The following is a 41,259-nucleotide window of genomic DNA, read 5'->3' on the forward strand; positions in this document are numbered from 1 at the left end:
GGTTGACCATTCGATACATAGGTACAATTAAATTACGTCGACAATAAATAAAACCGAAAAAAGCCGCAACAATCATGATGGCGAAAAGCAATATTAAGATCAAATTGGCCACCTCACTGGCGCTATTTATCGCCACTTGCTGAGGTGTGACGACAATTATTTTCCATAAGGTTTTTGGCATGATAAATACCGACACGTTTACTGGCTCACCGAGTATGAAGTCTTGCTTACTGATCACCGAAATCGTTGTAGAACCAAGCTTGTCATTCTGATCTCGTAGCATCAACATATTAGCGACAATTAATTGTGCGTCTATGGAAGATATTTGTTTGCTTTGCTCAGCCAGCCCCTCAGCCAGCCCCCTATTTTTCTCTGCAACAGACTGAATCAAAGATTGATTTATTTCAGTTAACACATCCGCAACAGGCTGAAATGAATCAAGTTTTTCTGCTAGCTGATTTACCGTAATATACTCTTGGGTTAAATTATTATTATCTCGATTGGTTGTTTTAGTTAGCTGGTCATCGGGAAAGGACAAAAATTTATTATTACGATCAACTGCATAAGCGTAACCGCCCAGCTTAGCGCTACCCTCGCGTAATATACTCTTCAGTTGTTGCAGACTGACATCAACCGTAGCATTACCCGAAAACTGTTGCTGCTCGAACATTGGCACGGTACAGGTTACCATCGGCGCCAAGGTATACGGGTCCATATAAGACTTAGACCAGAGGCACTCCCCTGGCTTGCTATAACGACCTGGCACATACCATTCTTCGTTATGATAACCAGCACTATTGACATCATTATATTGGTCGAAATACTGTAATTTACCTGAGCTGTCTCGGCCCCAAAAAAAGCTACGTCGCTCTTGCCCTGGAGTAAATTGTCTAGGCTCAGGCCAGACGCCACCGCCAACAATAAAGTCTTGACTTTCTTGCATAGCAAGCATTTGAGGAATAACTTTGTGGAACAGTCTTGGCTCTTTAGGCAAGGTCTCCCCTACAGCAGCCAAATTTCGAGTTAAGGTTTCGGCAATACTAATGCGTAGTGATATCTCTGATACGATTCGAGAACCCGTCTCACCAATCAACTCCTTATTTTTATTAACTAAATATTCCTTAGCGACGAGATCGACCACCATATAAGTTGCCGCGAGCATCACTACAAATAACAGACTCAAGCCAAAGGAAAACTTAAATAAAATGGTATGTTTAGGTCTTACTGTCGGTCTAATAGCAGACATACCTTCTCCTGAAAGCTAACTATATTAATAATAAAAAATGAATGACGTAGTAAATTTTCAACTAGTTTCAGCATAAACTTATGGTAAATGGCGCTGTCGCTCAAAGCATAGCTACCTTTCACCTCATAATCACCACGTATGCGTACAACTAAACAATGAAAATCAATAAATATTATCGTTTAGTTTTACGCATAATCAACTGAATATCAATAGGTTGTAATGCTGTGTAATGTTCTAATTTTACGAGCTCTTCGCACTACAAAATTAGCGCAGTTAACCATAAAATGAAGAGCGTCAGCGCAAGGTTATCATGAGAGATTAAGCAAGATGATGGAGTTTACTCTAGGTAAACTCACCATGCTGTACTAGATTTTTGTTATAGCTTTGACTTGGAAATGGTGGTGATAGCTTGTTTGACTTGATTATTAAGCTAGACGGTTAGGTATTCTTCATAAATAATTTTATTATCTTGCCAAGTTTGAATATGTTTGCCGGTAAATTCGTTTAAGGTTTCATCAGTACCTATCATTTTATAGAAAAAGACCAGCTCGCTAATATTACCATTAAGTTGCTGGGAAATAAGTTGAATATCAAAGGATTCAATGGAGGCGACAAAACCTTTTTGTCTTTCATAGGCTTCAGACATTGATTGAGCAAACAGTTCTCCATCACTGAGCATAGTGACATCATCATGATAGTATTTTTCACATAATGCCAGTACTTGTCCTGCTTGATTCATCCTTATAAAATCATCGACTAAATATTGCATAAATTAATCCCTTAATTGTTTTTAGACGTTGTTATACCCAAGCGACCTCAATATGCAGGATTCAGCTGGAATTAGAAACGTCTTTAGGCAAGGCATTGATTGAAGAGAATAGTTATTCTATTGTCGAAACCAATAACGATGGATAAAGCGTTTCTAAGTCAGCCTTTCTGGGACATCTGAGCAAATCATGCTCATCGTTGAATATTTCATTAAGGGAACAACCATTAATGAAATACAGGCCTTGATCATGAATCGCTCAGGCGTCCTGAAACGAGCATATTGAAGTAGCTTGGGTATATACCAATTGAACACCAACTTAAAAGTATAGTTGATTTTTATCCCTATACTAGGGTCTGTTCTTACTATCCTTTATGTTACTTACCACTAAAGTGATTGGCTTACTGCACTGTTTGTGTATAAAACTCACTGATGTACTGACCGCCTTTAATATTGGCGATTAAACGCAATTTGTAACTATCGCCTTTATTAGCTACCAGCTCACCTATTGGCGTATTACTGTGCCAATAATAAGGACTTTTTTGCATGCCTAGTGGATAAGGCGTCATTTTATCGCTTTTATCGACCAAAAATAGGGTGGCACTATCTAACGGAAACGTTGAATTAACTTCAGTAACACCGGCATTATCAGAAATGTTTACTTTAAATTCGCCTGAACTCAGCACACAATTTTTATTAACAATATCACAATGTCCTTCCGGCGATAATTGAATGATTTTATTATCATCTGCTTGTGATTCTTCATAATAATCCGCGCCGATAAAGCCGATAATAGCGAGAAAGGGAGCAACCATAAAAGCAAGTTTAGTGTGTTTATTCATAGGGTATCTTCTTATACTTTTTCTTTAAAAAAAACATTGATTTATCTAAAGGTATTAAACCAAATTGTGGCAAAAAAAGAAAGGCTAGCGACTTTGGGAGCAACAGTCGTCTAGCCTTTTAGTTTATCTTAACGTGACCTAAGTCACGTCTAATCACTTAATGTTCTAGTGATCGTGTGCTGCACTAACATTTCCAGGAATACGCATGTTTTGTACCATTTCTTGGATATGTGCAGGTGCTGGACCAGTAACTTTAAGCAAAGCGAACGCTACGATAAAGTTAACTAAAGCACCAACTGCACCAAAAGCGTTAGGCGAAATACCGAAGAACCAGTTAGGACCCATATCACCTAGGAATGAAGTACCTGGGATGAACATAATGCCTTTGTGTTGGAACACATACAGCATAGTAACACCAATACCTGAACACATACCGGCAACCGCCGCTGGGCCACTCATTTTCTTAGAGAATATACCCATCATTAGCGCAGGGAAGATACTTGATGCGGCTAAGCCAAAGGCTAAGGCGACCGTTCCTGCGGCAAAGCCAGGCGGATTTAAACCAAGGTAACCGGAGATGATTATCGCTATGGTCATGACTACTCGACCAGCCAGTAACTCATTTTTCTCCGATAGATCCGGCGTTAAGATGCCCTTCATTAAATCATGTGAGATGGATGAGGATATTGCCAATAACAAACCTGCGGCAGTTGATAGCGCAGCGGCTAAACCACCCGCGGCAACCAAGGCAATAACCCAGTTAGGTAAGTTCGCAATAGCAGGGTTAGCTAATACCATAATGTCACGGTCAACTTTCACCATTTCATTGGTAGCAGGGTCTGCTGTGTATTGAATTTTACCGTCGCCATTTTTGTCTTCATACTTTAATAGACCGGTTTTTTCCCAATCTTTAAACCATTGTGGACGCTCAGCATACTCAAGGTTTTGACCAGCAACAGGTTCAATAGTATTCATCAAGTTAAGACGAGCCATGGCGCCAACCGCAGGAGCAACAGTGTAAAGCAAGGCGATACATACTAAAGCGTAACCCGCTGAAGCACGTGCTGCTTGTACTGAAGGTACAGTGAAGAAGCGCATGATTACATGAGGAAGACCCGCAGTACCAATCATCAGAGAAATGGTATAAGCGAACATGTTAACTGTACCGCCTAGGTTATCTGTGGTGTATTCTTTAAAGCCTAAATCAGTAACAACCATATCTAACTTATCAAGTAAGTAAATGCCACTACCATCAGCAAGGGTACTACCTAGACCTAATTGTGGAATTGGATTACCGGTAAGTTGTAATGAAATAAATACCGCAGGAATAGTGTAAGCAAAGATCATTACTACATATTGCGCAATTTGTGTATAAGTAATGCCTTTCATGCCACCTAATACTGCATATACCCAAACAACAAACATGCCTATGCCTAAGCCGATACCATAATCAACTTCTAAGAAGCGCGAGAAGGCAACACCAACACCTTTCATTTGACCGATAATGTAGGTAAGTGACGCTATGATTAAACAAATTACCGCCACAACACGGGCCGTTTTTGAATAATAACGGTCGAAAATAAACTCAGGTACAGTGAACTTACCGTGTTTACGCATATATGGTGCTAACAGCAAAGCCAGTAAGACATAACCACCAGTCCAACCCATTAAGAAGACTGAACCACCATAACCCATGAAGGCAATCATACCTGCCATAGAAATGAATGACGCGGCACTCATCCAATCAGCGCCAATAGCCATGCCGTTTTGTAATGGGGTAATACCGCCGCCCGCTACGTAGAAATCACTGGTTGAACCCGCACGAGCCCACCAAGCAATAGCAAAATATAAAGCAAATGTGCCAAATACTGCGATGTAAGTATATAGTTTTAACTCTTCCATCCCTTAGCCCTCCGCGTGATATTTTTTATCAAGCTTGTTCATTTTGGCGCCATACCAAAAGATCAAACCTAAAAATGAATAAATTGAACCTTGCTGTGCAAACCAAAAACCAAGTTTGTACCCACCTAGACGGAATTCATTTAGCGGCTCTACCAGAAGTAAACCTAAACCAAATGAAACAACGAACCAGATTGCAAGACAGATAAAGATCAAGCGCAGATTTTCCTGCCAGTATGCTTCTTTATTTTCTTCCACAATAGTCTCCTAGCGACGTAGCGTTTTTTAGCGATTTATTTTTTTATTTCGCTTTATTACGCTTTTACTTAAAGAAAGTTAATAATAATTTTATGTATCAATTAGTGAAAGTATGGCTATAGATTTCGGTCAAAACTTACCGATAAATATTAGCGGTAATTTGAAAGCAGTGACAAAAATCTATATGCAACTTTAACTGTTAATTACCCTAACAAGCTTTTTTTTGGCGGGGTATTAGCCTTTAGTCTAGATTGATGAAAAGGCTGCAAGCACCATAAAACCTGAGTAATTAGTCTAATATTGCGATTGTATATTCACTCGTTCATATAAGCAGTTATTAGCAATGGGATGTGATTAACAGAGCTCAAGATCTACACCCGCCAGTTAAAATATTGATTGCCGCACTCAACTTTAGTCTAGGTTTGTCTGATAACACTTGTCTATACGACAACAAAACTCTAGATTAATGCTATCACTAGATAATTGATTATTACTGGCTAGTTACTGGCTAAATAGCGGGAAAAATATGGATACTGAACTGTCAGAAATTAGCACTTTTATTCGCAGCATTCCGCCTTTTGATAGCTTGCCCAAGCAAGTACTTGCCCATCTTGTGCGGGAACTAACTATCAATTATGTGAGAAAAGATGACTATCTTCCGCCAAAAGGCATTAACGAGCCAAGATTATATATTTTGCGAAAAGGCGCTATTAGCTGCCGCTCTGCCGACGGTGAATTAGTCAGCCGCTTGAGTGAAGGAGACTTGTGTGATGCTTTTTACCATACCGAAACTAATGCACTAAGTAACAGTCAAACTGCTACCGCTAGCCAGCTGCAAGTACATACCGATGAAGACTGCTTAATTTACAGCGTTGAAGCCACTGTTTTACAGAATATAGGTGAGCGTTTCCCCAGTATTAGTGACTATTTTAGTCAAAACTCCGCCCAACGCTTAAAAAATAAAATGACTCAGGTGAATGAAGAGGCTATTTTATCTTCCACCTTAATGAATACTGCGGTCAGTAACTTTTATCAAAGCCCAGTGGCAAGTATTAATGCAGACCAAACTATTCAGCAAGCCGCCATGCAAATGAATGAAGAGGGCTATTCTTGCCTAGTGGTGGTCGAAGATGATAATCCGGTTGGCATTGTCACAGATAAAGATATTCGCCGCCGCTGTGTGGCTACGGGGTTAGTAACCAGTGCCGCTATCAGCGAAATTATGACCCGTGATATGTGCACTATTGATGCAAAAAGTAACGCCTATGACGCCTTGATGATGATGACGGCTAAACATATCCATCACTTACCGGTCACCAAAAATGATGAGCTTGTCGGTATGGTTACCGTCACAGACTTGATTAATAATGAAGGTCATAATGCTATTAATTTATCGAGCATTATCCACAAAGCAAACAACCTCACCGAGCTAAAAGAAATCAGTCAGTTATTGCCTAAGTTGCAAATTCGCCTAGCAAAACTTGGCAGCAGTGCCGATCACGTCGGCAAAAGCATTAGCGCAATTACCATGGCATTTACTAAACGTTTAATTGAAATGGCCGAATACAAATATGGCCAAGCGCCTGTGCCTTACGCTTGGCTTGCTGCAGGCTCGCAAGCAAGACAAGAGCAGCTCGCCCATTCAGATCAAGATAATGCCATTATTATCTGTAATTCCATGAAGCCTTATGATGATGCTTGGTTTGAAAGTCTGGCGACCTTTGTTTGTGATGGTTTAGCTGAATGTGGCTTTATCTATTGCCCCGGCGATATCATGGCGACTAATCCTAAGTGGCGACAACCGCAAAAAATCTGGCAAAACTATTTTACTGATTGGGTAGAAACACCTAGCCCGAAGGCCTTACTCAACAGTTGCGTGTTTTTTGATTTAGAGACCATTTATGGCGATGCATCTTTACTGAATAAAGTAAGAAAACAGCTGTTAATAAAAACACAAAACAGTACGCTATTTATTGCCCATTTAACTAAAAACGCTTTAAATTTACGCCCGCCACTGGGTTTTTTTCGTGACTTTGTTTTAAAGCAAAATGGTAAACATAGAGCGACGCTAGATTTAAAACATAATGGTATTGCGCCAGTGGTAGATTTGGCACGAATTTATGCTTTATCTGAAGGTATTAGTGCAGTAAATACCATTGAGCGCATTCAGCAGGCGGCTGGCACACCTTCTTTAACCCGAGGCTCTGCAGAAAACTTAATTGATGCTTATGAGTTCTTAGGTATGTTGAGAGTGGAACATCAAGCGAAAGAGTTAATGCGCGGCGAGAGTGCCGATAATTATTTGTCACCGAAAGAAATATCTAAGTTAGAGCGTGAACACCTTAAAGATGCCTTTAAGGTCATTAAAAGCCTACAAGATGCAAGGCAATCGAGCTACTAATGCCCAGTACAACCTTGACGAATTCACCATTATTCTCTTGGCTGCTTGGTTATGAAGCTAAGCGTAAGCAATTGTTAAATAAAGCACCTGCAGGCGCCTTGCGAGACTTCTTATCCGTGCCAATGCCAAGTATGGCAACCCCTATTGATAAAGTAGCTATTTTGGCGGTGGACTTTGAAACAACCGGCCTGAATGCCAAGCAGGATAAACTGCTTAGTGTTGGCTTTATCACCCTTAGACAGCAACAAATGTCACTCAAAACAAGTTACCATCAAATTATTAAAACCAAAGCACAACTTGAAGAAAGTAATGTCATTATTCATCACATTACCGACAGCCAAAAAGAACAAGGCCAAGCCTTAGCTACAGTAGTTGAAGCTTTACTTAAAGCTCTTGCCGGTAAAGTAATGCTGGTACATTTTGCTCGTATTGAAAAACAATTTTTGACTGAAGCTTGTCATCACATTTATGGCATGGCGCCCATTTTTCCTATGATAGATACCTTGGCACTGGCTAAACGCCGCTTGGATAAACGCGACGTTGCTTATGACCCGTCGGAATTACGCCTTGCCAACTTACGGCATAAAATGCAACTGCCAGAGCACCATGGCCATAATGCCCTCAATGATGCGATTGCCACCGCCGAATTATTTATGGCACAAATGAGTAAGGCCAATAAAGACGGAAAAATCACCCTTAAAGATGTCTTGCTCTAACATCTCTAAATGACTAAATCTTCTCGCTAAAATACAAAAAAACTTACTACGATTTATTTCGTATATTTATTTGACTCTACGTAACCCTTCGTACATAGTGAGTCCCGTGTTCGTTTTTCATACAAAGATAAAAGCTGGTAACTCAAATAATTCCAAGGAAGAAATATGTCTGCAAGAAAAGCTCGATCTGAAGTTGAAAACTCCGAAGTCGATATGACACCTATGCTCGATATAGTATTTATTTTGTTAATCTTTTTTATCGTCACCACCTCCTTTGTCAAAGAAGAAGGAATAATGGTTAATCGCCCTAAAATTAATAAACCTCAAAGCCAATCTACGCCAGCGATGGTACTCAGAATCAGTGATTCTGGTATGGTGACTTTTAATGGAAAACCTGTCGATATTGAACGTGTTCCGGCCCGTATTGAAAACTTTATCGCAAAAAATGACAGCAGCTCAGCCATAGTTATTCCAAATTATAATACTCGTCATGAAGATGTGGTTGCTGTCATTGATAAAGTCAGAGAATTTGAGCACTTGACCATCTCAATAGGGAAATAAAACCCGCTTGGATAATTTAGCTATTGTACTGTCGGTCACTCTTTAAGCGAACTTAGCCGTTCAATAAAAATTGATAAAAAATCGATAAAGAAATGAGCCAATAGAGCTTCTTCTATGGTCATCTTGGGTTACAATCTAAGCATTACATCAAGATAGCCATTAGACCTAAAGGAAGCTCATGAATAACTTACTAAACGCTGAAAACCAAGGTATTAACCTTTTTGTTATTGAAAAAAGTGCTTACCAAGCTTGGTTTAGTAAACAAGATAAACATAACCAAACTTGGCTAACTAATACTAATTATCAAGGTGACGGCCTAGCACTTATGTCCGATGGCCAAGGTGAATTGAGTCAAGCAGTATTTTGTGTGGCTGATGCCAGTGATTATTTTGCTTGTGGCGACCTAATTAAGCAGCTGCCTCAGAGCCAGTTTTTATTACAAGCAGAGTCAGAGCACGTTGCCGCCATCAGTTTTGGTTGGTTAGTAGGTGCTTATCAATATGATAGATATATTACTAACAAGCCAGAAAAAACCTTAGCAAGTTTAGCGATTAACAATGCCGAGATTGTTGCTAGTGCCATTAAATTTGCCCAAGCAACCGCCTTAACACGTGATCTAGTCAATACGCCTGCTGCCGATATGATGCCGGTAGACATAGCCCAAGCCGCGTTAGAGCTAGCTGAACAATTTAATGGTGAAGTTAAGCAAATTATTGGTGATGAGCTACTAGTACATAATTATCCAACCATTCATGCCGTTGGTCGCGCCAGTATTAACACGCCTCGTTTAGTCGATTTAACTTGGGGTGATAAAAGTCATCCACAAGTAACACTTGTTGGTAAAGGTGTCTGTTTTGACAGTGGCGGTTTAGATATGAAACCCGCTGCAGGTATGCGTAATATGAAAAAAGACATGGGCGGTGCTGCCCACGTTTTAGGTTTAGCTCAGTTGATCATGGCGCATAACTTACCTATTAATTTACGTGTGTTAATTCCTGCGGTAGAAAATGCAGTCTCAAGCAATGCACTTCGTCCAGGAGATGTAGTTACTACGCGTAAAGGTCTTACCGTTGAAATCCATAATACTGATGCCGAAGGTCGTTTAGTATTATGTGATGCTTTAGCCGAAGCTGAAAATGATGAACCTGAATTAATCATCGATTTTGCTACGTTAACGGGTGCTATGCGTGTTGCTTTAGGCACTGAATTAGCGGGCTTCTTCTCAACTAATGATCAAGTAGCTGCCGATATCACCACTGCTGGTCTGAAAAATAGTGATCCAGTATGGCGTATGCCGTTACATAAACCTTATGATGATTTATTCAAAAGCACTATAGCCGATATGACTAACTGCCCAACGCAGCCTTTTGGCGGTGCTATTACTGCCGCATTATATTTACAGCGGTTTGTTGAAAAGACCGATTGGGTACACTTTGATGTTATGGCTTTTAATGTTCGTCACTTACCTGGTCGCCCATTAGGTGGTGAAGCTTTTGGTATTCGTGCAGTGTTTGATTACTTACAAGCTAGATTTAAGTAGCCTAATTAATAGATTAATTATTTTATAAAAAGTCACCTTAACGTAGCTTATATTGGGTGACTTTTTTATGCTTACTATTTATACGCACGATTAGTGTATTTGGTATTTTGCATAAATTTTTTCAATAGTGCCATCTTGCTTAAGCTGTTTTATCACTTTATTCACAGCATCCCTTAAGTCAGCATTTTTAAATGCCATGTGAGAATAAACATCAGGCCATAAGCGATGAATGTTAAAGTCACTTTTCTTTATAGGTGTATCACCTTGGTAATATTTATTTTGTAGGTCGTGAAAAAATATATGAATATCACCTACCCGAATATCTTTCTGCCCAGCGGCCATTAAATAAGTGGTATCTTTAGGGTGTGAGTGCTCTGAGTAATTATCATTAGCCAACGCCATTTGCTTATACTGCTCACCCAAAAGATCTTTTGCCCCTTGATAAGCCGCTATAGAATATGCCTGTAAGTCTTCAATATCATCGATTTCAAGAGCATGTATCTTCTTAGACACTGCCACATCGGTATAACGGAAAAGAGCCTCAGATAAATGACCTTTCACTTTTGAAGCAGAAAATATATTACAAGCAACGTCAATAATCTTGCCGCTGTTAATTTCATGGAGCAACCTATGATTACTCATAAAAATGAATTTAACTTCATATTCTGGCAATTGCTTAAATATTTCTCGGGTTATATCAAGAAATAGGCCCTTGTTTTCCGCCTCTATAAAAAAGGGCGGGAAATTACCGACACCAACACGCAGTTCTTGTTTGGCTAGCAACAAAGAGGGGAAGACCAGTAAAAGTACAATTAAGACCTGCTGTAACATTTTATACATAGACGCACAAATTGTTGAGAATACTTAAATTTAGTATAAACCAACTTTGTACTAAATTTAAACCAATACATTTACCTCTGATGGTAAATAGAGCCGTATAAATACTAACTTATACGGCTGAAGAGCGGTTTAACAAGCTAGTGAGTACTTGCGTCAGTTCTCCTAATTGTTCTTCTTTTCATTGTCAATACGCTCTATTAACTACATATTGTTACGTAATTTTTATTGTCAATTTATGCTAATAGATAAATTTTACAAAATACACAGACACAAACTCTATTTAATCTCGATTTTTCCTCTTTTCATCGAATTTAATGCACTTTCCATTGGTTTCACGCTCAAAAAAACATAAACTCGGGGGGTTAAAATTTTTCGAATAGACCTCTAGGACTAGAAATGAAACTAAAAATAAACTCGTTAAAACAAGCCTTAGCGATCAGCTTTGGCTTGCTTACTTGTTCAGTAGCCACAGCTGAACAAACAAGCAAAGTTATTACCGCTGAAAACCTGGTAACTTTGCAATCAGTTAGCCAAGCACAAGTCAGCCCAAGTGGTGAGTATATTGCTTACACTCGCTCAGTTCCTCGTGAGATCTATGTTGAAAAAGACGGTAAAAATTGGGGTGAGTTATACCTAGTGAATGATAAAGGCGTTGAGCGTCCTTTTATTACCGGTAAAGTAAATATTAGAAATATTCAGTGGTCTGCTGATGGTTCATTAATCTATTTCCTAGCCAAAATGAATGATGATAAATTCACTAACCTTTATCAAATTCCTGCCAACGGTGGTCAAGCACAAAAAGCCGTAGTATTAAAAGACACTAGCATTAATAATTACGCACTTAGCAGTGATAATAAGCAAATTGCAATCTTAGCGAAAAAAGCCAAAGACAAGTCAGTTAAGAAACTACAAGGTTTAGGTTTTAAAGCGGAAGTTTTTGAAGAACAACTTACTAATCAGCTTTTATATGTAACCAATCTGGCTCAGTCTGATAAAGCAATTACACCGACAGCATGGGACATCAAAGGTTATGTTTCTGATGTGCATTTCTCGCCAACAGGTAAAGATTTATTAGTTAAAACTCAACCTACTGCTTTAATTGATGACAAATACATGAAGTCACGATGGCACATTGTTGATATCGCTAAAAAATCAGTTAAAACCTCTTTCGCTACCGAAGGAAAGCTAGGCGCAGCTGAATTTTCATACGATGGTAAATATGTTGCCCTACATGGTGCGCAAGACAAACATGATCCTGCAACAGGTCGTTTATTTATTGCCAACGTTAGCACAGGTAAAGTAGCTAACTGGTTACCCGACTTTAACGGTCACGTAAGTGATTTTGAATGGTCTAATAAGCGCAATGAATTATATTTCATCGCCAACATTGGTACTCAGTCAGTTGTTGCCAAAATTAAGCCTGGCTCTAACAAATACAAAACAGTGGTTGCCGGTGGCAAGTTCATCGCGGGTAACTTGAGTATTTCTGACTCAGACAAAACCGTTGTGGTAAAAGCAAACACTGCCCAACACCCTAACGAAGTATTTATGCTGCGCGGCAAAATACAAACTCGCTTAACTGATTCAAATACTTGGTTAAATGATGTTGCTTTAGCTAAACAAGAAAGTCTTACAATTAAAGCCCGTGACGGCGTAGAAATAGGCGGTGTATTAGTTTACCCACTTGATTACAAAAAAGGTCAGCGTTACCCATTAATCATGTCAGTACATGGCGGTCCAGAAAGCCATGACAAAGATGGCTGGATTACAGCTTACTCTCGTCCGGGCCAATTAGCAGCAGCACAAGGTTATGCCGTATTTTACCCTAACTACCGTGGTAGCACAGGCAAAGGCGTAGACTACTCTAAACTAGGTCAAAACGATTACGCAGGTAAAGAATTTGATGACTTGGTAGACCTTAAAAATCATTTAGTAAACATTGGTTTAGTGAATGAGAAAAAAGTTGGTATTACTGGTGGTTCATACGGTGGTTATGCTTCAGCTTGGGGTGCAACTAAATTAACTAAACACTTTGCAGCTAGCGTAATGTTTGTTGGTATTTCTAACCAGTTATCAAAGTTTGGTACTACTGATATTTCAAACGAAATGAACTTAGTTCATGCTCGTTCATATCCTTGGGACAAATGGCAATGGTATTTAGAACGCAGCCCTATTTATTGGGTAGAACAATCTGAAACGCCATTACTAATTATGCACGGTAAAGCAGATCCTCGTGTACATCCTGCACAATCTATGGAAATGTACCGCTACATGAAAGTACGTGGTAAAACAGTGCGTTTAGTCTATTACCCAGGTGAAGGCCATGGTAATAAACGTGCCGCTGCCAAGTACGATTACAGCTTACGTTTAATGCGTTGGATGGATAACTACTTAAAACATGATAACAAGCCAATGCCTGCTCATGACTTACCTCATGCAGCTAACTTAACAGCGCAAAAATCAGCTGATAAGAAGTAAAAGCCTACACTTTTACTACAAAACAAATGAAAAAGGTCAGCTTAGCTGGCCTTTTTTATTGCCTGATAAACATAATAAACATGTGCTAAATCAAACTATCCTTAAGTAAACACTAGAAATTACAAAGTTGTTACAAAACTATACCTCATAGCCATTGCTAATGATAATAATTATCATTAGACTTCGCGCTATTATTATACTGTACGCTTGTTTTACTCTTATATTCATTAAGGTTTGAGTTATTTATGAAGTTTTCTCCCCTATTTTTAGCCGTCAGCGCGATACTTTCTTCGACAGCCGTTTCTGCTAATACTGTTGCCAATACAGCTGATAATGCTACTAATACCACTGACGCTCCTACAGCAAAGGTTGTCGCTGATTCAACAGAGACTAAAGCACTTAAAGATATTGAAGTGATTCAAGTTAAAGGTAGCTATTTTAATGGCTATAAAGTTGATAATGCTAACGGTGCTTTGCGCGGTAATATCTCTTTATTAGAAACTGCACAATCGGTCACCGTTATTCCAGCTACGGTAATTAACGAGCAATTAGCCACCACTTTAGGTGAAGTACTCGTTAATGACGCCAGCTTAACCGCAGGATCTAAGCAACGTAACCGTGAAGTATTTAGTTTACGTGGTTTTGAATTAAGCTCTTCAAATGGTTATTTACGTGACGGTCATCAACATTGGTCTCATTACCAACAGCCAATTGAAACACTAGAAAGCATTGAAGTTATCAAGGGACCTTCAAGTATTTTATACGGTCAATCAGGTCCTGGTGGCTTAGTTAATATGGTTACCAAAAAACCAACCACTAACTCTATCTTTAATCTAGGTTTAGATGTTGATCAAGAAGGTTCATCTCGCCTGACATTGGATGCAGGTGGTGCAATAACTGAAGATGAGTCACTACGTTACCGCGCTAACTTAGTTAAGCAAGATGTCACTTATCAACGTGAATACCAAAACGGTGAGCAAAGAGAGCGTGAGCGTTTCCTTGGTGCCTTGGTAGTTGATTATGATATTAATGACGATTTACTCGTGCGTTTTCATTATGATAAAACCAATGATAAAGCCGGTTTAGATACTGGTGCTTGGTTAGATGATGACGGTAATGTTATTGGCGATGATAAAACCATTCGTGATATGTCATGGGCCTTTACTGATATTACCGTTGAAAACTACGGTGTTGATGCCAGCTATATTATCAATGATGCTTGGCAAGTGAAATTTGGCTATAACGAGCAGACATTTGAACGTCAACGTTTTGAATCAGCAGCGAAAAAACCGAGTGATTTTGTCGAAGGAGACAGCTACACCTCAAAACCTTATGACCGCTTTGATGATTGGCAGTTCACCACCAGCTTTATTGACTTTACTGGTGAATTCGAACTTGCCGGTGTAGAGCATACCTTACTTGTTGGTGCTAACTACCTTGATTATTACTACGGTCAATTAAAAGTAAAAGGCGAGTCATTTGAGTACTCTGCTGGCCAAGTTGAGCCACCGCGCCCTGATATTAGTTACACCACAGATGACAGCCTTTATACCAGTGAATACGATTATTACGGTATTTATATTCAAGATTTGATCACCATTAACCAAAAATGGCAAGTAATGATTGGCGGTCGCTACGATAAACAAAGTAAAACCGGTGCTGATAATGAATCATTATTACCTAAAGCTGGTGTACTTTATCATCCAAGTGAAAATGCCACTTTCTATGCCAGCTACAGTGAAGGTTTTGAGCCACAGAGCAGTGAAACTATTAATGATGACGAAGATTTAAACTATGGCATGGAAATCGATGCCATGACTTCAAAACAATATGAGCTTGGTGCTAAATGGCAACTATTGGATGATCGTTTGTTACTAACTACAGCAATATTCGACATCACTAAGTCTGGTGTATTAGTTACTGAGTATAATGAAGATGATAGCTACCGCACTTCACAAGTAGGTGAACAGCGTCATAAAGGTTTTGAAGTGGCCGCACAAGGTGCAGTAACCGATAAACTTTTTGTTATGGCCTCTATGATGAACCTTGATGCCACTTATGAAAATGATGAAGAATACACTGGCATGACACCTATTGATGCACCAGAGTGGTCAGCGTCGCTTTGGTCACGTTATGAATTGACTGAAAACCTAGCTATTAATGCTGGTGCTTTTTATGAAGGTGAGCGCTTTGCTAACCAAGATAACACAGTAGTAAAAGATGCTTATACTCGTATTGATGTCGGTGCTACTTATAAAATAGCCCTACAAAATACCGACATTAACTTACGCTTTAATGTGCAAAACTTACTTGATACCGACTACCTAGCCGGTGGTGGTACTTCTAACGTAACCGTTGGTGACGGCATTAGCTACCGCCTTGCTGTACAAGTTGCTTTTTAGTCAACTAGCTAGTAAAAATCAACCTTGAAGTTAAGGTCAAAATTACAGTAAAAGAACGCAAAATAAGCCTAGGATATTAAGCAATGTAACACTGCTTCATCCTGGGCTTTTTTCTGCATAACAACCTAATTACTTACCACTAATGTACTGCCCCTCCCTGTACCGATTTTCTGACTGTCGTTCAAGTATTTAACTGTCAATGATTAACACTATTTTTACGGTTAGCTATATTCAAGACAAACCCTGACGAGATGGATAATTGACGACAAAACTAGAGGGAATTTCAAATAGTGGAAGTTATTTGATAAAAATCGACTAAAGTATAAGTACTTTTTCTGGCAATGTAGACTTAGGTCTAATTCCTTTTGTTCACTTTACACTCTAACTTACTATTAGATAACAAAAAGCCACAATAAAGTAAAATCATAAGAGGCGTATAAGACCTCGTAAAAGATTAGTAGCTTGAAACAAATAACAGACATTAAGTCTCACAATAATAAGTAAACAAAAATGGGGAATATCATGTTTCATAATTCATTATTTAAAGTTAAGAAATTAATACTAGCAACCAGCTTATTAGCGGTTACCAGCGCAGCTAATTCCGGTTACACCATCAAATTAGACGATGGCGATAGCATAACCTTTGGTGGTTACATTAAGGTTGATGCGCGCTATACCAGTGGTAATATTGCTGCGAACGATTACTGGTACGGTGGTGGAACTGTTCTAGCAGAAAGCCAATCTAACTTTGGCATTGCCGTCAATGAAACGCGTTTTAACACTAAATATGTCCATGGTGATGTCACTGGTTTTATTGAAATGGATTTTTACGGTGATGCCGTGTCAGGTGGTGGTAATGAAATTATCTCCAACTCTTCCAAGCCACGTTTGCGTCATGCCTTTGTTAAGTACAAAAATGTCTTAGTTGGCCAAACATGGACTACTTTCCAAAACACGAGTTCTCTTGCTGAAGCAGCCGATTTTGGTGGCCCGTTAGTAGCTTCTGCCTTTATTCGTCAAGGTCAGGTTCGATATACCAATGGCGGCTTACAACTTTCTATTGAAAATCCTGAAACATACAAAGGTGTTCATGGCAATGATTCCATTCCAGACTTCATAGGTAAATATACCTTTAAAGGCGACTGGGGTAATGTTTCTGTGTCTGGTTTAGCTCGACAATTACAAACCCTTGATGGCTCTGAGTCGGCAATAGGTTTCGGTGTTGCCGGTCGTATTAATACCTTTGGTAAAGATGATTTTCGCTTTCAAGTACACGGTGGTAATGTCGGTCGTTACGTGGGTGTTACCGCTTCTACAGACGTAGCTCAAAATAGTACAGGTAGTTGGGAAGCAGAAGATACCACCTCGGTCATGGTTGCTTATCGTCATTTCTGGACAGACGATATGCGTAGTTCAGTATTCTATGGTAATACCACAACTGATCTTCGTGATACAGATCGCTCTCACTGGGGAGTCAACATCTTTAAAAACGTAACTAAGCAGCTATCTTTTGGTTTAGAAGTAGGTAACTTTGAAATGGCTGAATCAAATGCTGATTCTGACTATGTACAATTCTCAACCAAATTCGTCTTATAGTTTTTATAATACCAACTCAATTAAGTTTGTGACCTTGTTGTGCACAGAAAAAATAAATCAAAGCAAGGCGCTCGATTGACCAATAGCTGGCTATTGGGATTGAGAGCAACGCCGCCTTGGAGTATTTTAACCAGTACAAGTGGGTAATAATTTAATAGAATTGGTATAACACCTTGCGTTAGTTAACCTCGTTGAGGTTATTTTATGGGGAAGCATTTGCTTCCCTTTTTTTATGGGAAAACATAAGCTTTCCTATTCGATGACATAGATTGATAAAAGAAACTTTTTATACCTATACTGAAGTATTATTCCCGCACTATAGGCTGATAAAATGACCCCGAATATAGGTAAACAAGCCTTCCTAGCGATACTCGCTTTTCTGGCTTTTATCATGCCCCTGGTTCTTGCCGATGAAGTATCTTTGTTAGAAAACTGGTTATTCATTTTTATTAGCTGGTCATTGGTCATTTTGTTATCGGCATTAAGCCCCGCACAGAACGAGAATAAAAGCGCCAAGAAAACTGATTCAGCGTTAAAGGAATCACAATAATTGATTTCATTTAGCCAGGTACTCATCTTATTAGCCATTTATATTATTTCGCTATTTTTCTTGGCTCAATGGGGTCAGTCAGACAGTAAAGCAGCTAAACGAATACGTAACTCTGCCAATACCTACGCCTTAAGCCTGGCTGTTTTTTGTACTTCCTGGACATTTTTTGGCAATATTGCCGTCTCGACTAAACAAGGACTATTTCCAGTCGCCTTATACCTAGGTACCACCTTAACCTTCATTTTTATGACGCCACTGTTAAAGAAAATGGTGCTATTAAAAAATGAGTTTCACTCCACCAGTATTGCCGATTTTATTTCGGTCCGTTATAAAAGGTCGCAAGGGTTAGCGGCATTAGTTAGCTTATTGTGCGTAATTGGCATCACTCCCTATTTGACCATTCAATTAAAATCGGTCATTGATAGTTTTCAAATACTGACCGATAACTCCCAGCAGACCTTAGCGTTTCTTGATTATTTAGATGTTATTATTGTTTTGATGATGGCATTTTTCACCATTATTTTTGGTGTCCGTCATATAGATCCAACCGAAAAACATCCCGGTATGATGGTCGCGTTGGCGGGAGAGAGTATTCTAAAATTATTAGCTATGCTCATTGGCTGCCTCTGGATTTGCTACATGATCAAGCCCGGGGTGTTTAGTATATTTGCGGAGTTTGCCCATGAGGCGCAATTAAATCCCAAAGTGCTGACCATATCTACCCAGCAATGGCTCAGTTTTATGCTCATTGGTGCTTTAGGCATTATCACACTGCCCAGACAATTTCATGTTGGCATTGTTGAATGTAGTGATGCAAAATTTTTAGACCGAGCAAAATGGCTTTTTCCACTGTATTTATTACTGATCAATTTGTTCACTTTCCCAGTGGCATTAGCCGGTTTAATAACGCCAGGAGCTCTTGAGTCGTCACGTATATTGTTGTTAACTCAGCCGTTAGCAAACCATGCACCTTTTATCGCCCTTATTACCTTTTTAGGTGGCTTTGCTGCAGCAACAGGAATGATAATGATCAGTGCTATGACGCTATCCACCATGCTGACCAACCATATTTTGATGCCGGTTATCATGCAGACTCCTGCGCTGTCAGCCTTAAAGCGTCAAATCTTACCTTTACGTTGGTTAATGGTCTTTGCCATTCTTTTCTTAAGCCTATTCTATTATCGCGCTATTGGTGACTCTCAACTTATTGTCAATATTGGTAGCATAAGTTTTGTTGCCACCGCACAATTTGCGCCAGCATTAATAGGCGGACTAATTTGGCGAAAAGGTAATTTGTCCGGTGCATTCAGCGGACTTACTATTGGTGCTTGTGTATGGTTTTATTGCACTTTATTGCCATCTTTAATTCGCTCTGGCTGGCTAGATTGGTCAATATTATCTCAAGATAGTGGCTTCTTTTATTGGATTAACCCTGAGCAACTTTTTGCCATTCAAGCAATCAGCCCATTTACCAATGGACTTATATGGAGCTTACTTGCCAATATTCTTTGCTACATCGGCGTTTCTTTATTTACTAAAATGTCTGAAGAGGAACAAAAAATATCACACCAATTTGTTGATATTAAAAATATATACCTTAAAGACAATTTTGCTGCAGGCACAACCGCCGATATTAACCTGCTCAATAAGAAGCTACTTATCACAGAAGTTTTTCTGCAATATCTACCTGAAGAGTTAGCCGAGTCAAAACTACAACAATCGTTAGTAAAAGCTGAAATACATGATCAAGAAAATATTAATATCGTTGAATTGTCTTCGTTAAAAAATGCCGCACTTAATGCTTTAGCCGGCGCCATTGGTATGGCCTCATCCTATAAAGCCTTTAATAACATTAATTTAATCGATGCCGATGAGGAACAGCAATTAGCCACTTATTTTTCCCACTTTTTTGCGCAATTACAACTGTCCCCTAAAGAGCTCTTTGAACAAGTTAACTTCCACCAGCAAAAACGTGAATTACTGGAAAGTCATGCCAAACAGCTACTAGATACCATTGCCAAATTAGTAACTGAGGTCACGCAGAGATTAAAAGCTGAACAGGTCGTTAATTCACTTAATGAAGGTTTAGAGCTCAGAGTAACAGAAAGAACCCAAGCATTGAGCCAAAGTAATAGTGAGTTAAATAAAACACTCGAACAATTAAAACTTACCCAAGGCCAGTTACTAGAAAATGAAAAAATGGCTTCCTTAGGTGGGCTAGTCGCGGGTGTCGCCCATGAAGTTAATACTCCTATAGGCACAGTACTCACCTCAATAAGTTTTATGAAAGAAAAATGTCACACTATTATTAAGGCGATGGACGATAAAACATTGAGCTCTCAGCAACTGTCAAAGTTTACCGATGAACTTGAACAAGGTTTTGACCTTTCCTTACGAAATATTAGCCGGGCTGTTGAGTTAATTGAGGGCTTTAAGCTTATTGCTGTTGATAGCGTTGTTGATGATGCTCGCACCCTTAATGTGCATGATTATTTAGAAGATGTGCTTAGAACATTAAGGCCAAAAGCAAAGCAAGCTCAGGTGACTATTAAACTTTCCTGCGCGAAGGACATAGTTATTAACTCATATCCCGGAGCCCTTGCACAGATCACTAATAACCTAATCATCAATAGCTTAGTGCACGCCTTTACTGAGAAAAACGACATCAAGGGTGAAATCACCATTGATGTTAAGGCCTCACAACAGAGTCTTGAACTTATCTATGGCGATAATGGCTGCAAGCTTGATGAAAACACTAAAGCGCAATTATTTGAACCCTTTTATACCACGAGGCGAGGCCAAGGGGGCTCAGGTCTAGGAGCACATATTGTCTACAATCTGGTTACCCAAAAATTAAAAGGCACCATAGAGCTGATCACAGAACAAGCCCAGGGTAAAAGTTTTAAAATAAACATTCCACTAACGGACAGTAAATAACACATAAGTCTCCTGAAAATTCAGTAATTAATTGTCCTTTTTTCAACGCTTTAATTTATATTTTATATTTATGATTATGATAAAAATTGAACTAAACTGATAAATACAGCTTGCTAATAGAGAATAGTCATTTATGGATTTTTTACGTAAATTCAGCATACAGCAAAGGTTAGCCATGCTGGTGGTTTTAATTATTATTGGTATCACTGCGCTAGGTGCCATAAGCTTGTCAGAAGAATACCATTCCTTAATGGCACAAAAAAAATTCACCACCAACGAATTAATAGATAGCACTTACGGCATTGTGGAACATCAATATAGCTTGCAGCAAAAAGGGGAGCTTACTGAGGTACAAGCACAAAAACAGGCTTTAAGTATTATTGCCAGTTTGCGCTACGATACCAACAATTATTTTTGGGTTAACGACTTTACCCCGAACATGATAATGCACCCAATAAAACCACAACTCAATGGCAAGAATATCGGTGGTGTGAAAGACCCTGATGGCAAAGCTTTATTTATTGATATGGTGAATATAGTCAAGGCTAAGGGGGAAGGTTTTGTTTACTACAAATGGACTAAACCTGGCTTTGATGATCCGGTCGACAAAATTGGTTTTGTTAAAGGCTTCACTCCTTGGCAATGGATTATTGGTACAGGCACCTACCTAGATGATATTGATGCGACCTTTGCCGAGCAACGCAATATGATCATAATAAATAGCGTTGTTATTACCCTTGTGATCATTGGCTTAAGTTATGTTATTGGTAATAGCATCTTAGTTCCGACCAGATCAGCGGCTGAATTAATGAAAGATATTGCCCAAGGTGATGGTGATCTGACCAAGTCTTTAGATGATAGCGGTCAAGATGAAATTTCTCGCTTATCTAACTACTTTAATGAGTTCACTGGTAAAATGCGGCAGTTATTACAAGATGTCGCCAATAATACCTCACAAGTTTTAGACCATGCCGAAGCTGTTTCTGGCGCTAGTGATACCACTCAATCGTTAATACAAAACCAAAACGACATTACCGTGCAAGTGGCCACTGCAATGGAAGAGATGACCTCACAAATTAAGGAAGTGAGTGATAATGCTAGCTCTGCTGAGCAAGCCGCAAATGATGCCAGAAATAACACCTCTGACGGCAAAGAAATCATCTCTCATACCATCAAACAAATGCAATCTCTGTCGAGCAATATTGATGAAGTTAGTCAAGTGGTTGCCAGCCTTGCTTCTGAAAGTGACAATATTGGCTCTGTTCTGGATGTGATTAGAGGCATTGCTGAGCAAACAAATTTGTTAGCGCTAAACGCCGCGATAGAAGCTGCACGCGCTGGTGAGCAAGGCCGTGGTTTTGCCGTGGTAGCCGATGAAGTGCGTACTTTAGCTAATCGTACTGAACAAAGCACCAATGAAATTCAACAAATGATACAAAAATTACAAGCTGGAGCGCAAGAAGCCGTAGCAGCGGTGAAAGTCAGCCAAGACATTTCTCTGAAAACCGTTGAGCAAACAGCAAAGGCAGATGATTCCCTTTCTGAAATTGACCGTTTGATGGAAGTTATTTCTGATATGAATACACAAATAGCCAGAGCGACTGAACAACAAAGCCAAGCTGCTGATGAGGTTAATTTACGTATTAATGATTTAGCGGGAATGACCGATGAGTCTCTCGCGACTACCGAACAGCTTAGTGAAACGAGCCAGAAATTGAAGGTCAGCAGTAATGCCATGTCTGAGGTTGTTGGTCGCTTTAAAATTTAGCTGCAATAACAAAGTACTAATACCAACGCCCCTAACGAAGTAATCATTTAAAAAGGGCATAAAAAAACCAGTAATATTTGTCGATTAAGAGAATATTACTGGCTAAACCATCAAAAATTTAAAGTCGAATTGAACTGAGTAAAACTCGGTAGAATCCTAAAGTAGTCACTTAATGGTTATGTGTCCTGAAGCATAACCACTAAGTTCCGTACTTTGCTATTGCTTATTTAGTGAGAGAGCATTCACTGCCTAAGCAACAAGGTAATGATAATCATTCTCATTTATATTGTCAACACTATTTGTTAAATTTTATTAAATATTAATTTTTTGATATTACAGGCATAAAAAAGCCAGTAACACATTTCCATCAAGAAAATGTTACTGGCTAAACCATCAAAAATTTTAAAGTCGAATTGAACTGAGCAGAACTCGGTAGAATCCTAAAGTGGTCACTTAGTGGTTATGTGTCCTGGAGCATAACCACTAAGTTCCATACTTTACTGCTGCTTATTTAGTGAGAGAGCATTCACTGCCTAAGCAACTAACCAAATAATAATCATTCTCATTACGAGAGTCAACACTATTTTAACAATTAATTTAAAATAGTTGTTTTTATTTTTTCAGCTTAGCAAAAGCATCGGCGAAAGCGTTACCCATAGCGGCATTGTCCACTTTTTTACCTTTTGATTTATTTTGATTTACTGCAGGTTTTCCTTGATTATTCCTACTGTTCATCTGATTTTTTGCTTTATTGTTATCACCTTTACCATTATCTTTTGTCTGAAAAGGCTTGTTAGTGGCTGCGTTAACTTGCTCATCTAAGCGCATCGTTAAACTGATACGCTTGCGAGCAACATCAATTTCCAACACTTTCACCTTAACAATATCCCCCGCCTTGACAATTTCCCGCGGGTCACTGATAAATTTATTAGTTATTGAAGAAATATGTACTAGCCCATCTTGATGCACACCAATATCAACAAAAGCACCAAAGTTAGCAACATTAGAAACCACTCCTTCAAGTATCATACCTAAGGTTAAATCTGCCATGCTAGTTACACCTTCAGCAAAACTAGCTGTTTTAAACTCAGGACGTGGATCTCTATTCGGTTTTGTTAGCTCATCAATAATTCCTTTTACCGTGACGGCACCAAAATCATCATTTGTTAACTTGCTTATGTCTAAAGCACTTAATTGTGCACTGTTATTTAGCACCTGAGAGATATCAAGTTGTAATGTCTTGATTATCTTCTCTACCAAGGCATAACTTTCCGGGTGCAAAGCAGATTGGTCTAATGGATTATCACCACCTGTAATACGTAAAAAACCCGCTGATTGTTCAAAAGCTTTCGGCCCTAAACGGGCAACTTTTTTCAATTGCTTTCTATTAGTAAAGCGCCCTTCACTATCTCGAAAAGCAACAATGTTATTAGCCATGGTTTTGTTTAACCCTGAAACACGGGTTAATAACGCTGCAGAGGCACTGTTTAAGTCAACACCAACAGCATTTACACAATCTTCAACGACATCATCAAGGGTTTTACTCAACTGGCTCTGGCTAACGTCATGCTGATATTGACCGACACCTATTGCTTTAGGGTCAATTTTGACTAACTCAGCTAAGGGATCTTGTAATCGTCGAGCAATGGAAACAGCACCCCGTATTGTCACATCAAGGTCTGGAAATTCATTGGCGGCAAATTCAGAGGCAGAATACACAGATGCGCCCGCTTCACTGACAATCATTTTAATAAGTTGAACTTTGCTTTCATCAGCTTTAAAAATTTGCATAACTTCAGCAACTAATTTATCACTTTCACGAGAGCCGGTGCCATTACCAATAGCCACTAACTCGACTTTATGTTGACGACAAATATTAACTAAGGTTCTTACTGACTTATCCCAATGATTTTGCGGCGCATGTGGGAAGATGGTAGCTGTATGTAATAACTTACCGGTGCCATCGACAATAGCAATTTTACAGCCTGTTCTTAAACCAGGATCTAAACCCAAGGTGACTTGTGGACCAGCAGGAGCAGCCATCAATAAATCGGCAAGGTTATTAGAGAAAACATCTATCGCCTGGGTTTCAGCTTGCTCACGTAAGCTAGTTACCAATTCATTAGTTAAACTGATACTTAATTTAGCTTTCCAAGTGAGTTGTACAACCTTAGTTAAAAACTCAGCAGCGGCCTGATTAGTTAAGCGTAAAGTTAAGTGCTCGCTAATCATTTGCTCAGCACTACTGCATACCCTTGCCTCTTCTCCGGGATCGACATCGATATGAAGTTGTAAAAACCCTTCATTTCGGCCACGCAACATCGCTAACATACGATGGGAAGGTACGGTTCTTAGTTTTTCACTGTGCGCAAAGTAGTCTCTAAACTTGGCACCAGCTTTCTCTTGGCCTTTAACTAGTTTGCTGGTTAAGTGTGCTTGCTTTAATAAGTGACGACGTAGCTTTGCTAATAAATTGGCATCTTCGCTAAAACGTTCGGCCAAAATATAACTCGCGCCATCAAGTACCGACTTTACATCAGTAAATCCTGCCGCCTGATTAATAAAAGCTTTTGCTTCTTGTTCGGGAGAAAGTTGCCAGTTATTAAATAGTTTGTTCGCTAAAGGCGCTATACCTGCCTCACTGGCAATCTTGCCTTTAGTACGGCGCTTCGGCTTATAGGGTAAATATAAATCTTCTAAGCGGGTTTTATTATCGGCTTGCAGAATTGATTTTTCCAGCTCAGGGCTGAGTTTATCTTGCTACTAAATACTCGTTAAAATAACTTTTCGGCGATCATTTAACTCACGTAAATAGCTTAACCGCTGTGCTAAGTGACGAAGATGGTTATCATCTAAACCTTGGGTAACTTCTTTACGGTAACGGGCAATAAATGGCACGGTAGCACCATCATCAAGCAAGGTAATAGCGGCATTAATTTGTACCGCGTTAACATTGAGTTCTTGAGCGATTTGCTCGGCAATAGTTAACATTGAATTGAGATTCCAACAAGATTAAGAGTAGGAGGGCATGATAACAGAAAATTATTCTGACGAAAATTACCTAAGTTATACTCAACGACATTACTCTAAGAAATCGACAGTATTACCACCCAGCGCCTTTGCTTTATAGACACTTTTATCGGCTAAATTCAACAGTTTTTTAAAAATATAACCACCCGGCTCGGTAGAACTAACACCAAAACTAGCCGCCACTTTAACCTCTGCTGCACTGCAATTAATATTGCTCACTTCCACGCATATTCTGCTGGCTATTTTCTGCGCTTGCCTTTGCTCGCAATGAGGTAACACCAATAAAAATTCATCGCCGCCTAGACGAATAGCGACATCTTCTAGCCGACAGTTCTTTTGCAGCACACTAGCAATATTCACTAAAACTTCATCACCAACTTCATGACCAAATGTGTCATTGATGTACTTAAATTTATCAAGATCTATCATCACTAAACATAAGGCATAACTGTGTCGCTTGGCTAAATTAAGTGCTGGCTGTATTGCGGCATTTAAATAATGACGATTATACAAACCCGTTAGCTGATCCGTCATCGCTAGTTGCTCTAATAGTTGTTGCTGGCTGACCATTTTTATAAAAAGTTGTCGAGCGACAACAAGGTTTTTTACCCTAGCAATAAGCTCCGCTTGAATCACAGGTTTACTAATAAAGTCATTAGCGCCGACTTGCAGAGCATGAATCTTTTGACTGAATTTAGTCATGGCTGACATAGCTAGAATAGGCGTTAATTGTTTCTCATCCGTTCTTGCTCTAATTTCCTCAATCATGGCAATGCCATCTTTATCGCCGGGTAAGAAAATATCTAATAGCACCAAATCATAATTGGCACTTTCAAAGTGAAGCAAACCGGCTTCCGCCGTTTTATGATGATCGACCACTAGCCCCATTTGCTGCAAAATATCCTTGGTCATATTTGCTAAGGTCAGGTGGTCCTCAATATATAAGATTTGACCTGTTATTTGCGCTATTGTTAAATGACCTTTAGTTAATCCCATTAAAATATCTTTAAACTTAGGCAATTCATTACGTTGGCAAACATAATTAACATCAATGGTTTTCATTTTCGCTAGCTTACTTTGCTCTTGCTCACCAGTGATGACCACAATTTGACTATCCTCCATACCAGAGATAGTTTTTATCTGTTTTGCTAAGGTAAGTGCGGTCATATCGACTAAATTCATTGCCACAACAACGAGATCAACTTTATTACTGCTTAGCGCTGTTAATGCGGCTGCGCCGGTAGAGACTTCCTCATGACTTATTGAGAAGCCGTATAAGAATTCATGAAGTAATAATCGGTAAACTCTCGATGGTTCAACAATCAATGCTTTCATTGACACTTCCTAGGCAATAGAAAATCTAATTAATAGTATGGTCGTTGTTTTTTAGTTATACCAATATGCTATACATTTTTGATATTATGTTGATACTTAGTACAGTCATTATTAACAAGTAATCTATGAAGAAATCAAACTATATTACTCGCGCAGGCTGGGACCGTTTAGATAAAGAGCTAAAGTTTCTTTGGAAAGACGAGCGCCCTAAAATTACTCGCTCCGTCAGTGAAGCGGCAGCGCAAGGCGATCGCAGTGAAAATGCTGAGTATATTTATGGAAAACGACGTTTACGTGAGATTGATCGCCGGGTACGATTTTTAATGAAACGTACTGAAGACTTAAACATAGTGTATCCAGACCATCAGCAAGAAGGTCGAGTATTTTTTGGTGCTTGGGTCACTCTAATTAATGAAGATGATATTGAAGTAGTTTACCGCCTAGTTGGTCCGGATGAATGGGACGTTACGCGAGGAGAGATCAGTATTGATTCTCCTATGGCACGAGCATTATTAGGCAAAGCCGTTGATGATGAAGTGGTAGTAAAAACCCCTGAAGGTGAACGTATTTTTGATATTATTAGTATTAGCTATAAACCAGCCGTATAAAGTACTATTTACTAGTTATACCAGTTCCATTAATTAGGTGATCTACTTTATACGTAGAGAAAATTGCCAAATACAAGACATTTACTTTAATAACTAGTTGTTCTAATTATTAAATAAATAACGAAGTAGTTGGTAATTTTAGCAAGTAGAAATGATCACATACTTAGTGGGATTGGTATTAGCTAGTAATCAAACTGTACACCTAAGCGCAGGTTTACCCGCATTGGAGAGCGATTTTTGTGAATAATTAAGGCTAGCACTACGTGGTTGAATATCGGCCCAAGCATGGCTACTTAGTGCTGAGATACTCATTAAAGTAGTAACAGCTAGGGCATTGCGCTTTGCTATTATTTCAAGGAAATATTGTTTGCATAGGTTTAATGAAAAAATCGGCAAGATATCGACTCTAGTTAGCAATTAATTATAGGTAATACCAATCGGACTAATTAAGTGGTCCGATTGGTATAATATGTACTATTAATAACCTATATTAACATGTCACTAAAATCAGGACACCTGCAAACAAACAAAACCACCGAATCGTTACAACTTAATAGCTACAAACTAAAAACCTAACTAAACCTTACTTAACTAACCGACTTCTAATAGGAATTTGGCATACATCAAGTACCGGCGGTGGTTTTTTATAGAAAAAGGCATTGTTCCGTTTGCGGCGTTTCACTATGCGTTCAGCAAAGGCCGTTGATTCTGTATTCTCTACTTCAAGGTGAATTTGCTCATCTTTTGTCACATCACTCATCAATTGCATACTAATGATTTCAGTAAAATTTCGATGATCGACCGCATAATCCCCTTCCACAACTTCAGTGCGCTGTATTGCTTGAATATGCTGCATACCGTAAACCACGCGACCAAAGATGGTCATTATACGGTCTAAATAGCGCGGCGCTTGGCCAATAACAAAATAGAAATGGCTTGAAGCTGAATCTGCCTCATTATTTCTAGCCATGGCGATGGTACCAGGGCAATGCGTTAACCAAGCTTTACCAGAATTAGCATTTTCATCCGCTTGATAAGCCAAGGCAAAGCCGTCTTTAAATCCAGTTTTCTCGGCAAATAAATCTTGCTGCTGTACTGGGGTGAAGCGCCATGTCTTATCTGTGTGCCATTCCGATTCCATTGCTAATAGCGGTACTGATTTATCTTTTTTACTACCATCTTTGGGCCCTGCTTGGGCAACAAAACCGTCGATAACACGGTAAAACTTAGTGCCATTATAAAAACCTTGCTGGGTTAAATTACTAAATTGTCCGGCATTTTTTGGCGAGAATTGCGGCGCCAGTTCAATAACGACTTTGCCATGGGGTAAAGTTAACAACACAGTGTTATCAAGTGACAACTTGCGCCACATTGAATCTGCTGAATTATCAGCGCCACAAGCACTAATAAAAAATAATGTCGTTAAGGTCAGTACAGTTTTTAAGGAAACTTTCATGGCAGAGCCTTTATCTATTTTTATGGAGATACCAAACCTATTAACAGCGATAAAGTCATTGAATTTAGCATAACTAGAGCTGAATAAATTTAATGGAATTGGTATAAGTAAATTAAATGCTATCATAGCCACTTTTATAATTTAACCAAATCATTGTGGAGTGTTTCGTGAACAAAAGCCTTATCACCAACCTTATTGCGTTAACTTGTACGTTAGGCGGCTATGTTAGCGAGCAACATTTGCTTTTTACTTTAGGTCTTTTCGCTTTATCTGGTGCCGTCACTAACTGGCTGGCCGTGCATATGCTCTTTGAAAAAGTACCACTGCTTTATGGCTCTGGCGTTATTCCTGCCCGTTTTGAAGAGTTCAAAGTCGCTATTCGTCAATTGATGATGGAAGAGTTTTTTACTGAACAAAACATCGACCGCTTTCTTTCTGATAGTTCAGGAAAAGCCAGTACCATTAACTTATCGCCGGTTATTGATAAAGTCGACCTTAGTCCTGCGTTCAATAGTTTAGTTGAAGTTATTGAACAATCGTCATTTGGCCCAATGCTCGCCATGGTTGGCGGCAGCGAAGCAATTCAGCCAATGAGAGACCCCTTTATTGCCAAGATGAAACTCGCAATGCAAGATATCACCCAAAGTGAGCAATTTAATACCCTGTTGCGTGAAGAATTGGAGCAACCGGATATAATTTCCGGCATGCGGGATAAAGTTAGCGATATTATCGAAAAGCGCCTTAATGAATTAACTCCGCAGTTAGTCAAAGAGATAATTCAAAAAATGATCAAAAAACATTTAGGCTGGTTAGTGGTTTGGGGCGGCATATTTGGCGGTGTTATTGGCCTTGTTGCCGCACTCACTAATAGTTTTTAGTAACTATTATTCACGGATAAATACTCATGGCTTTATTTAACAATTCTAGTGGCACTTATAAAATAAAGACCCATCACCGTACAAATTAATCTTATATTTGCCACATTATGGTGTAAAAATCACTTTAATTACGCCTTAATCTTAGGTTATGCTTAGTTAACTAAAAAAATTAGAGCTTTTAAGCTAATAAGCGCAATGATGCCTTATTACCAAGCTCTCATCTAACATAAGGTAAACTTCTGTCATGTTTGGTAGTTTAAAGGCTTTGCCTGCCGATCCAATTCTTGGATTATTAGCTAAATATAGAAAAGATAACAACCCAAATAAAATCGATTTAGGTGTTGGTGTATACAAAAATGAAGCAGGTCACACTGCGATACTTAATTGTGTAAAAAAAGCTGAACAACATCGCCTAACGACAGAAGACACCAAAGTTTATATTGGTCCTACTGGCTCAGAGTTATTCAATGATGAAATGGCTAAGCTTATTTTTACCGCTGAGCATAAAGTATTAAACCAAAATCGTGCTCGTACCGTATCTACCCCTGGTGGTACTGGTGCTTTACGCGTTGCTGCTGAATTTATCAAATCGTGTAAAGCCGGCGCTACCATTTGGGTAAGTGACCCAACATGGGCAAATCATACCGGTTTATTTAAAGCTGCCGGTTTAAACGTTAAAACTTACCCTTATTATGATCATGAAAATAAGAGCTTAGACTTTGACGGCATGTTAAATGCGCTTAAAGATGTCAGCAGTGATGATGTGGTGTTATTACACGCTTGTTGTCATAATCCAAGTGGTATGGATTTAAATAAAGAGCAATGGCAACAAGTTGCTGAAGTAGCTAAAAGTGTTGGTTTCACGCCATTAATTGATATGGCTTACCAAGGTTTCGGTTCTGGTTTAGACGAAGATGCTTACGGTTTACGTTTAATGGCAGAAACAGTTAAAGAAATGATCGTTTGTAGTTCATGTTCTAAAAACTTCGGCTTGTACCGTGAACGTATTGGTGCTTGTACCATCATTGGCGAATCAAGCACAGCGGTTGATATCGCTAAGTCGGTATTACTTTATGTGGTACGTGTTATTTACTCTATGCCTCCAGCACATGGCGCAGCCATTGTAGAAACTATCCTTAGTTCTGATGAATTGCGTAACGAATGGTATGGCGAATTAAAAGAAATGCGTGATCGTATTAATGGCAACCGTAAATTAATCGTCGATAAGCTTGTAGAAAATGGCGTAACTCGCGACTTTAGCTTTATTCAACGTCAAAATGGTATGTTCTCTTTCTTAGGTATTACCCCTGAGCAAGTTCAACAACTACAAGATGAATACAGCATTTATATGGTAGGTTCTAGCCGTATGAGTATCGCTGGCATTGCCAATAGTAATGTTGATTACTTAGCGAAATCTATTGCTAAAGTGCTTTAGTACGGCAATAAATCACAGATAGTAAGTATAAATAAAATCTGGCTGAGCTTTTTTTATTCTAATAGAGTAAAATATGTCTCAGCCTTTTTTATTGGCAAAAATTTATAACTAAATGGAGTAACTAATCACTCAATTTAGTACTACTCATATGTGATTCAAGTTTGTTTTAAAGGAAAACCCTGTGACTGTTCCCGGTAATTTATTTATTCTTTCTGCGCCAAGTGGTGCAGGGAAATCAAGCCTAATCAATGCTTTACTAAAGCAAGATAACCAAGCATCCGCTAGAGCTATGCAGGTATCGGTTTCTCATACCACTCGAGATGCTCGTCCTGGTGAAAATAATGCTGAACATTACCACTTTGTTAGCGTTGAAGAGTTCAAAAAACAAATAAGTAATAATGCCTTCTATGAGTATGCCGAAGTCTTTGGTAACTATTACGGTACCTCTGCAGCGGCAATCGATGCACAACTTGCCCAAGGTATTGATGTATTCCTTGATATTGATTGGCAAGGCGCTCAACAAGTTCGTATGAAGAAACCTAGCGTAACCACTATCTTTATTAGCCCTCCTTCTAAAGAAGAGCTAGAAAGTCGCTTACGTGGTCGTGGTCAAGACAGTGAAGAAGTGATCGCCAGTCGTATGGAACAGGCGCAAGCTGAATGTTCTCATTATAATGAATTTGATTACATTATCGTTAATGATGACTTTGACCAAGCCCTGCTTGATCTAACCACTATTGTAAATAATCAGCGCCTTAAATGTCGTCAACAGAGCATTGCTCAGCTAGAATTGTTTAGTAATCTGCTGAATAAGTAAGATAATAAAATATTTCCTCGGTTGCGTGGCTTAATACACATGGTATTACTTGCTTAATTAATGAGTGGGCAGTAAACTACGCAGCTATTTTATAAGTTCGTTTATTAGTTGGAGTGACCAGATGGCTCGCGTAACTGTTGAAGATGCCGTAGAAAAAGTCGGTAATCGTTTTGATTTGGTGCTAGTTGCATCACGTCGTGCTCGTCAAATTGCAACGGGCGGAAAAGAGCCATTGGTTGAAGTCGAAAACGACAAACCAACGGTAATTGCTTTGCGTGAAATCGAAGCAGGCTTAATTACTACAGATATTATGAACACTTCTGATCGTGCACAGCAAATCCAGCAAGATACTGCTGAATTAGATGCAGTTGCAGCGATTGTTGGTGGTCAACAAGACGAATTAAGCTAGAGTTAACTCCTTCTATTTAGAGAAGGACTTAGTTTTAAGCACTTAAAAGCGCGTACCTCATTCTGCTTATGTCAGAAAATAGGTTACGCGTTTTTTTATTGCTTAAGCTTTATTTTTTCCTTGTAAATAGAGCGTATTCTTCTAATCAAACCTTCTCTTCGATAAAGGCCTTACCGATATAACCGTTACCATTCAAGATACATGTTTCAGAGTGCTTGAGCAATTTCAATTCAAGGCATATCAATGTAGCCATGGTTATTCCATTTCAAATTGATGTAACGATGAAGTGATGTTGCTCAAGCGCTTCTGCGATGGGTTTTAAATGACTTTATGCGGCGTTAAAGAACAAAAATATAGACTGACTATGTTTACGTTCTTCTCCTTGCCTAAAGTCATTTTAATTCCCACTGAAATCGAGTACTTTGAATGGTAACGGGTATAAGCCTTTTAATGCTCGCTGAATCGTGCATTTCGATGTAACATGAATTTATTACTAGGGTATATACTCGAATTACCCCCATGTTCCCCCTTAATTTGGAGTATTAGGTGTACCTATTTGAACCGTTAAAAGAACTTAGCTCTACCTACCTATCAAAAGTACAAGTTGACCTGCTTAAACACGCTTATATAGTTGCGCGTGATGCCCATGATGGTCAAATGCGCTCAAGTGGTGATCCTTATATTACTCATCCGGTTGCCGTAGCGATTAATTTAGCCCAAATGCACTTAGACCATGAAACACTCATGGCGGCTTTATTACACGATGTTATTGAAGATACCGAAGTAACCAAAGATGAATTAGCTGAATTGTTCGGTCATACCGTAGCTGAACTCGTTGAAGGGGTTAGTAAACTCGATAAATTAAAGTTTAATAACAAAGAAGAAATGCAAGCGGAAAATTTCCGTAAAATGGTACTTGCCATGGTGCAAGACATTCGTGTTATTTTAATTAAACTTGCCGACCGTACACATAATATGCGTACCCTTGGCTCTTTACGACCGGATAAGCGCCGTCGCATTGCCCGTGAAACCTTAGAGATTTATGCGCCAATAGCGAACCGTTTGGGTATTCATGATATAAAAAATGAATTAGAGCTTTTAGGCTTTGAAGCGCTTTATCCTATGCGTTCACGTGCTTTAAAATCTGCAGTAAAAAGTGCCCGCGGTAATCGTAAAGCTATTGTTGATAACATTGAGAAAGAAATTGCCGCACGTTTAGCAGAAAGCGGCATTGATGCAAAAATTGTCGGTAGAGAAAAACATCTCTATTCAATTTATAAAAAAATGCTTAATAAAGAATTAATGTTCAATGAAGTCATGGACATTTATGCTTTCCGTGTAATCGTTAATGAGAAAATTGACAACTGCTACCGTGCTTTAGGTGCCATGCATAACCTGTTCAAACCCATTGAATCACGCTTTAAAGATTACATCGCCATTCCTAAAACTAATGGTTACCAATCGCTGCATACTTCGTTAATTGGTCCTCATGGTATTCCGGTAGAAATTCAGATCCGTACCCATGATATGGATCAAATGGCGGATAAAGGTGTTGCCGCGCATTGGCTTTACAAACAAGACGGTGAGAACACCGGCACAACAGCGCAAATGAAAGCGCGTCGTTGGATGCAAAGCCTACTTGAACTGCAACAAAGTGCCGGTAGTTCTTTTGAGTTTATTGAAAACGTTAAGTCTGACTTATTTCCTGAAGAGATTTATGTTTTTACCCCTGATGGCCGCATTATTGAGCTACCAATGGGTGCCACGGCAATCGATTTTGCTTATGCAGTGCACACTGATGTTGGCAACTCTTGTGTTGGTGTTAAGGTAGACCGTAAACCTTACCCAATGAGCCAGCCGATAGATTCAGGGCAAACCATTGAAGTAATTACTTCTAAGGCAGCCAGACCTAATGCGACTTGGTTAAACTTTGTTGTTACTGCTAAAGCACGCTTACAAATCAGAACTTACTTAAGAAGTTGTGAAAAAGACGAATCCCATGCGTTAGGCATTCGTTTATTAAGTCACGCCTTGGGTAAAACCAAGCTTAAAGATTTAGCGCAAGAAAAAATTGATGAAGTAGTGCAACAAAGTGGCAATAAGACCTTTGATGAATTACTGACTAATATCGGTTTAGGCAATGCCCTCAGTATCGGTATTGCTCGTCAGCTAACCGATGGTTTTACCGAAGATACCGAACTAGATCCTAACAGTACTAAAGCTAAAATGCCGATAAGAGGCACCGAAGGCATGTTAGTCAATTACGGTAAATGTTGTCGCCCTATCCCTGGCGATGGCATTGTAGCTTACTTAAGCCCAGGTAAAGGCTTGATGGTACATCAGCAAGGTTGCCGTAATATCAAGGGTCATGACCAAGGCAGCTTGTTCCCAGTAAAATGGGACAATGATATCGATAAAGAATTTATTGCTAAGCTTAGAGTTGAAATAATTAACCATCAAGGTGCCTTAGCATTATTAACTAATGTTATTGCTCGATGTAGCTCTAATGTGCACAGCTTAAACTCAGGTGAAAAAGAAGCAGGTTTATACGTAATAGACATGGAAATCACCTGTCGTGACCGTATTCATTTAGCTGATATTATTCGCAAGATTAAAGTGATGATTGATGTGCAACGGGTTATCCGTAATAAATAACCACAGCGGTTATTGCTCATTAGTAAACTAACAAATTACATAACTATTTAGTGGTATGCTAAATAAAACAGTTTAAACAGGACGTATTATGAAAAGTATTATCAGTACAGACAAAGCACCAAGTGCCATTGGTACTTATAGCCAAGCGGTAAAAGTAAATAATACGGTTTACTTATCAGGACAAATTCCTCTTATTGCTGAAACTATGCAAGTTGTTGAAGGTGACTTTGCTGCACAAGCAGAGCAAGTATTTAAAAACCTAGTTGCCGTTTGTGATGCAGCCGGTGGTGAAATTAACAATATGGTAAAAGTAAATATCTTCTTAACCGATTTAAGCAATTTTGCTACGGTTAACGAAATTATGAGCCGTTACTTTAGCCAGCCTTATCCAGCAAGAGCTGCGGTACAAGTTTCAAGATTACCTAAAGATGTGGCCATTGAAATTGACGGTATTATGGAACTTCCTAGCGTCAATTAAAAATAGCCTTCATTAATACTATTTAATCGGCATTGTCTACGCTGTCAGTTCAAGTCACTTATAGATATAAGCTCCATGAACTCACAGCTTGACAGCTTTGCTTAAATAGCATTTATTTGCCTATTAGGCGCTCCAGACTAAGTTTAAGTAACTAATAAAAGCCACATATTAGTTCAAATCATTTAAAAGATTAAAAGCATGACTCCAGAAAGATTAGCACGCATTAATACCATGTTAGACAAACGCCAGCCAGACTTAACCGTTTGTATGGAAGGCCTGCATAAAAGCCATAATTTAGCCGCCGTAGTACGTACTTGTGATGCCATTGGTATTAGTGATGTTCATGCCGTATGGAAGAGTGAAGAGGCGGAAGTACGAGGTGGTAGTGCTGCCGGCAGTCAGAATTGGATTGACGTGCATAATTACCATAAAACTACCGATGCAATTGCCGCGTTAAAAGCACAGGGCATGCAGGTATTAGTCACCAACTTGTCTGATACTGCAGTGAATTTTACCGAGATTGATTATACCAAGCCTACAGCCATTATTTTAGGCCAGGAGAAGTTTGGTACCTCAAAAGAAGCACTAGAACTAGCTGACCACCACATTGTTATTCCTATGGTTGGCATGGTGCAATCACTAAATGTTTCGGTTGCTTGTTCGGTAGTTTTATACGAAGCACAGCGCCAGCGTCAATTAGCCGGTATGTATGATCAACCGCGCTTGAGCCATGAACGTCGTCAACGTACTTTATTTGAAGGTGGTCATCCTATCTTTGCCGAGGCTTGTCAGCGTAAAGGTTTGCCTTATCCTGAAATTGATGAAGCAGGTCAAATTGTCGCTGATGAAAAATGGTGGCAAAAAATGCAAATGAACAAAAAAGCTTGGCAACACATTGATGACTAAATACTAACAATGGCACTGGAAGCTCTCACTAAGCTATCGCAAATTCCGCTCAGCACTCTTAAGGGTGTTGGGCCTAGTCTAGCTGAAAAACTTGAGAAAATCGGCTTGCTGTCTGTGCAAGACATGCTCTTTCATTTACCTATGCGTTATGAAGATAAAACCCGTGTCAGCACAGTGCGCGAATTATTAGTGGGTACCTCAACCAATATTATTGGCGAAATTACCGATAACCAGATCACCCACGGTAAACGACGCATGATGGTGGTTACTCTCCATGATGGCACTGGCAGTATTCAACTGTGTTTTTTCAGCTTTTCCGCCAGTCAAAAAAATAGCTTAGCCATTGGTAACAACATTCGCTGTTATGGTGAAATAAAGCGTGGTCCTCGTGGTTATCAAATAGTTCATCCTGAGTACAAAGCCCTTGATGACGATAGAGCATTAACCTCAGTAGAAGAGACCTTAACACCGGTTTACCCCAGTACCGATGGCTTAAGACAAGTTTCACTACGCAGTTTAACCGAACAAGCTTTAATTCGCTTACAGCGCGGTCAGGTAGAAGAATTACTGCCAAGTAATATTTTTAATGAGCAATACACGCTCAGTGATGCCTTAGCGATTATTCATCGACCACCGCCCGATGTTTCTATTGAGCAATTAGAGCAAGGCCGTCATCCAGCACAGCAACGATTAATTAAAGAAGAGTTACTTGCTCACAACCTGAGCATGCTTAAGCTCAGACAAAATAGTGATGTGCATGATGCGTTACCTTTGTTGGGTGATGAAAAAATTAATCAAAAATTCCTCAAAGCATTACCATTTACGCCAACCAATGCGCAAACTCGTGTGGTTGATGAAATAAAAACTGACCTGGCTAAAAGTCAGCCTATGATGCGCTTGGTTCAAGGTGATGTCGGCTCAGGTAAAACCTTAGTGGCAGCGCTTGCCGCCTTAACGGCCATTAGTGAGGGCTATCAAGTTGCCTTAATGGCACCGACGGAAATTCTTGCCGAACAGCACGCGATTAACTTTGCCAACTGGTTTACCCCGCTAGATATTAGTGTCGGTTGGTTGGCCGGAAAAACCAAAGTAAAGGCGAAAAGAGAAGCCCTTGAGCAAATAGCCAGTGGTAAAATGCAGATGGTTATTGGCACCCATGCGCTCTTTCAAGCCGATGTGATCTTTAAAAACCTGGTACTGGTTATTATTGATGAGCAACATAAATTTGGTGTTCATCAACGCCTGACCCTGAGGGAAAAAGGTGTCTTTGATAACAAGTATCCACACCAACTGATCATGACGGCAACACCTATTCCTCGTACTTTATCGATGACTGCCTATGCGGATTTAGATGCCTCTATTATTGATGAATTACCTCCAGGTCGCACTCCAATAAACACTGTGGCATTACCTGATTCACGCCGTGGGGATGTTATTGAACGTATTCGCCAAGGCTGTGTTAATGATGGCAGACAAGCTTATTGGGTATGTACCTTAATTGAAGAGTCGGAAGTATTACAGTGCCAAGCTGCCGAAGCAACTGCGCTTTTATTAGCAGCACAACTACCGGAATTAAAAATTGGCTTAGTACATGGGCGGATGAAGGCGGTTGAAAAACAACAAGTGATGGATGCTTTTAAAGCCGGTGCTCTTCACTTGCTTATCGCCACTACAGTCATAGAAGTAGGCGTTGATGTGCCTAATTCCAGCTTAATGGTCATTGAGAACCCAGAGCGTTTAGGGTTAGCACAACTGCACCAATTACGTGGTCGTGTTGGTCGAGGCTCTGTCGCCTCTTTTTGTGTATTAATGTATAAAGCACCACTATCAAAAACTGCCGTTAAACGCTTAAAAGTATTACGTGAAAGTAATGACGGTTTTGTTATCGCAGAAAAAGATCTGGAAATCCGCGGTCCTGGTGAGTTATTAGGCACCAGACAAACCGGTTTAGCCGATCTTAAAATTGCCGATCTGGTACGAGATGGTTACCTAATTCCTGAAATACGGCAACAGGCGTATTTATTATCACGCCAGCATCCTGAATGTGCGCAAGCATTGATTCAACGTTGGCTAGGCAATAAAGAGCAATACTCCAACGCCTAGCCAAAACTTAACTAATACCTAACTTATACTTAATTAAGCCTTAGCCAACGACAGTAATTAAAAATACTGTCGTGCCTTCCTGATCACAATAAGTTAGCAAAAATTACATTTAAGCAAAATACAGTAGTATTGAGAAAACATATGAATTACCATAAATAACAATGGAATAGATAAGGTAAATCATGTTATTTAATACGTTTATACAAAACAATAAGAAGTTATTAAAAATAACCTTAATAGCGCTCAGCACCATTGCTCTTTATGCCTTGCTGTTAGGTTTACTGACGCCTTATTTACTCAAAGAAAAACTTCCGGCCATAGTCAGTGAAAACTCCTCATATACCCTGCAAGTGGCAGATATTGATATCAACCCCTTTTACTTATCCCTTGAAGTTAAACAATTAAAAATACTCGATAAAAATGGTGACGATTTTACCGGATTTAAGCGCTTATTTGTCAATTTCCAAATGTCCTCACTATTTCGTTGGTTATGGACTTTTGATGAATTCAACCTAGAAGCCCCACACTTGCACTACCAGATATACCAAGATAACAGTAGTAACTTTGATGAACTTATTGGCTCGCAAAGCAGCACAAAAACTAAAAAAAATGCTGAAGAGAGTGCGGAAGAAAGTGCTATTCCAGAGATCCTAATCTCGCGTTTAAATATTGAGCAATTAAATTTACGCTTTACCGACCATGCTAAACAAGAGCCATTTGATGCCAACGTTGGCCCATTAACTATTGAACTGAATAACTTCACCACACAACGAGAGTTAAATAGTCCCTATAAGCTAAAAGCAACCTCTGCCGGTGGTGTTATAGGCTCTAGCCTTGAATGGCAAGGTCATGTCACTATTTTACCATTACGCTCTTCCGGTAAAATTAAAATAGACGGTATTGACCTGCCAACACTGTACCAATATTTTCAAGAGGACCTGCCAACGGCACTTAGCTCAGGTGAATTAAATATCAGTGCCGAATATGCCATCGATCTGTCTCAACCAGAAATGATACTTAAGGTCAGTAATACTAACCTGCTGTTTACTGATTTATTCATAAAACAAAAATCTGCCAACATTGATGATGTGCAATTAAGCAGTCTTGCCATCAATGGTCTTAATTATTCATTACCAGAAAACCAAGCCACACTAGAAGAAATTGTGCTTACTGACAGCTTAATAAATGTCATTCGTAGTAAAAGCGGAGAGCTGAATTTACTGCAAATGTTACCGCCAAGCACTAACGAAGAAAGCCCTAATGAAAAAGGCGCTAAACCACAAAGTAAAACTACTGCACCACAACAACTGCAACTAGCTATTGATAAAATAAGCCTAGTAAATAACCAATTAAAACTAACCGATAACACCACATATGTAGCAACCCAGGTACATTTAACGGCTATTAATATGAACTTAGCTAAGTTCAACTTACAAGCAGAGGCTATGTTCCCCTTAGACTTTTCAGCGGTTGTTGAACAAACTGGTAATATTTCCGCCAATGGAGAGCTGTCCTTATATCCGCTAACAGCCGAACTCGACTTTAACGCCGAAACGGTGCCATTACTTAGCATTGAGCCTTATATGCATCAATTTATTATTTCAGAGCTGATTGCCGGTAATTTTGATGCAAAATTACATATTAATTATGTCGAAGCGCTTGCCGCCAAGATATCAATGGCTGCCAGCCCGGAAAAACTCCTTATCACTGGCGATATGGCATTAAATAACTGGCGTAGCCGAGTTACAGACAAAGATGAAGATTATATACGTATTAATAAAGTTTCAGTTCAAGGCCTTAATATTGTTCAGCCAGAAAACACCATAGACATAGACAAGGTCACTATTGATAAGTTATGGCTTAATGCTCAGCGTAATGAACAAGGTGTTATGAATGTTGCTAGCATTCGTAAAGAGCGTATGGAGCAACGCCACGAAGCTGCTGAAGCAGGTAATACCGCGGTAATTAACCTTAAACATTTTCAACTGAATCCCTCTGCCTTGGTTTATACCGACTATTCAGTAAGTCCGCGTTATAAAATGCGTATAGAGCCTTTACAAGCAACAATTAAGGGCCTTTCGAGTAAAGTGAATAGCCGAGCAACCATTGATTTACAAGGTAAGATAAATAAATTTGCCCCGCTTAAATTAACCGGTAGTGTCAATTTATTATCTGAGACCTTGTATACCAATTTCAACTTGCTATTAAATGATGTGCAAATGAGCGACTTTACTCCTTTCACTGCCACTTATGTTGGCCGCGAGATTGATAAGGGTAAGCTAAACCTTAACGTAAAATACCTCATTGAAGATCAAGAGCTTACTGCCGACAACACTATTTTTATCGATA

At 39.3% G+C, this 41,259-nt stretch carries 27 protein-coding genes and 2 pseudogenes; 20 read left to right on the forward strand and 9 right to left on the reverse strand.

All coding sequences use genetic code 11. The annotated features are described in order from the left end of the window. The 5 genes and pseudogenes from HRT50_RS02800 to HRT50_RS02820 form a co-directional block, all read right to left on the reverse strand. Positions 1-1,246 (reverse strand): annotated as a pseudogene (locus HRT50_RS02800) (sensor domain-containing phosphodiesterase); the annotation flags it as partial. Positions 1,247-1,676: 430 nt separating this feature from the next. Further along, positions 1,677-2,015 carry a hypothetical protein gene (locus tag HRT50_RS02805; protein WP_291611130.1) on the reverse strand — a complete coding sequence of 113 codons (339 nt, stop codon included), beginning with the start codon at positions 2,013-2,015 and terminating at the stop codon, positions 1,677-1,679. A 398-nt stretch (positions 2,016-2,413) separates the two neighbouring features. After that, the gene (locus HRT50_RS02810; protein ID WP_291611132.1) at positions 2,414-2,854 is read right to left on the reverse strand and encodes a hypothetical protein; all 441 of its coding nucleotides are present in this window, start codon (positions 2,852-2,854) and stop codon (positions 2,414-2,416) included. 165 nt (positions 2,855-3,019) lie between these two features. After that, positions 3,020-4,756 carry a sodium:solute symporter family protein gene (locus tag HRT50_RS02815; RefSeq protein ID WP_291611134.1) on the reverse strand — a complete coding sequence of 579 codons (1,737 nt, stop codon included), beginning with the start codon at positions 4,754-4,756 and terminating at the stop codon, positions 3,020-3,022. A 3-nt stretch (positions 4,757-4,759) separates the two neighbouring features. Continuing rightward, entirely contained in the window at positions 4,760-5,011 is a 252-nt protein-coding gene (locus HRT50_RS02820; RefSeq protein ID WP_291611135.1) for a DUF4212 domain-containing protein, read from the reverse strand. Positions 5,012-5,537: 526 nt separating this feature from the next. Here HRT50_RS02820 and HRT50_RS02825 point away from each other — a divergent pair. The 4 genes from HRT50_RS02825 (at position 5,538) to HRT50_RS02840 (ending at position 10,229) form a co-directional block, all read left to right on the forward strand. Continuing rightward, a complete protein-coding gene (locus HRT50_RS02825; RefSeq protein ID WP_291611137.1) occupies positions 5,538-7,412 on the forward strand; it encodes a putative nucleotidyltransferase substrate binding domain-containing protein in 1,875 nt (624 codons plus the stop codon). Beyond that, the gene (locus HRT50_RS02830) at positions 7,412-8,128 is read left to right on the forward strand and encodes an exonuclease domain-containing protein (RefSeq protein WP_291611139.1); all 717 of its coding nucleotides are present in this window, start codon (positions 7,412-7,414) and stop codon (positions 8,126-8,128) included. Before HRT50_RS02825 ends, HRT50_RS02830 begins: the two co-directional genes overlap by 1 nt. 165 nt (positions 8,129-8,293) lie before the next feature. Continuing rightward, complete coding sequence (locus tag HRT50_RS02835; RefSeq protein WP_291611141.1) at positions 8,294-8,689, forward strand: biopolymer transporter ExbD; 396 nt, start codon at positions 8,294-8,296, stop codon at positions 8,687-8,689. Positions 8,690-8,867: 178 nt separating this feature from the next. Further along, entirely contained in the window at positions 8,868-10,229 is a 1,362-nt protein-coding gene (locus HRT50_RS02840) for a M17 family metallopeptidase (protein ID WP_291611143.1), read from the forward strand. Between the two features lie 90 nt (positions 10,230-10,319). Here the strand turns inward: HRT50_RS02840 and HRT50_RS02845 are convergent, their stop codons facing one another. Then, positions 10,320-11,069 carry an ABC transporter substrate-binding protein gene (locus tag HRT50_RS02845; RefSeq protein ID WP_291611145.1) on the reverse strand — a complete coding sequence of 250 codons (750 nt, stop codon included), beginning with the start codon at positions 11,067-11,069 and terminating at the stop codon, positions 10,320-10,322. A gap of 396 nt (positions 11,070-11,465) precedes the next feature. Here HRT50_RS02845 and HRT50_RS02850 point away from each other — a divergent pair, with 396 nt between their 5' ends. The 6 genes from HRT50_RS02850 to HRT50_RS02875 all read left to right on the forward strand — a co-directional run bounded on the left by HRT50_RS02850 (position 11,466) and on the right by HRT50_RS02875 (position 22,800). Continuing rightward, complete coding sequence (locus HRT50_RS02850; RefSeq protein ID WP_291611147.1) at positions 11,466-13,547, forward strand: S9 family peptidase; 2,082 nt, start codon at positions 11,466-11,468, stop codon at positions 13,545-13,547. Positions 13,548-13,792: 245 nt separating this feature from the next. After that, positions 13,793-15,949: a TonB-dependent siderophore receptor gene (locus HRT50_RS02855; RefSeq protein ID WP_291611149.1), complete on the forward strand. Its 2,157-nt coding sequence runs from the start codon at positions 13,793-13,795 to the stop codon at positions 15,947-15,949. Between the two features lie 522 nt (positions 15,950-16,471). Further along, positions 16,472-17,545 carry a DcaP family trimeric outer membrane transporter gene (locus tag HRT50_RS02860; protein ID WP_291611151.1) on the forward strand — a complete coding sequence of 358 codons (1,074 nt, stop codon included), beginning with the start codon at positions 16,472-16,474 and terminating at the stop codon, positions 17,543-17,545. 331 nt (positions 17,546-17,876) lie between these two features. Beyond that, positions 17,877-18,095 carry a hypothetical protein gene (locus HRT50_RS02865; RefSeq protein WP_291611153.1) on the forward strand — a complete coding sequence of 73 codons (219 nt, stop codon included), beginning with the start codon at positions 17,877-17,879 and terminating at the stop codon, positions 18,093-18,095. After that, positions 18,096-21,032: an ATP-binding protein gene (locus HRT50_RS02870; protein WP_291611155.1), complete on the forward strand. Its 2,937-nt coding sequence runs from the start codon at positions 18,096-18,098 to the stop codon at positions 21,030-21,032. Between the two features lie 133 nt (positions 21,033-21,165). Then, a complete protein-coding gene (locus tag HRT50_RS02875) occupies positions 21,166-22,800 on the forward strand; it encodes a methyl-accepting chemotaxis protein (RefSeq protein WP_291611158.1) in 1,635 nt (544 codons plus the stop codon). 612 nt (positions 22,801-23,412) lie between these two features. On the opposite strand, the pseudogene HRT50_RS02880 reads toward HRT50_RS02875, so the two are convergent. Then, positions 23,413-25,791: pseudogene (locus tag HRT50_RS02880) on the reverse strand (Tex family protein). 90 nt (positions 25,792-25,881) lie between these two features. After that, entirely contained in the window at positions 25,882-27,165 is a 1,284-nt protein-coding gene (locus tag HRT50_RS02885; protein ID WP_291611160.1) for a diguanylate cyclase, read from the reverse strand. 125 nt (positions 27,166-27,290) lie between these two features. Here HRT50_RS02885 and greB point away from each other — a divergent pair, with 125 nt between their 5' ends. Beyond that, positions 27,291-27,773, forward strand: a complete 483-nt coding sequence (gene greB / locus HRT50_RS02890; protein ID WP_291611162.1) for a transcription elongation factor GreB — start codon at positions 27,291-27,293, stop codon at positions 27,771-27,773. A 583-nt stretch (positions 27,774-28,356) separates the two neighbouring features. On the opposite strand, the gene HRT50_RS02895 is transcribed toward greB, so the two are convergent. Beyond that, complete coding sequence (locus tag HRT50_RS02895; RefSeq protein WP_291611164.1) at positions 28,357-29,355, reverse strand: peptidylprolyl isomerase; 999 nt, start codon at positions 29,353-29,355, stop codon at positions 28,357-28,359. A gap of 41 nt (positions 29,356-29,396) precedes the next feature. On the opposite strand from HRT50_RS02895, the gene HRT50_RS02900 reads away from it, so the two are divergent. The 9 genes from HRT50_RS02900 to HRT50_RS02940 form a co-directional block, all read left to right on the forward strand. Next, complete coding sequence (locus HRT50_RS02900) at positions 29,397-30,107, forward strand: DUF445 domain-containing protein (RefSeq protein WP_291611166.1); 711 nt, start codon at positions 29,397-29,399, stop codon at positions 30,105-30,107. Positions 30,108-30,351: 244 nt separating this feature from the next. After that, entirely contained in the window at positions 30,352-31,542 is a 1,191-nt protein-coding gene (locus HRT50_RS02905; RefSeq protein ID WP_291611168.1) for an amino acid aminotransferase, read from the forward strand. Between the two features lie 181 nt (positions 31,543-31,723). Continuing rightward, the gene (gene gmk / locus HRT50_RS02910) at positions 31,724-32,359 is read left to right on the forward strand and encodes a guanylate kinase (protein ID WP_291611170.1); all 636 of its coding nucleotides are present in this window, start codon (positions 31,724-31,726) and stop codon (positions 32,357-32,359) included. Positions 32,360-32,480: 121 nt separating this feature from the next. Beyond that, complete coding sequence (rpoZ, locus tag HRT50_RS02915) at positions 32,481-32,768, forward strand: DNA-directed RNA polymerase subunit omega (RefSeq protein WP_291611172.1); 288 nt, start codon at positions 32,481-32,483, stop codon at positions 32,766-32,768. A 546-nt stretch (positions 32,769-33,314) separates the two neighbouring features. Further along, on the forward strand, positions 33,315-35,423 hold the full coding sequence (gene spoT, locus HRT50_RS02920) for a bifunctional GTP diphosphokinase/guanosine-3',5'-bis pyrophosphate 3'-pyrophosphohydrolase (protein WP_291611174.1): 2,109 nt from the start codon (positions 33,315-33,317) through the stop codon (positions 35,421-35,423). Positions 35,424-35,508: 85 nt separating this feature from the next. After that, positions 35,509-35,901: a RidA family protein gene (locus HRT50_RS02925; protein ID WP_291611200.1), complete on the forward strand. Its 393-nt coding sequence runs from the start codon at positions 35,509-35,511 to the stop codon at positions 35,899-35,901. A gap of 198 nt (positions 35,902-36,099) precedes the next feature. Beyond that, complete coding sequence (trmH, locus tag HRT50_RS02930) at positions 36,100-36,807, forward strand: tRNA (guanosine(18)-2'-O)-methyltransferase TrmH (RefSeq protein WP_291611176.1); 708 nt, start codon at positions 36,100-36,102, stop codon at positions 36,805-36,807. Positions 36,808-36,816: 9 nt separating this feature from the next. Further along, positions 36,817-38,910, forward strand: coding sequence for an ATP-dependent DNA helicase RecG (recG, locus tag HRT50_RS02935; protein WP_291611178.1), 2,094 nt, complete (start codon positions 36,817-36,819; stop codon positions 38,908-38,910). A gap of 182 nt (positions 38,911-39,092) precedes the next feature. Next, a partial coding sequence (locus HRT50_RS02940) for a DUF748 domain-containing protein (protein ID WP_291611180.1) occupies positions 39,093-41,259 on the forward strand: 2,167 nt, incomplete at its 3' end.

The organism is Colwellia sp. (genome assembly GCF_013215345.1).
In the GTDB taxonomy this organism is placed as follows: domain Bacteria; phylum Pseudomonadota; class Gammaproteobacteria; order Enterobacterales; family Alteromonadaceae; genus Colwellia.

What these genes read in the sequence shown, in the direction of transcription:
- HRT50_RS02805 (WP_291611130.1), bottom strand. Translation starts at nt 2,015, where the DNA reads ATGCAATATTTAGTCGATGATTTTATAAGGATGAATCAAGCAGGACAA.
- HRT50_RS02810 (WP_291611132.1), bottom strand. Translation starts at nt 2,854, where the DNA reads ATGAATAAACACACTAAACTTGCTTTTATGGTTGCTCCCTTTCTCGCT.
- HRT50_RS02815 (WP_291611134.1), bottom strand. Translation starts at nt 4,756, where the DNA reads ATGGAAGAGTTAAAACTATATACTTACATCGCAGTATTTGGCACATTT.
- HRT50_RS02825 (WP_291611137.1), top strand. Translation starts at nt 5,538, where the DNA reads ATGGATACTGAACTGTCAGAAATTAGCACTTTTATTCGCAGCATTCCG.
- HRT50_RS02830 (WP_291611139.1), top strand. Translation starts at nt 7,412, where the DNA reads ATGCCCAGTACAACCTTGACGAATTCACCATTATTCTCTTGGCTGCTT.
- HRT50_RS02835 (WP_291611141.1), top strand. Translation starts at nt 8,294, where the DNA reads ATGTCTGCAAGAAAAGCTCGATCTGAAGTTGAAAACTCCGAAGTCGAT.
- HRT50_RS02840 (WP_291611143.1), top strand. Translation starts at nt 8,868, where the DNA reads ATGAATAACTTACTAAACGCTGAAAACCAAGGTATTAACCTTTTTGTT.
- HRT50_RS02845 (WP_291611145.1), bottom strand. Translation starts at nt 11,069, where the DNA reads ATGTATAAAATGTTACAGCAGGTCTTAATTGTACTTTTACTGGTCTTC.
- HRT50_RS02850 (WP_291611147.1), top strand. Translation starts at nt 11,466, where the DNA reads ATGAAACTAAAAATAAACTCGTTAAAACAAGCCTTAGCGATCAGCTTT.
- HRT50_RS02855 (WP_291611149.1), top strand. Translation starts at nt 13,793, where the DNA reads ATGAAGTTTTCTCCCCTATTTTTAGCCGTCAGCGCGATACTTTCTTCG.
- HRT50_RS02860 (WP_291611151.1), top strand. Translation starts at nt 16,472, where the DNA reads ATGTTTCATAATTCATTATTTAAAGTTAAGAAATTAATACTAGCAACC.
- HRT50_RS02865 (WP_291611153.1), top strand. Translation starts at nt 17,877, where the DNA reads ATGACCCCGAATATAGGTAAACAAGCCTTCCTAGCGATACTCGCTTTT.
- HRT50_RS02875 (WP_291611158.1), top strand. Translation starts at nt 21,166, where the DNA reads ATGGATTTTTTACGTAAATTCAGCATACAGCAAAGGTTAGCCATGCTG.
- HRT50_RS02885 (WP_291611160.1), bottom strand. Translation starts at nt 27,165, where the DNA reads ATGAAAGCATTGATTGTTGAACCATCGAGAGTTTACCGATTATTACTT.
- greB (WP_291611162.1), top strand. Translation starts at nt 27,291, where the DNA reads ATGAAGAAATCAAACTATATTACTCGCGCAGGCTGGGACCGTTTAGAT.
- HRT50_RS02895 (WP_291611164.1), bottom strand. Translation starts at nt 29,355, where the DNA reads ATGATAGCATTTAATTTACTTATACCAATTCCATTAAATTTATTCAGC.
- HRT50_RS02905 (WP_291611168.1), top strand. Translation starts at nt 30,352, where the DNA reads ATGTTTGGTAGTTTAAAGGCTTTGCCTGCCGATCCAATTCTTGGATTA.
- rpoZ (WP_291611172.1), top strand. Translation starts at nt 32,481, where the DNA reads ATGGCTCGCGTAACTGTTGAAGATGCCGTAGAAAAAGTCGGTAATCGT.
- trmH (WP_291611176.1), top strand. Translation starts at nt 36,100, where the DNA reads ATGACTCCAGAAAGATTAGCACGCATTAATACCATGTTAGACAAACGC.
- recG (WP_291611178.1), top strand. Translation starts at nt 36,817, where the DNA reads ATGGCACTGGAAGCTCTCACTAAGCTATCGCAAATTCCGCTCAGCACT.